We start from the raw sequence: 55,147 nt of genomic DNA on the forward strand, positions 1-55,147 counted from the left end.
GCGCGAGGGCGGTGGCGAGGGCCGCACCGACGACGAGGCAGAGGTAGAGCGTCGACTGGAATGTCGTCAGCATCGGGAACCGTGCCTGGAACGGAAGGGTGAGCAGGAAGCCGGTGAGGATCTGGGTGCCGGTCTGGATGACGCGCAGTTCCTGGAGCAGCTCGGTCCAGTTGCGTTCGAGCTTGGTCGTCTCCGATTCGGGTCGGCCCTGTTCGTCGCTCATCCTGCGATTTTAGCCGTCAACGGGTCGTGCGACCGGCACCGTCCCGGTAGGCTCGGACCAGGCCGACCTGAGGAATGATCATGACGACACTGCCCACCCCGATGTCCCCCGCCGCGGGGGAGCTCGCGCCCGTGTGGTCGGCACCGACGCCGAAGAAGCCGGTCAGCACGGGTTTCGTGTTCGGAGTCAACGCGATCTGCGTGCTGGGGTTCGTCTTCCTGCTGGTGATCGGTTACGTGGTGCTGGCCGTGGGCCCGGTTGCGTCGCTCATCTGCGGCATCCTCGCTCTGGTGCCGCTGACCGTGGTGCTGCTGGTCGTGCGTCTCATCGACCGCTGGGAGCCGGAACCGCGGCCCGCCCTCTGGTTCGCGTTCCTCTGGGGGGCCGCGGCATCCGTCGCCCTCGCCCTCCTGGTGGACGCGGGGGTGCAGATCCTCGTGTACGTGGCCAGCGACGGGCAGGCCGTTCCGGATGACACGTTCGGCGCGGTGATCCAGGCGCCGCTGGTGGAGGAGAGCGCCAAGGGGCTCGGGGTGCTGCTCATCTTCCTGGTGCTGCGGCGCACGTTCGACGGTCCGGTCGACGGGCTCGTCTACGCCGCCACGGTCGCCGGTGGCTTCGCGTTCGTCGAGAACATCCTCTATTTCGGGTCCTCGCTCGTCGAGGGCGGGGGAGTCTCCCTCGGCATCACGTTCGCGCTCCGCGGCATCATGGGCCCGTTCGCGCATGTGATGTTCACGGCCTGCACCGGCATCGCGCTCGGTTTCGCCGCGCGTCGGCGGGGGTTCTGGCGGACGACGGGGCTGTTCCTCCTCGGGCTGTTCTGCGCAATGCTCCTGCACGCCCTCTGGAACGGCACCACCGTCGTCGCCGAGGGCATCGAGGGGTTCCTGTTCGCGTACGCGGTCATCCAGGTGCCGCTGTTCGCCCTGGCGATCGTCGGGGTCGTGCTGCTCCGGCGCGCGGAGGCCCGGCTCACGCGTGCCCGGCTCACCGAGTACCAGGCCGTGGGCTGGTACGTGCCTGCAGAGGTCGACATGCTCTCGACCGGCAGCGGTCGGCGGTCAGCGATCGCCTGGGCCCGCCGGCAGCCGGTTCCGAAGACGCGAGAGATGCGGGCGTTCATCCACGATTCGACGACTCTGGCCTTCACCCGCCAGCGGCTCCTCACCGGGCGCGACCGTGTCGGCGCGACACGGCAGGAGGCCGAGTTGCTCCGGGCGGTGGCCGGCGACCGGGCGGCGCTGCTCGGCTGAGGCCGGGTGGGCCGGGCACCCATCCGCTCCGGGCTAGAATTGTGTGCCGGATTTCTGAGGGGTACACACGTTGGTTTCTTCCGAACTTGATCGAGAACGCGACTACGTTGCGAAGCTGTATGCGCGGCTCGACGACCTGCGATCGGATGCCCAGCGGCAGCTCGAACGGGTGCACCGCCAGGACGTGGGGGGCAATCACCAGAGCCGCTCGGAGCGCGACGCGTTCGCCCGGGTGTTCGAAGATCGCATCGTACAGCTCAACGAAGTGGACGAACGGCTGGCGTTCGGCAGGCTGGAGGCCGCGCAGCCCGACACATCCGCAGCCCCTGACGCCGAATCCAACGCAGACGCCGACGCCGACGCCGACGAGTCGCCCTACCGCTACATCGGCCGCATCGGTCTGCGGGACGAGAACCTGAAGCCGATCCTGCTCGACTGGCGCGTGCCGCAGGCGGGCCCCTTCTACCAGGCCACCGCGGCGACACCGATGGGCATCCGTTCCCGGCGTCACCTGCTCAGCCGGGGCCGCAAGATCGTGAAGATCGAGGACGAGATCTTCGACGGCGCCTCGATCACCGACGCCGAGGCCAGCACGCTGCAGGGCGAGGGCGCCCTGATGGCCTCGCTCTCGGCTGAGCGCACCGGACGGATGCACGACATCGTCGCGACCATCCAGGCCGAACAGGATCGCATCATCCGCTCCGAACTGCCCGGCGTGCTGGTCGTGCAGGGGGGCCCGGGCACCGGCAAGACGGCCGTGGCGCTGCACCGCGCCGCATACCTGCTCTACTCGTTCCGCGACCGCCTGCGTTCGTCGGGGGTACTCGTCGTCGGCCCCTCGCGAGCGTTCCTCCAGTACATCGAGGCCGTGCTGCCGAGCCTCGGCGAGACCGGTGTCGTGCTGGCGAGCGTCGGACAGCTCTACCCGGGTGTCGATGCGACCGCCGAAGACGTTCCGGAGGTCGCCGTGGTGAAGGGCGCCACCGAGATGGCCGCGCTGGTCGAGCGCGCCATCCGTTCCCGCCAACGGGTGCCGGCCGAATCGCAGGTGCTCGACGTGAACGGCGAGCCGCTGACGCTCGAACCCCAGGTGATCGCCAACGCCATCAACCGTGCCCATGAGAGCCGGAAGCCCTACAACGAGGCGCGGGTGACCTTCGTGAAGACCGCTCTCAACGACCTCACCCGGGCCCTGGCCGCGCAGCTCCGCTCGCACGGGAACACGGTCGACGAAGATGACTACGGGATGCTGCGAGAAGACCTCCGCTCGGCGTACGACGTGCGTGTTGCGCTGAACACGGCGTGGATCCCGCTGACCCCGCAGAAGCTCCTCCAGGACCTGTATGCCCGCCCGCAGTGGCTCGCCGAGCTGACTCCGAGCTGGAGCCCGGAGAAACGCGCACTGCTCCGCCGCGACCGCGATGCACCGTTCACGGTCTCCGACGTGCCTCTTCTCGACGAGGCCGCAGAGCACCTCGGCGAGCACAACGAACGGAACGCAGCCGTCGACCGCGAGGCCAAGAAGCAGCGGAAGCGCGACGTCGAGAACGCGGAGAACGCCATCCGGAACATGGATGTCGAAGGGCTCGTGCACGCCGAGGACCTCGCCGACACCTTCGCCGAGCAGGCCTCCCGCGCAACCACCGCCGAGCGGGCTGCGGCCGACCGCACCTGGACCTACGGCCACATCGTGGTCGACGAGGCGCAGGAGCTCTCGCCGATGCAGTGGCGGTTGCTCCGCCGGCGTGGGCCGCTCCGCTCGTTCACGATCGTCGGTGACATCGCGCAGGCCAGCGCGGCGTCGAGCGCGCGCAGCTGGAACGAGGCCGTCGCCCCGCTCGTGGGCCGCGCCAAGCGGGGGGAGGGCTGGCGGCTCGAGGAGCTCACGGTGAACTACCGCACACCGACGCAGATCGCGGAAGCCGCACAGGAGATGGCCGAGCGGCGCGGACTGCCGGTGACCCGCTCGACCTCCGTGCGGGAGAGCGAGTGGCCGATCACGACGGTGCACTCGACGCTCGAGGCTGTACGGGCCGACCGGCAGATCGCGTCGCTCGGCACCACGGGCGTCATCGTGCTGCCGGGCATCCTGCAGCGCACGTTCGAGACGCTCAGTGCCGCCCTGCCGGGCGAGGTCGGGCTGGGTGCGGCGGGGCTGACACGCCAGGTCGCGGTGATGACACCCCAGGAGGCCAAGGGGCTCGAATTCGACTCGGTCGTGATCGTGGATCCCGAGGGAATCCTCACCGACATCCCGCGCGGCGCGTCAGCGCTCTACGTGGCGATGACCCGCCCGACCCAACGGCTGACCTTCGTGATCGAACCTGACGTGGTTGGATAGAGCTATGACAGATCTCACCACCAAGCCAGAACTCGACGCCCCCGAAGGCCCCGCCCCCGAGGGCCTCGAAATCCTCGACATCGTCGAAGGCGACGGCCCCGAAGCCACCGCCGGGTCGACGGTCGATGTGCACTACCTCGGTGTCGACTACGAATCCGGCGACGAGTTCGACTCGTCGTGGAGCCGCGGAACGTCGATCAACTTCCCGCTCCGCCAGCTGATCGCCGGCTGGCAGCAGGGCATCCCCGGCATGAAGGTCGGCGGCCGCCGCAAGCTCACCGTTCCGCCCGCTCTGGCCTACGGTGCCGCGGGTGGCGGGCACGCCCTCTCCGGCCGCACCCTGATCTTCGTGATCGACCTCAAGGGCGTCAGCTAGAAGTTCAGCACCAACCGCTTCAGCGGAGGCTCGCCGCCATCGGGCAGTCGAAAGGATCCCGGGCGGCGAGCCCCACTTCGTTGAGGTAGCGCACCACGATGCCGTACGACTCCGTGAGCGATGTCTCGGTGTAGAGGATGCCGTTCGTCTCGCAGTAGTCCCGCACGATCTCGCCGGCCTGCTTCAGGGCCGGTCTCGGCATGTTCGGAAAGAGATGGTGTTCGACCTGGTGGTTGAGCCCGCCCATGAACGTGTCCATGCTCCACCCGCCGCGGATGTTGCGGCTGGTCAGCACCTGGCGGCTGAGGAAGTCGACCCGGCTGTCCCGGGGGAGCACGGGCATGCCCTTGTGATTCGGGGCGAACGATGCCCCCATGTACACGCCGAACACGGCCAGCTGCACGCCGACGAAGGCGAAGGCCAGGCCGAGCGGCAGGCAGAGGAACAATACGGCGAGGTAGCCGATCAGGCGGACACCCAGCAGCGTGATCTCGAGCCAGCGCTTGTCGACCGCGCCGCGGCCGAAGACGGTCTGCAGAGCGTGCTGGTGCAGGTTCAGGCCTTCGAGCACGAGAACCGGGAAGAACAGGTAGCCCTGGCGACGCGTCAGCCAGCGGTGGATGCCGCGGGTGGTCGCCGCATCCTCCTCCTTGAACGAGACGAAGTCGCGCTCGATGTCGGGATCCTTGCCGATCACATTGGGCTGGGCGTGATGCCGGGAGTGCTTGTTCATCCACCACGAGTAGCTGATGCCGACGATGCCGGAGGCGAGGATCCGGCCCGCGCGATCGTTGGCCTTCCCCGATTCGAACACCTGCCGGTGCGAGGCTTCATGGGCGAGGAACGCGAACTGCGTCAGCAGGATGCCGAGTACCCCGGCCACGACCAGTTGGAACCACGAGTCGCCGAGGAGCGCGAACGCGATCCAGGTTCCGGCCATCGCGCCCACCAGGAGGGCGAAGACGCCCCAGTAGAAACCGGTCCTCCGCCGCAGCAGCCCGAGGTTCTTCACCGTCTGCAGCAGCGCGGAGTACGCGGAGGTGGTGGTACGGGCGTCGCCGCCCGGGCGGGTGCGAATGATGCGGAGCTCGGCCATGAAGTCCCTGTTGTCAGGTCGACTTCGCAGCCAGAGAGTGGGCGAACGCCCGCAGATGGTCTCACCCTAGCCCACGGCAACCGGCTCACGGCATCGGGTGTGGGCTCCGGCTCACGGGGTGGGTGCCAACGCGTCGTAGTGGCGGAACCGCTTGTTGCCACGAACGATGGCCGACACCAGCACCACGATGAACACGCCACCCATCAGGGGCGGCACCCAGAGGAAGGCGAAGGCCGAGAGGATGCCGATGTAGGCGTCCCCGAGCCGCGGCCCACCCGTCACCACAACCATGAAGACGCCCTGGATCCGCCCGCGCATCCCGTCGGGCACAGCCGCCTGCAGGATCGTGTTGCGGAAGATCGAACTCACGTTGTCGGCAGCGCCCGAGCCCGCGAGCATCACGGCCGCGATGGCGAGGGCCGGCAGATTCGCGTCTCCGATCGACTCGGTGATGCCGTGCAGACCGCTGCCGGAGGAGACCAGGAGAACGAGCCCGAACCCGGCGATGAACAAGCCGTACACGGTGATCGCACTGCCCACGGCCCGGCCCTGCCAGCGCACATGGCCGAGCCGGCCGGAGAGGATGCTGCTGAACAGGGCACCGATGGCCGCAGCAGCGGTGAGGATGCCCACGGTGATGGCCCCGCCCCCGAGAAGTACGGCGCCCACCGCCGGGAACAGCACCCGGGGCTGCCCGAACGTCATCGCGATGATGTCGAGGATGAAGGTCATCCGCACGTTCGGCGCGCTCCTGAGGAACCGCATGCCGTCCACCAGGGAGGCGAAGCCGGGACGTTTCAGGTCGCCCTCCGGCACGATCTTCGGCAGGGAGACGATGCCCGAGAACGCTGCCACGAAGAGCACCACGTCGACCGTGTAGGTCCATTGGAAGCCGACCGTGGCGACGAGCACGCCAGCGAGGGCGGGGCCGATCGTGATCTGGGCGCCCACGCTGATTCCGTTCAGCGCCGACGCTGCCGGAAGCAGTTCCTTCGGCAACAGCCGCGGCACGATCGACTGGCGGGTCGACCCGATCACCACAGCCGCGACCGCGATGACCGTCGCGAGGAGGTAGAACGGCCAGACCACATCGACCCGGAGCCAGGCGAGCGAGGCCAGCACAGCTGTCGACGCCCAGGCCACGATCCCGGCCACCAGGGCGACGAGTCGCCGGTCGAACGAGTCGGCGAGGATACCGCCGTAGAGCCCGAAGACGATCATCGGCACGAGCGCGATGATGCCGACGAGCGAGACGGCGAAGGTGGACTGGGTGATCTCGTAGATGTGCAGCCCGACCGCGACGATCGTCATCTGGCCGCCGATCCCGGAGATCGCGGCCCCGCCCCAGAGCCTGGCGAAGGCGGGACTCCGCTTCAGCGGCGTGAGGTCGACGAAGCGGCTGCGGGTGGGTTCCACCTTGTCGGTTGCAGGCTTCTGGGGGGCCTCGCTCACAGCTCGAGGCGCTTCTGCACCGGTCCGGGGACGAGATCGAGGAAGGCGGGGTGCTTGCGGATGTAGTCGGCGATGAACGGGCAGAGCGGAACGACGGGTGCACCGGATGCCCGGGCCGCCGTCAGCGCACCGTTAGCCAGGGCTCCGCCGATGCCGTGCCCCTCGAACCCGGGCTGCACCTCGGTGTGGGTGAAGGTGAGCTGGCCCGCCTGCAGCTGGTAGAACGCGATGCCGGCCAGCTCACCGCCGAACCAGGCCTCGAAGCGCTGCTCGCCCGGGTTGTCCCGCACGTCGACCGTGTTGCCGGTCGGCTCCGGTCCGGAGTCGCCCGTCTGTCCGGAGTCGCCCGTCTGGTCGGTCATGAAGCGCCCCCGGCCTCGCCGACCAGGTCGCCGTGGTGGAGGGAAGCGACATCCGGATGCGCCCGCAGCCTCGACTTCAACGCGTTCTCGCCGTACGTCTTGTAGATCGGGTTCGCGGGGTCGAGGGTCACACCCGCGGCATCCCGGGCCAACTCCTCCGGCAGCACGAGGGCCGGCACCTTCGCGTCGAGGGCCGGGCTGAAGAAGAAGGGGATCGAGATGCGATCGTCGCCGATGCGGGGCGAGATGACCCGGTGCACGGTGGCCTTCAGGTAGCCGTCGGTGGCCACTTCGAGCAGCTCGCCGATGTTCACGACGAACGTTCCGGAGAGCGGGGGAGCGTCGATCCACTCGCCGTCCTTCTCGACCTGGAGGCCCGCCTTGCCGTCTTCGACGAAGAGCAGGGTCAGAACACCCGAGTCCTTGTGTGCGCCGACGCCCTGCTTGGGCTCCGGGTCGCTCTTGCCCGGGTAGCGCACGATCTTGATGAGCGGGAAGGGCCGGTCGGCGAACGCCTCGTCGAAGATGTCGGCGGGGGAGCCGAGCGAGACCGCCCAGGCGCGGAGCAGTGTCAGGGCGACCTCGGTGAGAGTGTCGCGCCACTCGGTCATCACCTCGCGGAGCTCCGGCAGGGCATCCGGCCACTGGTTCGGGCCTTCGAGGCGCCAGTAGTCGGCCACACCCTCGCCGCGGGCGACTGGCTCCCTCTCGGCGCCGATGTCGATCTGTTCGCGCCAGTCGACCCTGCCCTGGGTCAGCTCGCCGCCGACCCGGGTGTAGCCGCGGAACTGGGGGCTCTGTAGGTTCTCGATCGCGAGCTTGTCGGCCTCGGGCAGGGCGAAGAACGCCCGCGCGGTGCCGATGACCCTGTCGATGAGGGGCTGCGGCACGCCGTGGCCGGTCAGGTAGAAGAAGCCGAAATCGTGCGTGGCCTGCCGGAGTTCCGAGCGGAAGGCTTCCGCCTCGGCGTCGCCGCCCTGGAGTCGGGAGAGGTCGAGAACAGGGAGCCGCAGCTCGCTCTGGCCGAACGCGAGAGAAGAGGGTGTCGGCGTGGTGATTGACATGCATCAACGATAACGTCGATGTTTCGACTCTCATCCCTCAAGGAGTGAATATGACGCTCGCCGACGACGTGGCCCCCGGACTGACCGGAATCGAACAGCTGAGAGCGCTCATCGACGCCGGCGTGCAGCCCAACATCGGACGCACGATGAACTTCGATCTCGTCGAGATCGGTGAGGGAACGGCTGTGTTCACCGGCACCCCGACGGCCGATGTGTACAACCCGATCGGCTCGGTGCACGGTGGGTACGCCGCGGCCCTGCTCGACTCGGCCTGCGGGTGTGCCGTGCACTCACTGCTGAAGGCCGACCAGGCGTACACCACCCTCGAACTGAAGGTCTCGTACCTCCGCGGCATGACAGTCGACACCGGTGAGGTGCGAGCAGAGGGCCGGGTCATCAAGATGGGCGGCCGTGCGGCGTTCACCGAGGCGACGCTGACGGATGCTCAGGGGCGCCTGCTCGCGACGGCGACGTCGACGCTGCTGGTCATCCAGCGCTGAGCGGTGTTACTCCTGTGCGGAGTTCCAGTCGTCGGCACGCTCGACGTAGCCGCTCAGGATCTCGATGAAGTCGTCGTCGGGAACGTGGCTCGGGTCGACGTCGTACTTGTCGAGCTCGCGCTGCAGACGCTCGATCTCGGAGTCGATCTCCAACACGGCCAGGGCATTCGACTGCACCTGGTCGAGGTTGACCAGCATGTCGAGGGCCTTCTCGATGTCCTGGCGTCCGCCGAATTCGTAGTTGCTCATGGCCCGAGTTTAGGGCGTCGGAGATCGTAGGCTGGTGACGATGAGTGAGAGCGAGCCCGGCCCGGGCGACACCGAACCCCGGAGTGCCGCACCCGGGAACACCGACCCCCGCGACTACGAGCTGCCGTACGACAGCGACGTCGAGGTCGACGACATCGAGACCGGGTCGCTGGCGGCCCCGCCGTCGGCGCTGCCCGTTCACCTCCGTCCCAGCTTCCTCCTGCTCGTCGGGGTCGGCGGTGCTGCAGGCACGCTCGCGCGGTACACCCTGCAGCAGACCGTCGCTCCGCTCGGCGGTGTGCCGGTCATCACCCTGCTCATCAACCTCGCCGGTGCGTTCCTGCTGGGGCTGCTGCTCGAGACGCTGGTGCGGCGGGGAACAGACCAGGGAGCACGCCGTGTGCTCCGCCTGCTCCTCGGAACGGGCGCCCTCGGCGGCTTCACCACGTACAGCGCCCTCTCCGTCGACACGTTCACGCTCCTCCATGAGGGCGCCCCCGCTTCCGCCCTCCTCTATGCCTTCGGCACGCTCGTGCTGGGAGCGGTAGCGAGCATCGTCGGTATCGCTGTCGGCGTGCGGGCGAATCGCCGAGCTGACGGGAGAGACTGATGGCTCCGCTCCTCGTCGCCCTGCTGGTCGCCGTCTTCGGCGGGCTCGGGTCCATCACCCGCTTCGTCGTGGATGGGGTCGTCCGCTCCCGCCTCGGCACGGCCTACCCGTTCGGCACAACCCTCATCAACCTCAGCGGCGCCCTGTTTCTCGGCTTCGTCACCTCCCTTGCGCTCGGCCAGGTGCTCTCGAACGACTGGCGCCTCCTGCTCGGCACCGGTTTCCTCGGGGGGTACACGACGTTCAGCACCGCGAGTTTCGAGACGGTCAGGTTGCTGCAGGCGGGCCGGTACCGTGCGGCCCTCGCGAACGGTGTCGGGATGCTCGTGGTCTCCGTTGCTCTCGCGGGAGCGGGTTTCTGGCTCGGCACGTTCATCGCCGGTTCATAGAAAGCTCCAGCACCACACGCAGGTGCGCGGTCGACACTTGTACCCACAACCGGTGAAGGCGTGATCCGCAGCGACAGGACGTCGCAGGTCGCGTGCCGACGAGACAGGAGCCGCCATGAATCTGCGAGAGTCCGGGAAGAAGCGTGCAGCCGTCGTCACGGGTGCGCTCGGTGCGGCGAGCATCGTCGCCGCCGGCGCAACGAGCGCAGCACTCTGGCTGAACACACCGGTGTCCGGAAGCACCTCGGCTGAGACGTCGACCAGCGACACGGGAACCACCGAGTCCACGACCACCGAGTCCGGCAGCTCCAGCTCCGACACCGGTACGTCGGGTTCAGGCTCCGTCTCGTCCGGCTCGGGTGGCAACTCCCACGCCACGACGTCGGGTTCGTGAGATGAGCCGCGACCTCCGCGGAGCGCCGCCCGCCACGGCCTCCCGAGACTGGCCGGTCTGGAGCACGACCGCCCGCATCGTCGTGACCGATCCGGCGCTGGTGGATGCCGCATCCACCGTTCTGGTGACCGTGCTCGACGAGGTCGAGCGGGCCTGCAGCCGGTTCTCGCCCGCTTCCGAGCTGGCCCGCCTCCGACCGCAGTTGGCCGACGGCGCCCCGGTCAGCCCGATGCTGGCGACGCTGGTGGGTGTCGCACTCGCCGCCGCACGGCGTTCAGGCGGTTCGGTCGACCCGACTCTCGGCAACGCGATGAGCCGACTGGGCTACGACCGCGACTTCGCCGACCTCGACCCCGCGCGCGAGCCGGTGCACTCCGGACGACCTGTGCCTGCCGGACTGACTGTGCCTGCCGGACTGCCCGTACCGGTCATCACCCTCTCCTCATCCGTTCCCGGCTGGCGGCGCATCGGCCTCGTCGAGGAAGGCGATCAGACCCTGCTCGTCGTGCCGACCGATCTCGCCCTCGACCTCGGCGCCACCGCGAAGGCGTACGCCGCCGACATCGCCGCCGCCCGCGTCACGGAACAGCTCGGCTGCGGAGTTCTCGTGAGCCTCGGCGGCGACATCGCCACCGCCGGCCCCGCTCCAGAGGGCGGTTGGCAGGTGACCGTCTGCGACCTGCCGGGTGACCCCGAATGCCAGGTCACCCTCACCGCAGGCCAGGCGCTTGCAACATCGAGCACGCAGAAGCGGCGCTGGCGACAGCACGGGCAGACCTTCCACCACATCCTCGACCCCACGCGCGGCCTCCCGGCTGACCCGGTCTGGCGCACCGTGACCGTCGCAGCGGGCAGCTGTGTCGAAGCCAACACGCTGGCGACAGCATCCATCGTCCGGGGAGCGGGCGGACTGGTCTGGCTCGCCGCACAGCGGGCATCCGCTCGCCTCGTCGACCGGTCGGGCCGGGTGCTCGGCCTCTGCGGCTGGCCCGACGAGAACAGCGTGCACGTGTGGGCGGCGAGCTGATCATGGATGCCGCACAGCTCGATGCCGCTCTCTGGGCCCTCGGCCGCGGAACCGGCGTGGTGTCGCTCGTCGCCCTGACTCTGTCGATCGTGTTGGGCGTGCTCACCCGCTCCGGGCGGCCGCTGCCCGGACTCCCGAGGTTCTCGATCACGCTGCTGCACCGGAACCTCTCGCTGATCGCCTGCGTCTTCCTGGTCATCCACATCGTGTCGCTGTTCTTCGACTCGTTCGCCCAGCTGACCCTTCTCGACCTGGTGGTGCCGTTCTTCGGGAACTTCCTGCCGTTCTGGCAGGGGCTCGGCACGGTTGCCGTCGACCTGCTGATCGCTGTGATGGTGACCGCGCTCCTCCGCAACAGGCTGGGCCTCCGAACATTCCGCGTCGTGCACTGGCTGGTCTACGCGATGTGGCCCGTCGCCCTCGCCCACGGCATCGGCAACGGCACCGACGGCACGAGTCCGTGGTTCCTGTGGCTCGCCGCAGTCAGCGTGCTGCTGGTGGTGGCGTCTGTGGTCTGGCGGGTGTCGAGCCGGTTCGTGGAGTTCTCCGGGCTGCGTGTGACGGGGCTGCCCGACCCGGTCCTCACCATCTCGAGCAGGGAATCCCGATGACTCTCACCGCTCCCGTTCCGAGCCCTCCCGGAAACCCGGGCAGTACCCCCGCCCGGCCGCCGGGTCCTGCCGGCCCGCAGGGCACCGCGCGGCTCTTCCTCGCCCGCACAGCGGGGCTCGCCGATCACCGCGCGGCCTATGGCGAGTTCCCGCTCGTTCCGGCCGACGCGCTCATCGAGCAGCTGCGGCTCGCCGATCTCGTCGGTCGGGGAGGTGCCGGCTTCCCGGTCTGGCGGAAGCTCGATGCCACCCGGGACAAGGCCCCCCACCGGAAAACCACCCGCGACCCCTCGAAGCGGCCCGTCGTCATCGGCAACGGCTCGGAGGGCGAGCCGCTCAGCCGCAAAGACGAGACCCTGCTCTCGCGGTCGCCGCACCTGATCATCGACGGACTTCTGCTCGCCGCCGCTGCCGTCGGAGCATCCGCTCTGCATCTCTGCGTGTCGGCCGGCACCCGCCAGCCGCTCGAAGCGGCTCTGGCCGAGCGACCCGACGCCGGGCAGGTGAGAGTGCTGGTCGTGCCCGACGCTTTCGTCTCGGGCGAGGCCACGGCCGTCGCGAACGCCGTCGAACACGGGGTCAGCGTTCCCCGCGACCACACGCTGCACCTCAGCGAATCCGGAGTCGGCAGGCGCCCGACCCTCGTGCAGAACGTCGAGACCCTGGCGCAGCTGGCACTCATCGCACGGTTCGGTGCGGACTGGTACCGGTCGGTCGGAACCCCCGACGAACCCGGCACCCGACTCGTGACCGTCTCGGGCGATGTCGGTGCTCCGCAGGTGCTCGAAGTGGCCGGCGGAACACCGCTGTCGAGCATCCTGGCCGCCGCGGGTGCCGCACCGGGAAGCCTCCGCGCCGTGCTCATCGGCGGGTACCACGGAACCTGGCTCGGCAGCGAGCACCTGGGCACGCCGTTCTCACGCGACGGGCTCCGGATGCTCGGGGCAGCCCCGGGCGCCGGGATCCTCATCGCCCTCTCCGCAGCCCGCTGCGGGCTGGAGGTCTCTGCGGGCATAGCCGACTACCTCGCCGCCCAGACCGCGGGCCAGTGCGGTCCGTGTGTCAACGGTCTGCCCGCCCTCGCCGGGATGCTCGCGCGGCTCTCCCGCCGCGAACGGGATCCGCGGTTGCCGGCCGAGGTCGCGCGGCTCGCCGGCCTCGTCGACGGACGCGGTTCCTGCGCCCACCCCGACGGCACCGCCCGGTTCGTGATCAGCACGCTCAGTGCGTTCGAGGGGGATGTGCGTGCGCATCTCAGCGGAGTCTGCGAGGTGTCGCATGGCCGCGCGTGACGTCCCGGCCGGGCCGCCCGCCTCGCTGCACATCGACTGGACGCTCTGCGACGGGCGCGGGCTCTGCACCGAACTCCTGCCCGACCACCTCACCCGGGACGACTGGGGATACCCGCTGGCGCTCACGCCGGTGCGGGCCGACCGCTCAGACGTGCCCGTGCCTCGGGCGGCCATCGGCGCGGCCCGCGAGGCCGTGGCGCTCTGTCCGCGCCAGGCGCTGCGTCTCACGCTGCACGACTGAACACGCAGCACGACTGAACACAACGGTGCTAGACTCCCAAGGTTGCCGTAGAACGGCCGCGGACAAAGAGAGCCCACACAGAAGGTGTCGGGCGCCGCGCAATGAGAGAAAAGGGGTCATCTATGCCGCTAACGCCAGATGCCAAGAAAGCCATCATCGACGAGTACGCCACCCACCCAGGTGACACCGGTTCTCCCGAGGTGCAGGTCGCTATGCTGACCACTCGCATCCTCGATCTCACGGAGCACCTCAAGTTTCACAAGCACGACCACCACTCACGTCGTGGCCTGTTGCTGCTGGTCGGTCAGCGTCGCCGTCTTCTCGGCTACCTGCAGAGCGTCGACATCGAGCGTTACCGCTCGCTGATCGCTCGCCTGGGCCTTCGCCGATAGAGCGAGTCTTGGCGGATGGGCCGTTCTTCCTGCGGGAGGAGCGGCCCATTTCCATACCTCCCATGAAACGTCGAAAACTTCCTCTCTGGCGCTGGGACCCGTTCCTCGCCGCCCTCGTGCTCGTCCTTTCGCTCGTGGCGGCACTGTTCCAGCGGCTCGACATCCCGGTCGTGAGCCCGATTGCCCTGACGGTGCTCCTTGTTGCGGCTGTGGCCGCCGCGGTGCTGCTCGTGCTGCCGGTCTTCGTGCGGTCCCTCCGGCGTGACGGCGAGGGCAGCCTCGCCCTCACCGACGAGGTGCGGCTCGTACCGCTCCCCGTCACCGAGACGTTCCCGGTGGTCGACGGCCAGCGGCACCGGGCGAGCGTCGAGGCGACGCTGGCCCGCACCGGTGAGCACATCACGGCAGTGCTTGTTCCCGGGTCGACGGCCTGGCTCGGCCGCGACCTGCGGGTGGCCGTCGACGCCCTGGCCGGCGGCAAGCTCTACCGGGTCGGCTATCTGCCGAAGGAGATCGACCAGCAGACGGATGCCGCACTCCACCCCCTCGCCCTCCGCGGTGTGTACCGCACGGTGCCCCTCACGGTTCGGAGCGAGAAGAGCGCCGTCACCGGCAAGCTCCGCTTCGTGCTCGAGGTGCGGCTCGGACCGACTCTCGGCGAGCTCCCGGCCGAGGCCTGAGCTCCTGCCACCGCCTCGGCGTCAGCGGCTGTCCGTCAGCGGCTCTGCGCCCTCCCGAAGTACTCCTCGCTGCTGGTGAGCCCACCCCGCACGCCGGAGTCGCCGAGCCGGAGGTCGAGCGCGACCCAGGTCTTCAGGCCGCCGGCGTCGGGCTGCCGACCGAGGTAGCGGTCGTACATCGCCGCGACGCGCTTGCTGATCGTCTCCGTCGAGTTCCAGAACTGGTCGATCACCCAGGCCCGGCCGTGCTGGGCGACCAGCGCAGCCCAGAACGCGTAGTCCGCCGACGAGCCGGCGCGACTGAGAAGGGTGTTGTACAGCGCCGTCGCGTACGAGGTGTCGGAATTGCCGTGCTGGAGGTAGTACTCCTGGGAGGAGTACAGGGTCGTCTCGATGTCGTCTGTCGTTATCCCGCCGTGCTGCATGGCGTACAGCCAGTTCTGTCGGCCACCCTCCTCGGCGGTGCGCCCGAGGATGTCGCGGTAGGCGGCGTCGATCCGCTTCAGGCGGTATTCGTCACTGTTGACGAAGTTCGAGGAGATGATCGAGCGCGGGGAACCCGTCGCCAGGTGACCTTCCCAGAAGTTGATGTCCGAATCGCTCGGCAGTCGGCCGAGGTAGTCCTGGTAGAGCGCCGAGATGTACTTCGCATCCAGCGACGGGCCGCCGGCCGGGGTCTGCCCGTTCGATGCGAAGAGGTGCAGCTTCGAGTAGTCGCCGTTGAAGAGGTCCTGGTCGCCGGGGAAGGTTCCCGCGCTGGCGTACTGCCAGATCGAGTAGTCCGACCAGCCGGCCGGCAGGGTTCCCGCCCCGTCGGAGATCGACTCGGGCCAGCGGGCGATGAAGAGGGGATTGGCGCCGAACGAGGAATTGTTGCCGGTGCAGAGCCTCCACCAGTTCGTCGTGGAGTAGATCGTCGGCAGCACGCCGGTGCGGGCCAGCACGGTGTTCGAGAACTCCCTGATCCACGCCACCATCACGGCCTGGCTGAGCCCGTAGCAGCTGTTCGTGTGGTCTTCGCCGGTGTAGGGGTCGTACTCGATGTCGAGCATCGGTGGCAGGGTGCGCCCGTCGGGGCTCCAGCGGCCACCGTGGTCGACGAACCAGTTCGCCTGCACAGCCCCGGTCGATTCGAAGGGATTCGCGAAGTGGTAGGCACCGCGCACCATGCCCACGTCGGTCGCGCCCGACCACTGGCGTGAGAAGTGGCTGGAGGCGTAGTTGTTGCTCTCGGTGGTCTTGATGTACACGAACCGGGCCCCGTTCGCCCACGCCGTGTTCCAGTCGACGTCGGGTTGCCAGCCACTCACATCCATTCCGAGAACGTGCGTGCCGGGAGCGGCGGCTTCGCGGGCCTCCGTCGCGGACTGCGGGGCGAGCGACGGCGACTGCGGTTCCTCGGCGGCGAGCGTCGCGCCCATCACATGGTCGTGTGCGGCATTCTGCTGCTCGAGCGTGGGCTGGGCATCCGGTGCCGGCGACGCCGTGGCAACAGGCGCACCCGACACCAGCAGCGCCGCCGTCCCGAGGGCAACGAGTGCACGAAGAAGAGCTGACATAGACTCATATTATCACGCTCACCGGGCGCGCCGCTAGGCGCTGCGGGGGCCTGGCAGTAGACTGGGGTTGCTACACACGGAGCAGGCAGGGACGAAGCTGGTCACCGGTGGTGGTATCCCGAGCCGGGGCAGGTGCCCCGGTCCGCCCGCAGAGGGCCGTCGCTCGGTGTATTTCTACTGTTGGCCAGTCGTCAATTCGCTCCCGAGGCGTGCTCTGGCATGCCCTGCTCCGAAGAGGGATCGTCGCCCATACGGGGCGACGACGTTCTCCGCGCCGGTATGGCACGGAACGACTGTGTTGCCTGATGAATAAAGGAGAGAACCCCCATATGGAGGGTCCAGAAATCAAATACGCCGAAGCCGTTCTCGACAACGGCTCGTTCGGCACCCGCACGATCCGTTTCGAAACGGGTCGTCTTGCGCAGCAGGCACAGGGTGCCGTCGCTGCCTACCTCGACGAAGAGACGATGCTGTTGAGCGCCACGAGCGTCTCGAAGCACCCGAAGGACAACTTCGACTTCTTCCCGCTCACCATCGATGTCGAAGAGCGTTCCTACGCCGCCGGCAAGATCCCCGGTTCGTTCTTCCGTCGCGAGGGCCGCCCCTCCACCGAGGCCATCCTCGTCTGCCGCCTCATCGACCGGCCGCTCCGCCCGTCGTTCGTCACCGGCCTCCGCAACGAGGTCCAGGTCGTCATCACCGTGCTGTCGATCGCCCCGGGCGAGTTCTACGACGCGCTGGCCATCAACGCTGCATCCGCGTCGAGCCAGATCTCGGGCGTCCCGTTCTCGGGCCCGATCGGTGCTGTGCGCCTCGCGCTCATCGGCAAGCAGTGGGTTGCCTTCCCGACCGCGGCCCAGCTCGCCGATGCCGTCTTCGACATCGTCGTGGCCGGCCGCGTCGTCACCGACAGGAACGGCCAGCAGGATGTCGCCATCATGATGGTCGAGGCGGAAGCCACCGAGCACGCGTGGGGCCTCATCCAGGCCGGCGCGACGAAGCCCGACGAGGCTGTCGTCAGCCAGGGCCTCGAAGCATCGAAGCCGTTCATCAAGCAGCTGGTGGAAGCCCAGTCGCACCTCGCCTCGCAGAGCGCCAAGGCGATCGCCGAGTACCCGGTGTTCCTGCCGTACTCGAAGGAGTCGTACGACACCGTTGCGGGCCTCGCCTACGACGAGCTCGTGAACATCTACCAGATCGCCGACAAGATCGAGCGCCAGGATGCGGATGACGCACTCAAGGCCCGCGTCAAGTCGACCATCACCGAGCAGGTCGAAGCGGGCAGCGTCCCCGCTGTCGTGCTCGCCGAGTTCAGCGCCGCGTACAAGTCAGTCACGAAGGTGGTCGTCCGCGGCCGCATCCTCCGCGACGGCATCCGCATCGACGGCCGTGGCCTCAGCGACATCCGTCCGCTGGACGCCGAGGTCGAGGTCATTCCGCGCGTGCACGGTTCGGCGATCTTCCAGCGCGGCGAGACCCAGATCCTGGGCGTCACCACGCTGAACATGCTGAAGATGGAGCAGCAGATCGATTCGCTGAGCCCCGTCACCAAGAAGCGCTACATGCACCACTACAACTTCCCGCCCTACTCGACCGGTGAGACCGGCCGCGTGGGAACGCCGAAGCGTCGCGAGATCGGGCACGGCTTCCTCGCCGAGCGCGCCCTCGTGCCGGTGCTGCCGTCGCGTGAAGAGTTCCCCTACGCGATCCGCCAGGTCTCCGAGGCTCTCGGTTCCAACGGTTCGACGTCGATGGGCTCGGTCTGCGCCTCGACCCTGTCGCTGCTGAACGCCGGTGTGCCGCTCCGCGCACCCGTCGCCGGCATCGCGATGGGACTCGTCTCCGACGAGGTCGACGGGGAGACGCGCTACGCGGCCCTCACCGACATCCTCGGTGCCGAAGACGCCCTCGGCGACATGGACTTCAAGGTCGCCGGAACGAGTGAGTTCATCACGGCCATCCAGCTCGACACGAAGCTCGACGGTATCCCCACGTCGGTGCTCGACGGCGCGCTCGGCCAGGCGAAGGCCGCCCGTACCGCGATCCTCGAGGTGCTGAACGCTGCGATCTCCACGCCCGACGAGATGGCCCCGACCGCGCCCCGCGTGATCTCGGTCCAGATCCCGGTCGACAAGATCGGTGAGCTGATCGGCCCGAAGGGCAAGACGATCAACCAGATCCAGGACGACACCGGAGCCGACATCTCCATCGAGGAAGACGGCACCGTCTACATCGGTGCGGTCGACGGCCCGTCGGCTGAGGCGGCACGCGCGGCGGTCAACGCCATCGCGAACCCCCTCAACCCAGAGGTCGGCGAGCGGTTCCTCGGAACCGTCGTCAAGATCGCGACGTTCGGTGCGTTCGTCTCGCTCATGCCCGGCAAGGACGGCCTGCTGCACATCAGCGAGGTCCGCAAGCTCGCCGGTGGCAAGCGTGTCGAGAACGTCGACGACGTGCTCGGTGTCGGCCAGAAGATCCAGGTCGAGATCACCAAGATCGACGACCGTGGAAAGCTGTCGCTCGCCCCGGTGATCGACGAGGCCGAGCTCGAGAACAACCTCGTGGCTGTCGCGGCAGACACCGAGGGGTCCGCAGCTCACAGCGAGGGTCCCGCGGCTCCCGCCGAAGGCTAGTCGCACCCCGCTCCACCCGGTCGGCTCACGTCGATCCGCCTTCTGCCCCCGCAGTCGGCACCGGATGCCCGCCAGAACCTGCTCTTCCCGAGCGGTCCTGGCGGGCATCCGTCGTTGTGCTTCTACCACGCCGGGAAGGGCGGGACGAGCATCCGGAAACCTCTTGCAGCGGAGGCCCGCAGGGAGGGATGATCACTGCAGAGAGAAGGCCCGCCATGAGTCGCACTGCACTGTCCACGAAGTCCGTCCAGTTCGCCGAGTTCGGCGGCGTCGAGGTGCTCGAGTTCATCGAGGGGCCGATGCCGGTGCCCCGCCCCGGCGAGGTGATCGTCGAGGTGCTGGCCGCCGGGATCAACCACATCGAGGCGTACGTGCGCCAGGGGCAGTTCGCCGATGTGCTCGAGACGTCGAAGCACCAGACCCAGGGCAGCGACTTCGCGGGGATCGTCGTGGCCGTCGGCGACGGGGTCACGCAGTTCAAGCGCAATTCGGAGGTGCTCGGCCACGCGCGGATGTCGTCGCACGCGTACCACATCGCGGTGAAGGCCTCGAGCCTGGTGGCGAAGCCCAAGCAGCTGTCGTGGGAGGTCGCGGGGTCGTTGTTCCTCGCCGGTCTCGCGGCCCATGACCTCGTCGACCAGGTCGGTGTCGGGCACGGTGACACGGTGGTCGTGTCGGCTGCAGCCGGGGGAGTGGGCAGCATCGAGATCCAGCTCGCGAAGCTGCGGGGCGCGACCGTCATCGGCACCTGCGGCGAACGGAACTTCGACTACCTGCGCCAGCTCGGCATCAAACCGGTGGTCTACGGCGACGGTATGGTCGAGCGCATCGAGAAGCTCGCGCCCGACGGCGTCGACGCCTACATTGACAACTTCGGCCAGGACGGCGAGGCGATCGCCGAGGAGCTGGGTGTCGAGACCCGGCGTTACGTTTCGAGCGACGACCGCAAGGAGCTCGAACTGGCGACGATCTGGCCGGACGAGGCCACCGAGAAGCACAACACCGACGTGCTCACGAAACTCGCCGCCCTGGCCGCCGACCGGCAGATCTCCGTGCTCATTTCGGGCTTCTACCCCTTCGGTTTCGTGCGTGAGGCATTCGACGACCTGGAGAAGCGCCACGCCCGGGGAAAGATCGTCCTCGGAATGAAGCCCGCCAACGGCCTCAGCGTGCGGAAGGCCCGGGATGTCTCGGATGCCCGGGACTGACGCCCGCGCCAGACGGCGGTGAGGCTGACCATCACCCCCCTTCCGCGGCACATCAGCCGGATCATCCAGCGTTCCATCGGCTAGTGTTGTCTCCGATGAACGGTGCTGTTGCTCTCCCCTTAGACCTGCCCGAGTTGTCCCTCACCGCTTCCGGTGACGCCCTTGTGAGGCGTTCCGTGCTGCCGAGTGGCATCCGGATCCTGAGCGAACGCGTGCCGGGGGCACGGAGTTCCACGATCGGCTTCTGGGTGGCGGTCGGCTCGCGTGACGAGCTCGGGGCCGACGGTCCGGTGCCCTCCCGCTTCGGTTCGACCCACTTCCTCGAGCACCTGCTCTTCAAGGGCACACCGAAGCGCACGGCGCTCGACATCGCCGTCTCGTTCGACCAGGTCGGTGGCGAGCACAACGCTCTCACCGGCAAGGAGTACACCTGCTACTACGCGAAAGTGCAGGACAGGGACCTCCCGATGGCCGTCGACGTGCTCGCCGACATGTTCACCTCGTCGCTGCTGGACCCCACCGAGTTCGAGAACGAGCGCGGCGTCATCCTCGAAGAGCTCGCGATGGCGGATGACGACCCGAACGACGTCGTGGGGGAGCGCCTGTTCGAGGCTGTGCTGGGCGATCATCCGCTCGGCCGGCCGATCGGCGGCACCGGCGACACGATCCGCGCGGTCAGCCGGGATGCGGTCTGGGAGCACTACCTCGCGAACTACCGCCCGAACGACCTCGTCGTCACGGTCGCGGGAGCCGTCGACCACGACGAGCTCGTCGCACGGGTCGAGGCCTCTGTGTCGGCCGCCGGCTGGGATCTCAGCGGCGCGGCGCGACCCGTCGAACGGCGGAACGGCGACTCTGTGAGTGTCCGTCGCGGTTCTGCCCTGTCGATCACCACCCGCCCGAACGAGCAGGCCGTCGTCATGCTCGGCTACCCGGGTCTCGTGGCAACGGATGATCGCCGCTCCTCCCTCAGCGTTCTGAACGCCGTCTTCGGCGGAGGCATGTCGTCCCGCCTCTTCCAGGAGGTGCGCGAGAAGCGGGGGCTTGCCTACTCGGTCTACTCCTACGCTGCCGGGTACTCCGACGCGGGCCTGTTCGGCATGTACGCCGGATGCTCGCCGAAGAACGCCGCGCAGGTCAGCGAACTCCTGCTCGAGGAGTTCCGCCGGCTCGCGGAGGGCGGCATCACAGGCGAGGAGCTCCAGCGCGCGAAGGGCCAGCTCTCCGGTTCGGCTGCGCTCTCGCTCGAAGACAGCGACACCCGGATGTCGCGGCTCGGCCGTTCGGAGATCACGACGGGCGAGTTCGCCGACCTCGACGAAGGGCTCCGCCGTCTCGAAGCGGTGACGGTGGATGACGTGCAGCAGCTCGCGACAGAGCTCCGTTCGCGGCCGCTCTCGGTCGCGGCGGTCGGCGCGCTCGAGGCGAGCACATTCGACGGGGTGGTGCACTCGTGACGATGGGCCATGTTCTCTACCTGGTGCGCCACGGCGAGCAGGTCGACGCAGAGTACGGGGTCGCCGACGGGCCGCTCTCCCCGCGGGGAGAGCGCCAGGCGCGACTTCTGGCCGACCGGCTGGGCGGCGTGCCGTTCGACAATGTCTGGCACTCGCCGCTCCAGCGCGCCGAGGAGACCGCCGCCATCATGGCCCGGCAGCTTCCCGCGCTCGACCCGAAGCCCACCCCGCTGCTGTTCGACTGCGTTCCGACCGAGTACAGCCCGGAGATGCCGAAGGCGTTCGAGCCGTTCTTCAACTCGGTGACCGAAGACGAGGTCGACGCGGGCCGGGCGCAGATGTCCGACGCGGTCGCCGAGTTTTTGACGCCGTCCCGGGAGACCACCCACGATCTGCTGATCACGCACAACTTCGTCATCGGCTGGTTCGTGCGCGAGGCCCTCAGCGCGCCGGGCTGGCGGTGGGTCGGCGTGAACCAGGCCAATTGCGGTCTCACGATCATCCGGTACCGGAGCGGGCGGATGCCCGAGCTCGTGACGCACAACGATCTCGGCCACCTGCCGGTCGAGCTCCGTACCGGCCTCGCCGACCAGCAGCCCTACTGACGCGGCCTCAGCCCAGCGCTTTGCGGTACCAGTTCGTCGCGTTCGGGTTGTCGTTGTACGCGGGGATGTTCTCGTAGCCGCGCCGCGCGTAGAGCTTCGCGGCCCCGAGCAGGCTCGCGTTCGTGTCGAGCACGACGGCGGTGGCGCCGAAGTCCCGCGCCCGGTCTTCGAGCCGCTGCATCAGGATGCCCGCCCAGCCCTGCCCGCGTGCCGGCGGTTCCAGCCAGACGTGTTTGACCTCGAACGTGGTGTCGTCCTGTCGCCGAATGCCGCCGCAGCCGACCGGCCCATCGTCATCGCCGCGCAGAAGCAGAAAGACGCCCTCCGGTGGTAGGAAGAGGGCCGGATCGGGGAACGTCACCCGGTACGTGCCGCGTTCGGGCGGGAAGCCGTCGGCCCGGGAGGCGAAGTAATGCTCGAGGAGCAGCCGGGCGTCCGGATCGCTGACGGGGCATTCGACGACGTGCACAGGGAAAGCCTACGCGCGCTTGGTAGATTGGCTGTATGAGTACCAAGGTGGCCATCGTCGGTGCGTCGGGCAAGATGGGGCGGCTGGCGCACGAGCTGCTGACGCGCCGGGCGGGCGACGCGGCAGCTGCGACGTCTGCAGAAGCTGCGGCGTCTGCAGATGCGGAGCCGGAGTTCGAGATCGTCGCCGAACTGGGTTCGAAAGACGCGCTCGACGGGATGATCGGGGCCGACGTCGTGCTCGACGTCACCGTGCCGGGGGCCAGCCAGTCCGTCGTCGACTTCGCGGTCTCGCACGGCATCAACGTGCTCGTCGGCACCTCGGGCTGGTCGGGCGACCGCATCCTCGCACTCGAGCACCGCGTCTCCGCCACTCCCGGCACCGGGGTGGTGATCGTGCCGAACTTCTCGCTCGGCTCGGTGCTCGCCACCGCCTTCGCCGCCATGGCCGCGCAGTTCTTCGACTCCATCGAGATCGTCGAGGCGCACGGCTCGACCAAGCTCGACTCCCCGTCGGGCACCGCCGTGCGCACCGCCGAACTCATCGCGGCCGCCCGGGCGGGTGTCGGCCCCGTCTCCGCGCCGCACACCGACCAGCGCGCCCGCGGCCAGCAGGTGGCGAGCGTTCCCGTGCACAGCCTGCGGCTGCAGGGCGTCGTCGCGAAGCAGTCCGTGATCTTCGGCGGTGTCGGTGAGGTGCTGACCCTCAGCCACGAGACACTGTCGTCGACGTCGTACGAGGCCGGCATCCTGCTCGGCCTCCGCGCGGCGACCACCGCCACGGGGGTGACAGTGGGTCTCGACCGGCTCCTCGACCTGACCAGGCTGCTCGGTGCACCGAGCACGCCGAACGACAGCTGGAAGCCGGAGCCCGAGCGCGTCTCCGGCCAGGCTGCGCGGGTGACCACCGCATGAAGGGCCGGATCGCGGCGCTCGTGATGGCCCTGCTGCTCGTGCTCTATCTGGGGCTGGTGTTCCAGCGGGCGATTCTCTTCATCGGTTCCGGTGTTGCGGTGGGAATCGTCATCGGGATCGCCCTGTTGGTGCTGCCGATCGTCGGGGCCTGGGCGCTCTACCGCGAGCTGCTGTTCGGGTTCCGCACCCAGAAACTCGTCGGCATCCTGCGGCAGACCGATGACCTCCCGGTGGACGATCTGCCGAAACGCCCCAGCGGTCGTCCCTTCCGCGCGGAGGCCGATGAAGAGTTCGAGGTCTACCGGGCAGAGGTCGAGTCGGCTCCCGAAAGCTGGAAGGCGTGGTTCCGGCTGGGTCTCGCGTACGACGCGAGCGGCGACCGAAAGCGCGCGCGCAGCGCACTGCGTCAGGCGATCGCGTTCTACCGGGCGGAGCCGAACGCGGCGTGAGGCCGGGCTGCCTCAGCCGGCCAGCGCCTTCGCGACCGTCTGGCGGAGGTCGGTGTCCCTGAAGGTGAACCCGTCGGAAGCGATCAGCTCCGACGACTCGTTCTGGTCGCTGAGGATGAGTTCCCTGCCCGCATCGGCCAGGATTCCCTTGATGGCCCACGCCGGCGCCGGCAGCCAGTAGGGGCGGTGCACCTGCTCCGCGATCGCGCGCATCACCTCGGCGGCGGTCGCCGGGGTCGGCGCGGCGAGGTTCACGGCCCCGCTCAGCTTCGATTCGAGCAGGTGCCGGATGCCTGCAGCCTCGTCGTACAGGCTGATCCAGGGCCAGTGCTGCGCACCGGAGCCGAGAGGACCCGCGCCGCCGAGCCGCGCGATCAGGCTGAGGGTCTTCGTCAGGCCGCCCGGTCCGAGCACCACCCCCGTGCGGAAGTTCACGACCCGGGTGGCCGGTAGCGCGATCTGTGAGGCGCGCTCCCAGGCGTCGACGACCTTCGGCAGGAAGCCCTCGCCCATCGCGCTCTGCTCCGTCAGCACCTCACCGGGCCGGTCGCCGTAGTAGCCGACGGCCGATCCGCTGAGGAAGACCGCCGGGGGGTTCTCTGCCCGGGCGATCGCTGCCGCGAGGGTGGTGGTCGCATTGACCCGGGAATCGAGGATCGTGCGCTTGTACGACAGCGTCCAGGGCAGGCGGGAGATGGATGCTCCCGAGAGGTTGATCACGGCGTCGGCGTGTTCCACCGTCTCCTGGTTCAGCCACCGGGCATCCGGGTCCCACATGCGTTCGTCGGCGGCGCGGGTCGGGTGTCGCACAAGCCGCACCACCGTGTGGCCGGCGTCTCGGAGCTGCGTGGTGAGCTCGGTGCCGATGAACCCCGACCCACCGGAGATGAGGATGTGCATGGCGTCACGGCCTTCCGGTTCGGTCTCTACAGACTACATTCAGATTGGCCCAGCACACTGGGCGTCGGCGCTCCACCGGGGCCTCTGGGGGCAGAGCAGTACAGATCGAGGTTGTGGCATGGGTTCTCTCGGGAGCGCCAGCATCGTCGACGGTCCCGTCGTCTGGGCGGTCTACGCCGTCGCGGCCCTCCTCGCTCTCTGCCTCCTCCTGGTGCGGCCGAACCGGGGCTGGCTCCGGGGCCGCTGGGTCACGGTCGCCGTCGTCTCGATGCTGGTCGGCGCCGGTGCCGGCCTACTGCTCACCTGGTTCACGGATGACCTGCTGAACCTCTTCGGTGTCGACTTCTCGTTCGTGACCCGGGCCTGGATCGCCGTCTCGGTGGCCGGCGTCGCCCTCGGGTTCTGCTCCGTCGTGGCGGGCCGCCTCCGCCGGAAGCTGCTCGGCATCGTCGGCGTGCTCGTCTTCCTCGCCACGGGTGCGATGAGCATCAACATCGACATCGGAACCTACCCCACCCTGCAGTCGCTGGCCGGGGTGAGCCCCTACGACACCTCGACGCTGCCGGCGCTCGGCAGAGCGACCACCCTTCCGATGCCCCTCGAGGCCAGCTGGGTACCGCCCTCCAACCTCCCTGCGGCGGGTTCGATCTCCAGCGTGCGGATCCCGGGAACGGTGTCGGGGTTCGACGCCCGGGACGGCCTGGTCTACCTTCCCCCAGCGGCCCTGGTGGCGAACCCGCCGGTGCTGCCTGTCGTCATCGCGCTCTCGGGCCAGCCCGGAGCGCCGGCGGACCCTCTCGTCTCCGGCCACCTCGCCGAGTCGCTCGACGCGTTCGCGAAGGCGCACCACGGGCTCGCCCCGATCGTCGTCAGTCCCGACCAGCTCGGTGCCCCCGAGAACAACCCGATGTGCGTCGACGGCGCGCTCGGCAACGCGGCCACCTACCTCACTGTCGATGTCGTCGCCTGGATCACCGCGCACCTGCCGGTCGCCGACCCACCAGACCAGTGGGCGATCGCAGGATTCTCCGAGGGCGGCACCTGCGCCGTCCAGCTCGGCGCCGAGCATCCGGAGCTCTTCGGCGCGCTGCTCGACATCTCGGGCGAGCTCGTGCCGACCAACGGCAGCACCGTGCAGGAGACGATCGACTCCGGTTTCGCGGGCAGCCTCGCCGCCTACACGGCTGCGCAGCCGCTCACGATCCTGAAGGAACACACACCCTACGCTGGGAGCTTCGCCGTGTTCGCCGTCGGGGAGAACGACGCCGAGTTCCGAACGACGGCTCTAGAGGTGTCGGCTGCTGCGAAGGCGGCCGGGATGACCACCACCTTCTTCGAGGCACCGGGAAGTGCCCACGACTACACGACGGCGACCTACGCGTTCGCCCGCGGCGTCGCGCTCCTCTCCTCGCACTGGGGGCTCGCCACGTGACGGCGCCCCAGACGGCAGCCCTGCCTGCGGAGGTGAAGGCGCCCGCGAAAAGGCGTCGGTGGCTCGGCTCGGTCGGCCGCTGGGCCGCCTCCATACCGTTCACCTGGGTGATCGTCGGCGTCGCGATCGCCGTCGGCATCCTGCAGATGGTCTTCCGCGCCTCTCTCGGCCGGCTCTTCGGGAGCCTGCTGTCGCTGAGCTTCGACCAGGTCGTCAGCCAGCACCACTGGTTCGCCGGGATCACGAGCGTGCTGTTCGCCGCTCGGGCCCTGCACATCGTCGTTCTGATGCCGATCATCCTGATCGTGCTCGGGGCAGCCGAACGACTGCTCGGCACCTGGCGCACCGTGATGGTCTACCTCACGGTGGCGGTGGTCGCGACCGCCCTCGGCCTGGCGCTCCAGGGCCTCGGCATCTGGCTCGGGGTGATCGTGGCCGAGCAGGTGCGGTCGATGGCGACGATCGATCCGCTCATCCCCGTGGTCGGAGCCATTCTGGCCGCCAGTGCGTTTGCCGGTCCGTTGCTCCGGCGGCGCATCCGGGTCCTCGGTTTCGCGGCCCTCCTCATGTTCGTGCTCTACTCGGGCCTGCCGTCCGACCTCTACCGGCTTCTGGCCGCGGTCGTCGGGCTGCTGTTCGGCATGTACCTCCGCCGTCGCCAGCACGGGCCGGCAGCGCGCCGGGTCACCCGCAGCAGCCACCGCGAGCTCCGGTCGCTGCTCGCCTCGCTCGTGGCCATCACCGCGGTCGGCCCGTTGATCACGATCGTCTCGCCGAACGGCTTCGGGCCGTTGCAACCCCTGGGCCTCCTCTTTCGCGACACGCTCTCGAGCCAGGCGGACATCGCCGCCGCCTGCGTGTCGGGGCAGTACAGCGAAGCCTGCTCGGATGCCGTCGCCGCGGCGCGGCTCGACGGCGTCGGACCGGTGCTCGTCACGCTCCTCCCGCTCGTCGTGCTGCTCGTCTCCGCCCTCGGCATCGTGCGGGGAAGACGGGTCGCGCTCTGGCTCGCCGTCGCGGTCAACCTCTTTCTCGCCGTGCTCGGGGTGACCTACTACGGGGTCTTCCCCTCGCTCGGCGCGAACACGTTCTTCGACCTCTCGAACGGCCAGTTCGACCAGCACAGCGTCTCCGTCGTGATCTCCATCGTCCTGCCGCTGCTGATCGCAGGCCTCCTCGTCTCGTCGCTCCGCATCTTCCCCACCGAGTTCTCCTCCGGTGCGACCCCCCGCTTCTTCCTGGTCGTCGCCGCGGCCCTGGCCGTGGTCGGTTCGCTCTACCTGTCGGTCGCCTGGCTGCTCCGGAACGACTTCGCCCCCGCGGTGACCATCGGTGACCTCCTCTCGGATCTGCCCGAGCGATTCATGCCTGTCGGCTTCCTCTCCCTCGAACGCTCCGAGGTTCTGCCGTCCAGTGATGCGACGCGCCTGCTCTACGAATGGGTGGGGCCGGTCTTCTGGCTCATCGTCATCGCCGCGGCGGCGCTCTCGATCAGCCGGCTGAAGGTGGGTTCCGAGGCGAACGCGAGTGCGCGGATCCGGTCGCTCCTGCACTCCGGGGTGACGGGCTCGCTCTCCTGGATGGCGACCTGGACCGGGCACCACTACTGGTTCCAAGGGCCGGAGCCGGGAGCTCCCGCGGTCGCCTACCGGGTGATCAACGGCATCGCCATCGCGACGGGGGAGCCGCTCTGCGCTCCGGATGACCGGGCCGGAGCGATCGCGGACTTCGCCAGGTACTGCACCGACCATGGCTGGACGCCGGTGTTCTACGCGGTCTCGGGCGACCTCGTGCCGCACTTCCGCCAGATGCACTGGTCGCTCATGCAGATCGCCGAGGAGGCTGTCGTCGAGGTGTCGTCGTTCAGTCTCGAGGGCAAGAAGATGCAGGGCATCCGCACCGCCATCAACAAGGCCGTGAAGCTCGGCATCACCGCCGAGTGGACGTCGTTCGCCCGGCTGAGCGCCTCGCAGATCGCCCAGGTGCGGGACATCTCCGAGCTCTGGGTCGCCGAGAAGGACTTGCCCGAAATGGGGTTCACGCTCGGCGGACTCGACGAGCTCACCGATCCGGATGTGCGGCTCATGCTGGCCGTCGACACCGACGGCTCCGTGCTCGGCGTGACCAGCTGGCTGCCGAGCTACCGGCGCGGCGAGGTCTGCGGGTGGACCCTCGACTTCATGAGGCGGCGGCCGGACTCGGTGAACGGCGTGATGGAGTTCCTGATCGCCGAGACCATCCTTCGCGCCCAGGAGTCGGGCCTCGACTTCGTGAGCCTCTCAGCGGCGCCGCTCGCGCAAGGAGCCCCGGAGGGCGGAGAGCGGCAGGAGGGCGCCACCCAGGCGCTCCTCTCCGTGCTGGGCCGAGCGCTCGAGCCGGTCTACGGGTTCCAGTCCCTGCTGTCGTTCAAGCAGAAGTTCAAGCCCGCTCGCGTGCCGCTCTACCTCGCGTATGCCGATCCGCTCTCGCTCCCGGTGGTGGGCGTCAGCCTGGCCCGCGCCTATGTGCCGACATTCTCGGCCCGGCACGCCTTCGGCTTCCTCACCCGCGGTTCGTAGTGCTAGCCTGCAAGGGTGTCTTTCGGTCTCCTGCTTCTTAGCTGCCGCGACGGGTCTTAGCCAGGCCTTCCCCGTCGCGGAGTCCGGCGCGTGCATTTCGCCCCCCGGCCAGACCCCAGAAGACAGCAGGAGAGAGCCATGAAGAACACCCAGACCGCATCGGTCATGCCGATCCACAAGTACCGCCCGTACAACGAGACGTTCGCCGTCGATCTGCCCGACCGCACGTGGCCCGCGAAGACGATCACCGAGGCTCCGCGCTGGTGCGCCGTCGACCTCCGTGACGGCAACCAGGCCCTCATCGACCCGATGAACCCCGAGCGCAAGCGCATCATGTTCGACCTGCTGGTGCGCATGGGCTACAAGGAGATCGAGATCGGTTTCCCGAGCGCCAGCCAGACCGATTTCGACTTCGTGCGCAGCCTGATCGATGAGAACGCCATCCCCGACGACGTCACGATCCAGGTGCTGACGCAGGCCCGGGAGAGCCTCATCTCGCGAACCTTCGAGTCGTTGAAGGGCGCGAAGCAGGCCATCGTGCACCTCTACAACTCCACGAGCATCCTGCAGCGCGATGTCGTCTTCCGGAGCGACCGGCAGGGCATCGTCGACCTGGCGCTCGAAGGTGCGCGGCTCTGCAAGCAGTACGAGGCGACGATTCCCGGCACCACGATCTACTACGAGTACAGCCCTGAGAGCTACACCGGCACCGAGCTCGACTTCGCGCTCGAGATCACCAACCAGGTCATCGAGATCTTCGAACCGACTCCCGAGCGGAAGGTGATCGTCAATCTGCCGGCCACCGTCGAGATGTCGACCCCGAACGTCTACGCCGATTCGATCGAGTGGATGTCGCGTCGACTCGCGCACCGTTCGAACGTGATCCTGTCGCTGCACCCGCACAACGACCGCGGCACGGCTGTCGCTGCGGCTGAGCTCGGCTACCTGGCCGGGGCCGACCGCATCGAAGGCTGCCTGTTCGGCAACGGGGAGCGCACCGGCAACGTCGACCTCGTCGCCCTCGGCATCAACATGTTCACGCAGGGCATTGACCCGCAGATCGACTTCAGCGACCTCGACGGCGTGCGCCGCACGGTCGAGTACTGCAACCAGCTGAAGGTGGCCGAGCGTCATCCGTGGGCCGGCGACCTCGTCTACACGGCCTTCAGCGGCTCCCACCAGGACGCGATCAAGAAGGGTTTCGAGGCCATGGAGGCCGACGCCGCGTCGCAGGGCGTCGACGTCGACTCGCTGCTCTGGGCTGTTCCCTACCTGCCGGTCGACCCCAAAGACCTCGGCCGCTCGTACGAAGCGGTCATCCGGGTCAACTCGCAGTCGGGCAAGGGCGGGGTCGCGTACCTGCTGAAGAACGACCACAAGCTCGACCTCCCGCGCCGCCTGCAGATCGAGTTCAGCGGTGTGGTGCAGGCCAAGACGGATGCCGACGGCGGCGAGGTCACGAGCGACCAGATCTGGGACATCTTCCAGGACGAGTACCTGCCGGCCCCGTCCTCCCGTGCCGAAGACAGGTGGGGTCGTTTCGAGCTCACCCGCACCAGTACGTCGAGCGACCTGACCGGCCAGACCTCCCTCGCGGTCGACCTGCGGGTCGGTGACGAGTCCCGCTCCCTCGTGGGCGGCGGCAACGGACCGATCGCGGCGTTCCTCGACGTGCTCGGCCAGGAGGGCGTCGAGGTACGCGTCTTCGACTACGTCGAGCACGCTCTCAGCGCAGGTGGCGACGCCCTCGCGGCAGCGTACGTGGAATGCCAGGTCGAGGGCGTGACGTTCTGGGGTGTGGGCATCGACGCCGACATCTCGACGGCATCGCTGAAGGCCGTGGTCAGCGCGGTGAACCGGGCGATCCGGGTCACCGGTCGCGACCGGGAGCTGGCTTCGGCCTAGCTGATTCGGCATCACCTGGGCCGGCTCAGCCGGTTCGAGAGGGGCGCCTCCCAGCACTGTCAGCGGTGCGGAGGATAATGGGTGGGTGCCCCTCTACCGTGATGAAGTCGTCGTGCTGCGCACCCACAAGCTGGGTGAAGCCGACCGCATCGTCACGATGCTCTCGCGCCAGCACGGCAAGATCCGGGCCGTCGCGAAGGGGGTGCGCCGCACGGCGTCGAAGTTCGGCGCCCGGCTCGAACCGTTCATGGTCGCCGACGTGCAGTTCTTCGAGGGGCGAACGCTCGACACGATCACGCAGGCGGTGACCATCGCCTCCTACGGCGCAGAGATCGCTTCGGACTACGGCAGCTACACCGCCGCGAGTGCGATGGTCGAGACGGCCGACAAGCTGACGGATGCCGACGCGACGCAGCAGCAGTACCTCCTCCTCGTGGGAGCTCTCCGCTCGCTGTCGCGGGGCGAGCACGGTTCGAGCCTGACGCTGGACTCCTACCTGCTCCGCGCACTGTCGATGGCGGGCTGGGCGCCGAGCTTCTTCGACTGCGCGGTCTCCGGGGCTCCCGGCCCGCACTCGGCCTTCGTCGTGCAGCTGGGCGGTGTCGTCAGCGATGAACTCGCCCCACCCGGCACGCCCCGGCTCGACCCCGACACCCTCGGTCTGCTGAGCGCGCTGCTCTCCGGTGACTGGATCCTCGCCGACGCCGCGGCAGACCGGGTCAAGTCCCAGGCCAGCGGCATCGTGGCCGCGTACGCGCAGTGGCACCTGGAGCGCGGGCTCCGTTCGCTGCAGCACGTGGACCGGTCGAACGAACCGGTGAAGACCCTCCGGGACGCGCAACTGGCCCGCCACGCAGCATCCGGAACCTTCACCCCCACACCGAAAGCCCCGATCGTATGAGCCGAGTCGGCAAGACCTCACCCCTGGCCGCGGAGTTCAGGCCCCTCGACTACACCGGCCTGTACCCACCGGAGATCCCGGTGTCGCAGGTTCCGAAGCACGTCGCGATCGTGATGGACGGCAACGGCCGCTGGGCGAATGCCCGCGGTCTGACGCGGGTGGAGGGCCACAAGGCGGGCGAGGCGGCGCTGCTCGACGTGGTCGCCGGCGCCATCCAGATCGGGGTGAAGCACCTCAGCGTCTACGCGTTCTCCACCGAGAACTGGAAGCGCTCGCCCGACGAGGTGCGCTTCCTGATGGGCTTCAACCGCGAGGTGCTGCACCGCCGCCGCGACCAGCTGAACGAATGGGGCGTGCGGGTGCGCTGGGCCGGCCGTCGGCCGAGGCTCTGGGCGTCGGTCATCAACGAGCTGCAGTTTGCCGAGCAGCTCACCGCCTCGAACTCGACCCTGACGCTCACGATGTGCGTCAACTACGGAGGGCGCAACGAGCTCACGGATGCTGTGCAGAAGCTCGCCGTCGAGGTGGCGGCCGGGCGGTTGAAGCCGTCGGGCATCTCGGAGAAGCTCATCCAGAAGAACCTCTACGTGCCCGATCTGCCCGACGTCGACCTCTTCGTCAGGAGCTCGGGCGAGCAGCGCACCAGCAACTTCATGCTCTGGCAGTCGGCGTACGCGGAGATGGTCTTCCTCGATCGGCTGTGGCCCGACTTCACCCGCGCGGATCTCTGGCAGGCGATCGACCACTACACCGGCCGCACCCGCCGCTTCGGCGGCGCCGTCGACACCCCCACCGGCCCGTGAGCCTGCTGGCTGCTACGTGCGGGGCTTGAGGGGGTCGGTGATGTCGGCGATCGTGGCGCCGAGGGCGGCGAGCAGCGCATCCGCTTCGGTGAAGAGGGAGTGGCCGTGCTCACCTGCCCCCAGCGCGACACGGCGGCCGGTCATCCGTTCGTCGGCGAAGACCGGCAGCGCCGTGGTGCTGCCGAGCGGGGTGATGGTGCCCCGCTCGTAGCCCGTCGCTTCGAGCGCCGCCTCGGGGGACGGCAGCGAGAGCTTGTTGACACCGACGAGCGCGCGGAGCTTCGCCCAGCTGATCTGCCGGTCACCGGGGACGAGGGCGAAGAGGTAGTCGCCGTCGTGCCGCTTCACGACGAGGGACTTCACGATGTCGGACGGCTGGAGCCCCAGCAGCGCGGCCGCCTCGTCGAGGCTCCCGGCGGCGGGCCGTTCGACGATCTCGATCGCGAGGCCGCGCTTCCGGGCATCCGCTTCGACCCGGTGGCGGCCGACGGGCAGGATTGTGTCATCGCTCATGTCTCCATCCAACAGCACTTCGGGGAATAGGCTTCCCGAGCGGGTCGTTGGCCAAGGTATGAGCGATTCCGTGAACACGACACCCATCAAGATCGACGTGTGGAGCGACATCGCCTGCCCCTGGTGTTACATCGGCAAGCGCAAGCTCGAGAACGGCAACGCTTCGTATCGTGAAGCGGCCGGCAGCGGGGCATCCGACATCGAGGTCGAGTACCACTCCTTCGAACTCTCACCCGATACGCCGGTGGACTTCGAGGGGAACGAGACGGACTTCCTCGCGAAGCACAAGGGCATAGCGCCGGAGCAGGCGGCCCAGATGCTCGAGCGCGTGACCGGCATCGCCACCGACGTGGGGCTGCACTACGACTACGACGCGCTCCAGCACACGAACACGGTGAAGGCGCACCAGCTCATCCACTACGCAAAGGCGCACGGCCTGCAGCTCGAGGCAAAGGAACGCCTGCTGAAGGCCTACTTCGAAGAGGGCCGCCACGTCGGCCGTGATGAGGATCTCGCTGATCTTGCCGCCGAGATCGGGCTCGACCAGGAGGATGCCCTGCGCTCCCTCCGCGAGAACGAGTACCTCGCCGGCGTGAAGGCCGACCAGGCGCAGGCCGTGGCCTACGGCATCCAGGGCGTACCGTTCTTCGTGTTCGACGAGCGGTACGGCGTGTCGGGGGCACAGGATGCGGCGACGTTCAGCCAGTTGCTCGCCCAGCTGACCGAGGAGCGCCAGGCGGTGGCCTCGTGACGAGCGAGGCCGACGCGGCGCTCGGGGTGACGCCGCCCGCGGTTGTGCCGTCCATCGTGACGCGACCCGCGGTGATGCCGCCCGCAGTGACGCCGCTGCTCTCGCCGGTGACGGCGCTCCTCGGTGGGATCACCCCAGAGGGAATGGTCTGCGGCGTCGACGGGGTGTGCGCGCCCGCTGATGCGACCCTCTCCTCCACAGGAGAGAAGAACTGACGATTCTCCACAGTTACACCACCGACGGCGTCGGCGCTCCGAAACTCTGGGAGAATTGAACCGATGTCCGCACCTGCACCCTCCACCGCCGCCCGGCGGAAACTCTCCATCGGCCCGATCGCCCTCGACGTGCCGGTCGTTCTCGCGCCCATGGCCGGAATCACCAACACCGCCTATCGCCGGCTCTGCCGAGAATACGGCGCCGGGCTCTACGTCAGCGAGATGATCACGTCGCGCGCTCTCGTCGAACGCACGCCCGAATCGATGCGGCTGATCACGCACCATCCCTCCGAGAGCACCCGGTCGATCCAGCTCTACGGTGTCGACCCGAAGGTGATGCGGGAGGCTGTGACGATGCTCGTGGCCGAAGACCGGGCCGACCACATCGACATGAACTTCGGCTGCCCGGTTCCGAAGGTGACCCGGCGTGGCGGCGGCTCAGCACTGCCGTGGAAGAGCGATCTCTTCCGCTCGATCGTCGAAGCCGCGGTCGACGCGGCCGGTGACATCCCGGTGACGGTCAAGATGAGAAAGGGTATCGACGACACCCACCTCACCTACCTCGAGGCAGCCAGGGCCGCCGAGGGTGCAGGTGTGGCATCCATCGCCCTGCACGCCCGCACCGCGGCCGACTTCTACTCGGGCCAGGCCGACTGGTCGGCCATCGCCAAGCTCAAAGAGACGATCACGAATGTGCCGGTGCTCGGCAACGGCGACATCTGGTCTGCCGACGACGCGCTCCGCATGGTCGACGAGACCGGCTGCGACGGTGTGGTCGTCGGGCGCGGCTGCCTCGGCCGGCCGTGGCTCTTCGGCGACCTCGCTGCCGCGTTCCGCGCCCGCAACGGCGAGATCTCCGAGCAGGAGGCCCTCGCGGCCCGAGCCCACCCCCCGCTCGGCCAGGTCGCTGCTGCCCTCCGCCGGCACACCGTGCTGCTGACGGAGTTCTACGACAGCGAGGAGCACGCCTGCCGCGACATCCGCAAGCATGTCGCCTGGTACTTCAAGGGCTACCCCGTGGGGCACGAGATCCGCACAGCACTCGCGATGGTGACCTCGCTCGCCGAGATGGATGACCTGCTGGCCACTCTCGACGGCTCCCTGCCCTATCCGGGTGTCGACGCCGAGGGTCCGCGGGGTCGTGCCGGCCGGCCCAAGAAGCCGACCCTGCCCGACGGCTGGCTCACTTCGCGCACGCTCGACACTCCCGGGCTCCGCGCCCTCGCGGGTGCCGAGCTGGAGCACAGCGGTGGCTGACGCCGAGACCGTGGTCATCGCCCCGCCGCACGGCTACGACCGGGTCGACACGGAACGCCCGTTGCCGGAGGAGCACTACAGCCGTCGCAGCGACTTCGCCCGGGATCGGGCGCGGCTGCTGCACTCCGGCGCTCTGCGCCGTCTTGCCGCGAAGACCCAGGTACTGAGCCCCGCGGCCGACCTCGACTTCGCCCGCAACCGCCTGACCCACTCGCTCGAAGTGGCGCAGGTCGGCCGTGAACTCGCGTCGAGCCTCGGGCTCGACCCCGACGTGGTCGACACGGCCTGTCTTGCGCACGACCTCGGCCACCCGCCGTTCGGCCACAACGGAGAGCGGGCCCTCTCCGAGTGGGCCGACGACATCGGAGGGTTCGAGGGCAATGCGCAGAGCCTCCGTATCCTCACCCGGCTCGAACCGAAGGTGTTCGGGCGTGACGGGCAGACGTTCGGGCTGAACCTCACGCGGGCGAGCCTCGACGCCAGCTGCAAGTACCCGTGGCCGGCGGCAGAGGCCGTCACCGACGCCAGCGGGCGACAGAAGTTCGGGGTGTACGCCGACGACGTCCCGGTCTTCAGCTGGCTGCGGGAGGGTGCGCCCGCGGGGGTGCTCTGCGTCGAGGCGCAGGTGATGGATCTCTCCGACGACATCGCCTATTCTGTGCACGACTTCGAAGACGCGGTGCTGAACGGATATGTCGACGTGCCCGCGCTCGGCAGCCGGGTCGACCACGACGCCCTCGTGACGAGCATGCATTCGTGGGTCGGCGGATCCTTCAGCCACGCTGAACTCATCGCCGCCTTCGACCGGCTCGACTCGCTCGATGTCTGGATGGACGACTGGAACGGCAGCCGCATCGCCCAGGCGCAGCTCAAGAACCTCACCAGCCAGCTGATCGGGCGGTTCGCCGGCTCGGCGACACAGGCCACCCGCGAGGCGTACCCGGCGGCGAGTCTCATCCGCTACAGCGCGAACGTGGTCGTTCCGCGTCCGGTCGCGGCGGAGATCGCTGTGCTCAAGGGCATCGTCGCGGCCTTCGTGATGTCGAGTACCAAACGGAAGCCCATCTACCGGGCGCAGCGCGCCCTCCTGGTCGAGCTCGCCGAGACCCTGCTGGCGTCGGGGGAGCAGCACCTCGAGCCGCCGTTCGCCGCGGACTGGGTGGCCGCAGGCTCTGACACCGAGCGCAAACGGGTCGTCGTCGACCAGGTGGCGAGCCTGACCGACCAGTCCGCCCTGACATGGCACACCCGGCTGGCCGGGGTCTGACGGCATGGCCGGGCTGATCAGGCGCGCCGACATCGACGAGGTGCGCTCGCGCATCAACATCGCTGACGTGGTGGGGGAGTTCGTCACGCTGAAGAGCGCCGGCGTCGGGTCGATGAAGGGTCTCTGCCCCTTCCACGACGAGCGTTCGCCGAGCTTCCACGTCCGGCCGCAGGTCGGCTACTACAAGTGCTTCGGCTGCGGGGAGGGCGGCGACGTCTTCACCTTCCTCCAGAAGATCGACCACGTCACCTTCAGTGAGGCCGTCGAACGCCTCGCCGCCGGGATCGGGTTCGAGCTGCACTACGAAGACGGCGGCTCGGCCAGTGGCCACACCAATCGCGCCCGCCTCCTGGCGGCGAACGAAGCGGCGAGGGAGTGGTTCACGGAACAGCTCATGACCGAGGGCGCCGACACGGGCAGGCGTTTCCTCGGCGAGCGAGGCTTCGACGCCGCCGCAGCCCAGCGGTTCGGCGTGGGCTACGCCCCGCAGGGCTGGGACAACCTCGGCAAACACCTCCGGTCGCGGGGCTACACCGCCGAGGAACTCGCTCTCGCCGGGCTCACCAGTGCGGGCGAACGCGGTTCCTACGATCGGTTCCGGGGCAGGCTGGTCTGGCCGATCCGCGACCAGACCGGGCAGACCGTCGGCTTCGGCGCCAGACGCCTGTTCGACGACGACAAGGGCCCCAAGTACCTCAACACTCCCGAGACGCCGGTGTACCACAAGTCCCAGGTGCTCTACGGTCTCGACCTCGCCAAGCGCGACATCTCCCGTGCCCGGCAGGTGGTCGTGGTCGAGGGCTACACCGATGTGATGGCCTGCCACCTCGCGGGGGTCACGACCGCCGTTGCGACCTGCGGAACGTCGTTCGGTGTCGACCACATCAAGATCATCCGCCGCATCCTCGGAGACGACACGATCGGCCTCGGTGAGGTCGTCTTCACCTTCGACCCCGACGCCGCCGGGCAGAAGGCCGCCCTCCGCGCCTTCAGCGAGGAGTCCCGCTTCGAGGCGCAGACCTACGTGGCGGTGGCCCCCGACGGACTCGACCCCTGCGACCTCCGGCTCGGCCGGGGAGACGACGCGGTGCGTCGCCTCATCACGTCGAAGAAGCCCATGTTCGAATTCGTGATCCGGCAGAAGCTCTCGAACTACGACCTCAACACGGTCGAAGGGCGGGCCGCCGGGCTCCGCGAGGCGGCACCGATCGTCGCAGACATCCGTGACCCCGCGCTCCGGCCGGGGTACACCCGCGAGCTCGCCGGAATGCTCGGCGTCGACCTCGGCGAGGTCTCGCGGGCCGTCGAGAACGCGCGGCGCCGGGAGGCTGGAGCGCAGGGCGGGTCTACCCAGGGCGGGTCTGCCCAAGGCGGCAGACGGCCCGAGCAGGGCCAGGGAACTCGCCGGCATGAACAGGGCCAAGCCGGCCAGCAGGGTCGGCCCGGTCAGCAGGGCCAGCCCGGTCAGCAGGGCCAAGCCGGCCAGCAGGGCCAGCCGCCCATGGCCGAGCGCCGCCCCGACCAGGGCCAGGCTGGTTCTTCTCGCGCACAGCCGGGCTACCCGGAGCGGCTCGAAGCGCCGGGCGAGCAGCAGAGCGCCCCGCCAGCTCCCCAGATCTCGCTCACACAACTGCCCAGCACCACCGCCGTGCGCCTCGAGCGTGACGCCCTCATGGCGATGCTGCAGTACCCCAAGGTCGTCGGACGCGAACTGCTCGCCCGGGCATCCGTCGTCGGCTTCAGCGATCCGTCGCTCGCGGCCGTGCGGAGCGCGATCGCGTCGTCGATCGACGACTATGAGCGCCCGGACTGGGTCGCGACGATCGTGGGCAGCGTCGGCGCACCCTACGTCACCCTCGTCGAACAACTCGCCGTGGCACCCGTGCCCGAGCGGCCGGAACGCGAGCTCGACGTCTACCTCCGACGCGTGACGACTGACCTGATCATGAGGTATCTCGAGTCGCGCAAAGCGGAGGTGCTGAGCCGTTTCACGCGGACGAGCGCCACCGAGCAACCCGACGAGCGTCGGACCCTCCAAATCCAGCTTGTGCAGTTGGAGGCGGAGCGGCGCTCCTTGAAATCAGACTGAACGGTTAAGCTCGCAGTCATGGCTGAGCCCGTTCTCCTCGCGTCCGATGTGACGATCGAGTACCCCGCCCACAGCGTCAGTTCTGCGCACACGGCGGTGCGCGGCGTGAGTCTCCGCATCGAACCGGGAGAGATCGTGGGTCTCGTCGGGTCGAGCGGTTCCGGCAAGTCCACCTTCGGGCTCGTCGCGTCGGGCCTGGCCGGTGCGAAGTCGCGCGCCGTCAGTCCACGGGTCACCGGCGGGGACTTCCGGGTGCTCGGTTTCGACCTCCGGAAGGGTGTGCGCGGCCGCAGGTTCAACCGGCTGACCTTCGGCGTCGGCTACCTGCCGCAGAGCACCGGGAGCGACTTCGCGCCCAACCTGACCGTCGCCGAACTGGTCGCCGAGCCGATCTTCTCCCGGGACAAGCGCTACAACGAGAAAGCCGCGAGCCTGAAAGTCGCGACGCTTCTGGATGCCCTGCTGCTGCCGAACGGAACAGCCCGCAAGCTCCCGCACGAACTCTCGAACGGTCAGCGCCAGCGCGTCGCGATCGCCCGGTCGCTCATCCTCGATCCCGTGTTTCTCGTAGCCGACGAACCCACGGCCGGGGTGGATGTCTCGATCCGAGGCCCGATCATCGATGTCATCGTCGCCATGCAGCGCGAGCGCGGCGCCACGGCCCTGATCGTCAGCCACGACCTGGAGGTGCTCCGCCGGTCGGTGGATCGCATCGTGGTGTTGCACGAGGGCGTCGTGGTGGGCGTCGGTACAATTGACGAGGTGCTCTCCGATCCGAGGCATCCGTATGTCGCCAGCCTGGCGAAGACGATGGGCAGCCCGGAACGCTGACGGCCCGGATGCCCGGCGGTCGGGTTCGCCCCTGTCCTTTGCCAACGAGTTTCGCCCTCGCCCGAAAGGTTCTCCGTGAGCACCTCCCGCTCTGACCAGCCCGACGTCGCCGGACCGAACGCGGGCCAGCACCGTGCCGTGCTGAGCGTCGACGCCGTCCCCGTGAGCGCGGAGCTCCGCCCGACCGCCGGGCCGATCGCCATCCTCCCGAAACCCGGAGCGCTGTTCGTCGATGCCGTGAAGTCGGCTGGGGGAGAGGTCGCCGAGCTCTCTGGCGCGACCCGCGGCATCGTCTGGCTCACCTCAGACTCCGCGAGCGACCTCGGCGTGGCTCTCGACGCGAACCCCCAGGTGCAGTGGGTGCAGCTGCCGTGGGCGGGCGTCGATGCCTTCGCCGAAGTGCTGCAGAGTCACGACAGGCCCCACCTGCTCTGGACCAGCGCCAAAGGTGCGTACGCGCAGCCGGTCGCCGAGCACGCCCTCATGCTGGCCCTCGCGCTCCTCCGGCGCATCCCCGAGCGGGTGCGCGCGACATCCTGGGGCGAGTCGACGGGGGACTCCCTCTACGGGCGCAACGTCGTCATCATCGGCGCAGGGGGGATCGCGGTCGAACTGCTGCGGCTCCTCGCCCCGTTCGACGTCGACACCACCATCGTGCGCCGGAGCGCCGATCCACTGCCGGGTGCAGACCGAACGGTCGCTTCGGCCGATCTCGACGAGGTTCTGCAGGGTGCCGACCTCGTCATCGTGGCCGCCGCCGCAACCCCCGGCACCCGGCACCTCATCGGGGAGCGCCAACTGGCCCTGATGAAGAAGACGGCGTACCTGGTCAACATCGCCCGCGGAGGGCTCATCGACACGGATGCTCTCGTCGAGGCGCTCGTCTCCGGCGAGATCGCCGGTGCAGGCGTCGACGTCACCGACCCGGAGCCGCTGCCCGACGGTCATCCCCTCTGGTCGGCTCCGAACCTAATCATCACGCCGCACAGCGCCGACACGCCCCAAATGATCGCGCCACTGCTTGCGGCGCGTCTGGAGCAGAACGTCACCGCGTTCCTCGGCGACGGGGCGTTCGTGGGTGTCGTCGACCCCCAGGCCGGATACTGAGGTTCCACGGGGAGTCTGCGCGGCGGCTCCCGCTCAGGTGACCAGTCGGATGCCCGCCGCCACCAGTGCCGCGACGGCCACCACGACGATGAACGGGACCTTGAGCGCGTAGAGCCCGGCGGAGACGACAAGAGCTGGGACCCGGGCATCCAGAACCAGAGACTGTGACTGCCCGAGGGTCTGCACGGCGATCAGACCGGCGAGCAGAGCCACGGTGAGCAGGTTCGCGATGCGCGCCGGCGTGGGGCGCGACAGCAGCGCGGGCGGGATCACGTAACCGGCGAGCTTCAGCGCGAAACAGGCGATCGACGCGAGAATCAGGATCTGCCAGAGCGTCAGGGTCACGGTCATGACGGTGTGCCGCCTTCTGCTCTGCCGGTCGCCGTCGAGCCCGTCGCCGTCGAGCCGGTCGCCGTCGAGCCGGTCGCCGTCGAGCCCGTCGCCGGGCGCGCGCCCAACCAATTCGTCAACCCGAACACGACAGCGACCGTTGCGGCGATGATCACGGGGAGCCCCGGTGCGACCACCGGCGTCAGGAGAGCGGCTGCGACGGCTGCAGCGACCGCGACCGCCTGCGCCTGCAGGTGCTTCAGGCGGGGCCAGAGCAGCCCGAGGAAGGCTGCCGCCGCCGCAGCGTCGAGGCCGTAGGCGCTGACGTCTCCGATGAGGTTGCCGATGAGCGCGCCGACGAGGGTCGTGATGTTCCAGCCGACGAAGACGAGGACTCCGGTCATCCAGAACCCGAGGCGCTGGGCGGCCGGAGTCGATTGCGCGGTCGACACAGCCACGGACTCGTCGATCGTCAGGTGGGCGGCGAGGATCCGTTTCATCCAGCCCGATCCGACGACGGGAGACATTCGGAGGGCGTAGATCACATTGCGCGAACCGAGGAGTGCCGCACTCGCGATCGCCGACGGTCCGGCCGCGACCCCTCCGGACGCAATCACGCCGACGAGCGCGAACTGTGACCCACCCGTGAACATCAGGAGGCTCAGGAAGCACGTCTGCCAGACATCAAGGCCGGCAGCCGTTGCAAGTGCACCGAACGACACCCCGTAGGCGGCGGTGGCGATGCCGACCGCGAGACTAGCGCGGGCTGCGCCGCTCGTCTCGGGGGTGCGTGTCACGTCTCCATTCTTGTGCATTCCCGGGCACCGTCTTGGCCGCGCCAGCAGAGTTGAGGCAATGTCAGTGGTTGGTGTTTGACTTGAAGCATGAACCAGCCAGCTGCTCCCGCACCCGACTTTGCGTCGGTGGTGTCGTGGGTTCTGGATGCCCGGCGGGGGTTTGACGCTGTGTTGGCGTCGGGCGGTGGGGCTGCCGCGCCCTGCGGGCTTGTCGACGACGCCTTGGTGGCTGCGACTGTGCAGGTGGAGTCGTTGGGCCGGATCATCGATGGCCTGCGGGTGCGGATGGCTGGGGAGGTGGCGGCGAGGTCTGCTGCGGAGTTCGGGGCGGAGGGTCTTGCCCGGTCGCACAATGTCCGGTCGGTTCCGAAGTTCTTGGCGGCGATCACCGGTGCTCGTGACGAGACGATCATGACCAGGATGAAGCTCGCCTCCCAGGTACACACGAGCATGTCATTGGTGGGGTTGCCGAACCCACCTCGTTTCCCTCAGGTTGCGGAGGCTCTGGCCCGGGGCGATCTCGGGGTTGATGCGGCTGTCGCGATCACGAGGCGTCTCTCCGAGGCCGCCGCGAAGATCGGGTTCACCGAGGAGATCTCGGCGGCAGAGGGTGACCTCGTGGCGCTTGCGCAGCAGACGTCGGGTAGTTTCGGGTATTCCGCGAACCAGGTGGATGATCTGGCGATCCGGTGCCGGGAACACCTCGACCCCGACGGCGCGGAGCCCCGCGAGGCGGACCTGCACGAGAAACGCTACCTCGAGCTCAAGGCGCATCGTTCGGGGATGACGTCGATCCGGGGGCTGCTCTCGCCGTCGATGGCGGCGATCGTCGCGTCCGCGTTGGAGCCGCATACGTCACCCCGTATCGTCGCGTTCGAGCCCGACCTATCCGACGCAGCCGACCCGTCGGCGCCCGGCGATACCCCGATCGACGGCTTGACCGCGGACACCCGCACCACGGGTCAGAAACGTGTCGATGCGCTCGTGAACCTCCTCCAGGTCGCAGCCGCCGGGCCGGAGATGCCGCGCCTCAACGGTGCCGCACCGACCGTGAACCTCCACGCCTCCTTGGAAGACGTCGTCACCGGGCGCGGCATTGGGTGGATCGACGGCCTGACCGCGCCCGTCCCATACTCGACCGTCGAGGCGCTGCTGTGTCACGGGGATGTGATCACGACCCTGTTCGGCGAACACGGGCAGGTGTTGCAGCATGGGAAGACCCGCCGCCTGTTCACCGCCGCACAGAACCGGGCCCTCGCAGCACGGGACGGCGGGTGTGTGTGGCCGGGCTGCGACGCACCCCCATCCTGGTGCGAAAGTCACCATGTCGACGGGTGGCAATCCGACACCCACCCCGGCGGGCTGACCGACATCGACAACGGGGCGCTGCTCTGCCACTTCCACCATTCGAACGTGCACAAAACACACTGGAAACTCACCATCCGAAACGGCACCCCGCACCTCATCCCACCCGAATGGCTCGACTGGACCCAAACCCCAAGGCCCTGCCAACAAAACCGGGCACGACAACGAACCGGCCACCACCCGCCCGGCCCGCACAACCCTGCCCGGCACTGCCCGCCACCGCGGGCCAGACCACCCGCAGCCCCACCTTCGCTCCCTGCGTCCGGCGACCGTGAAAGCGACACCGGATAGAACGACGCCCCGTTGCACGACGCCCCGTTGCATAACGCCCCGTTGCACGACGCCCGAGATTCCAGCTACCCCAGCCACCCCCGCCACCCCAGCCACCCCAGCCACCCCAGCCGAGCATCCACGGATCGTGCGCCGCCTGCCGGCCACCCCCGCCGAGGGCACAAAAAAGGCCACCCGGGGTGGAGCCCTGAGTGGCCTTTCGCTCCCCGACTTGGACTCGAACCAAGAACCTGCCGGTTAACAGCCGGCTGCTCTGCCAATTGAGCTATCGAGGAATGCTGAAACAGCTTAGTTACGTTATCACGAAACCGTGGAGGCCCTGACCGGATGAAATCACCCTCACAGAACCGCCGAAACGCAGCAGAGAAGAGCTTACCCCACCGAGGGCGAGACCACGATTCGGGGGAGGCGTGCCGCGGATCAGGCCCCACCGTCGAAGGTGTCGACCCCGGGCATCCACTGCTGTCCGGGGCTTCCCCAGCTGCGTTTGCGCGCGATCTTCGAAGCGGACTTGGCGTACGTGAATTCGAGCCGGTCCACGTAGAGGTAGCCGTCTAGGTGGTCGTATTCGTGCTGCAAGATCCGTGCAAGCCAGCCGGTCGCCGAGACTTCGTAGGATTCGCCGTCGACGGTGAATGCGCGGAGGAGGGCGTCCGTGGAGCGCACGAGGGGGAACCGCTCTCCCGGGAACGACAGGCAGCCTTCCGCGTCAAGGTCTTCGTGCGCCTCCTCGACAGGCGGCGGGCTGATGAGCAGCACTGGGTTCACGGCCGCACCGGAGTGCAGCACGTCATCGGTGTCGGTGTACTCGTAGACGAAGAGGCGAAGCGGAACCCCCACCTGCGGCGCCGCAAGCCCGACCCCGGGTGCGGCGTGCATCGTGTCGACCATGTCTGCGACGAGAACGCGGAGGTCGTCATCGAAGGCCGTGACGGGCAGGGCGGGGGAGTGCAGGACGGGATCGCCGAAGATCCGAATGGGAAGAACAGCCATGTCGCCAAGCCTAACCGCGCACAAACCGCGATACTGTCGGACGGTGCCTCCCGAACTCGAAGCTGTGACCGAGCTCGCCCCGAACCTCTTCCAGTCCGTCGGAATCCCGATCGCGCTGATCGGTGCCGTGTTCCTGTCGTTCGGCGCTCAGTTCCAGCATCGCGGAGTCGCCAAGGTCGAGGCGGCCAGCCAACAGGTCAGCGGCGGCCTCGACGTCCGGCAGCTCCTGGCGCTCCTGGGGCGCCCGTCCTGGGTGCTCGGCACGCTCATGCTGGGTCTCGCGATCGTCTTCCAGCTCACCAGCCTGAACTTCGCCCCGATCATCGTGGTGCAGCCGCTCGGCGCCGTGGCGCTGGTCATCACCTCGATCCTCAACGCGCGGATCAGCCGCACCAAGCTGAACCGGGCATCCGTCGTCTCGATCGTCATGTGCGTCGGCGGTGTGGCGCTGTTCGTGCTCATCGCAGCCTTCACGGCCGTCGACAAACCGATCGATGACGCGCAACTCGTCACGATCGTGGTCATCCTGGCCATCGTTCTCGCGGCATTCATCACCCTGTTCGTGCTGTTCAGAAAGCGCATGCGTGCCGTCTCCTACATTCTCGGAGCAGGCATCCTCTACGGCTTCGTGGCCACACTGGCGAAAGTGGTGATCAGCCGGCTGCAGCAGCGTGACTTCGAGTGGCTGACTTTCGTCTGCCTCGTCGGGTTGCTGGCCTCGGCGGCCTTCGGCGGTTACTTCGTGCAGACCGCCTACGCGTCCGGGCCACCCGACCTCGTGATCGCCGGCCTCACCGTCGTCGACCCGTTGGTCGCCGTCGGAATCGGCATCATTGTGCTCGGTGAAGCGCAGTTGGCCCCGCCGCTCGCGCTGGTCGGCTTTGTTCTGAGCGGATTTCTCGCGATACTGGGTGTCTTCGGTCTTGCGCGATACCATCCCCAAACCGGTGCGCAGTCCGTCACGAATCCCTCCGCACGAACCGTCCACTGATGTAGATCCGCCGAACACCGCACCCATCGGATGCACGACCTCCCGGCCCCGAACCAGAAAGTTCTCACTTGTCAGCTTCTTCCGGCACAAACCCTGCACCAGCAGACGCAGTCCCCGCGAAGCCCTTGAAGATCATCATCGGTGCCGATACTTTCTCCCCGAACGTCAACGGCAGCGCACGTTTCTCGCAGCGTCTCGCCTCGGGACTGGCGGCACGCGGACACGAGGTTCACGTCGTCGCCCCTGCCGCATCGCGGAAGCACGGCACGTGGACGGAGTCCTACGATGGTCAGGACATCACCGTGCACCGGCTCCGCAGCTACCGCTGGTATCCGCATGACTGGTTGCGCTTCGCCGAACCGTGGTTCATCAACAAGAACAGTGACCGCATCGTCGAACAGGTCGATCCCGACGTCGTGCACTTCCAGTCGCACATCATCGTGGGCCGTGGCCTGTCGATCGCCGCCCGCAAGCGGGGCAACATCCGTGTCATCGGCACCAACCACTTCATGCCCGAGAACCTGCTCGAGTTCACGCTCCTTCCGAAGTCGTGGCAGGAGAAGGCTGTCGGCATGGCGTGGAAGGCTGCCAAACGCACATTCGGCCGCGCCGACGTCGTGACCACCCCGACCCAGAAGGCGGCAGAGTTCCTCGAGAAGTCGACGGGCCTCGATGGAGTGCTCGCGATCTCCTGCGGCATCGACGCCGACAACTATACCCCGAGCTTCGAGAAGCGCACGGGCAACCGGATCCTGTTCGTCGGTCGTGTCACGGGCGAGAAACAGATCGACGTGCTCATCAAGGCAGTCAGCCTGATGCCGGCGGATCTCGACGTGCACCTCGACATCGTCGGGGGTGGTGACCTCCTGAAGCATCTCGAGAACCTCTCGAAGACCCTCGGCGTGGACGACCGGGTGCACTTCAGCGGCTACGTCACGGAGGAGGAGCTCCGGGAGGCCTACACGAAGGCCACCGTCTTCGGCATGCCGTCGATCGCCGAACTCCAGAGCATCGCCACCATGGAGGCCATGGCGTCGGGTCTTCCTGTGGTCGCCGCCAACGCCATGGCGCTTCCGCACCTCGTGAAGGATGACGTCAACGGGTTCCTTTTCGCGCCCGGTGATTCCCAGCAGATGGCCGACCGACTCGAACGCCTGCTGCGCCTCCCCCAGGCGGAGCTCGACGCCTTCAAGAACGCCTCGCTCAAGCTGATCCAGAAGCACGACCTGGTTCGCACGATCGTGACGTTCGAGCGTCTCTACCGTGGCGAGAACACGGTGGATGTCGCGGCAATCGACGAGGTCATGGCTGCCGAGTCGCTGAACACGTCGGCGATCCGCATCATCCAGACGCCGACCGAGAACTGACAGGTCGCGCGCCGATCGCGGCTCGTGCGCCTGTGGGCGACGCGGGTGGGCAATGCGGGTGGGGCGTGCGGGACTTGAACCCGCGACCGACGGATTATGAGTCCGCTGCTCTAACCAGCTGAGCTAACGCCCCGCACGACGCGTGCCGGAGCGTTCGTCGCCCCTCAACGATACAAGGTTCCGGGTGGATGGCAGCGCAGCGCGCCTGCCGGGGCCCTGCCGCGACCGTCTTGCCCGACGGGCGCGTTCATTGTTGACGATGCACGGGCGTGCCGTTATCGTTTTGAGGGCCCGAAATCTGCTGGGTCGTAGGGGATTGCAGTATCGGTGGCGCACCCTCGGGTGCTCTGCCACAGAATCGGGACAAACGAATGCCAGCAACCACCTCGGTGAGAGGCTCTTCCTCGCGACCCTCCAGCAGCTACTCCACGAAGGACATCGCCGTCAGGGGCGGAGTACTGCGCGTCGGCGAGTGGGTTCCCGAAGGTGGGGCGACGACCGTCGTCGTGGCGCTGCATTCGCTCGACGGTGCACACCTGGCCTGGTCGTGGCTTCCGGCCCAGCTGCCCGAGGCACGGATCGTCGCTCCGGATCTCCGTGGTCGCGGCCAGAGCGCCGACCTGCCGGGCCCCTACGGCATCGACGAGCATGTGCGCGACGTCCTCTCGGTCGTGGATGCTCTCCAGCTCTCCGAGGTGACATTGGTCGGTCACTCGCTCGGTGCTTTCGTCGCCCTCGGGGTGGCGGCCGCGCGGCCGGGCCTGGTCATGCAGGTGGTGCTCGTCGACGGAGGGCTGCCTCTGACGGTCCCGCTCGCCCTGCACCCCGAGGACCTGATCGAGCTGGTGTGCGGGCGTCCCGCCTCGCGCCTCGACTTCGCCTTCGCCAGCCGGGCCTCGCACCGCCGTTTCTGGCAGCTCCACCCGGCGTTCGCGAAGGACTGGTCGACCCAGAGTGACGAGTACGCCGACTACCTCGTGGATGAGCGGGTGGCGCCCGACGCGAGCATCGAGTTCCGGCCGATCGCGTCGATCCCTGCCATCGAGGCCGACAGCCGGGAGTTGAGCGGCACGGTCGGCGTGCGCCGTCGGCTCCTCTCGGCAGGATGCCCGACAGTGCTCCTGACAGCGGCCCGTGACCTCTCGAACCAGTCACCGGGCATCTACAGTCCACGGGAGGTGGAGCTGTCTGCGGCTGAGGTTCCCGAGCTGCGCGTGCTGCCGGTCGAACGCGTCAACCACTACACCATCGTCACGAGCCCGCGTGGTGCATCCGCCATCGCCGGCGAAGTGCGTCGGGGGCTCCGGGCCAGGGAGGTCAGGCTCGAGGCGAGTTGAAGCCCCGATTTTCACTGCCCCGGGCGCGGTCGTGGCCGACGGTCGGGTTTCAGTGAGCGGTGCCACGCTGGGAGCCGATCGACTTGGCGTTCGGATCGCCGAGCACGCAGGTCACTGTTCGGTCGCCGCCGGCCCAGGATGTCTCGGTGGGAACGTACTCGGTGAAGGCCAGGATCGACAAGTCGTAGCCGACACCGACGAAGGCGGCGAACTGGCTCTTGCAGGACTCCTCGGCAGATTGCTGGAGCGCCCCGGTGCCGGGGTAGGTCACGCTGTCGGCGAGGGCGTAGTCGTAGAAGACTTCGAGGTCGTGCGGTGCGGCGCAGTCGATGGTCGGCACCTCGGAGACACTGGTGTCGCTCGTGTTGTCGAGGCAGTCGCCGACCTTCAGCGAGAAGACGTCCGCGGTCACGGTCTCAGCCGGGTGCGGGGTCGACGGGTCGACGGAGGAGCCCGGGGAGGCGGGTGCTGTGGCGGCGCCGGTCGCCAGCGGACTGTCTGACGTTCCCGCCGAGCATCCGGTGAGGACAAGAACTGCAGAGAGGGCGCCCGCGACGGCGAGGAGGGCAGAAGATCGGTGAAGCTGTGTGGCCATGGTCACTCCTGGGTGAGGGGGGTGGCCGCGCTGTCGCCGCCCCGATCGACAAATATGAAATGAATCATACTCACTCATCGGGCTAGATGTGAAGGTCTGTCAGTTAATGGCGCTCGGTCGTCGTCCACGCCGCGGGCGCTCCGTCGAGAGCGGTCGGCTCCCCAGCTCATCCCGGCGCACGGCGGTCTCGATGCCGTCGAGCCAGGCGAGCGCGGCCGAGGCGAGGAGCTGGTCGGCCGCCGCAGCGGACCGGTGCGCGCCGGCATCCCGCTCGGCTGTACCGGTCTCCCGGGCGGGCGGTCGCCCGCTCCACGTAGCCCGGTAGGCGTCGATGAGGATGCCCGGATCGACGCCCGGCAGCGAGGCCACGAGCAGAACGTGCTCGACCATGGCGGCCCAGTCAGGATCGCCGGCATCCGAGTCGACGACCCACCGGGCGACCTCCGACGTACCGTCGGCGGTCAGGGCATAGCGGGGGAGGTGGTCGCCCCCGTCCGGTTCCACCGGTCGCACCAGTCGGGCGTCGACCAGCCGGTTCAGGGTGGAGTAGATCTGGCCGACATTGATGCGTCCGGTTCGTGCAGTGCGGGTCTCGATCTCGGCATGCAGCTGGAGGCCATAGGCCGGTCCCAGGGAGAGCACGGCGAGGACGCCGGATCGAACTGACACGTTTCGCCCTCCTGAACCCCGGCCACTCACGGGAACAGACCCGACCCGTGAATTCCCTACCGAGTATAGGACTGGCGAATCACAGCCTTGTGATTCGTGCGGCACGTCGTGCATACTGGACGAAGTGCCCCGCCGCGAGGTTGCGCCACAATTTCACACGAATGTCACCGTTCAGGGTCCGAAAGGCTCGAGCATCCGTTCACAGGTCGTTGGGGAAGACGTACCTCACGAATGGAGATGAAGATGGTGGCGACAGTTGCACGCGGAGTGATTTACGTTCACTCCGCTCCCCGCGCGCTCTGCCCTCACGTCGAATGGGCGGCAGGTCGCGCTATTGGTCGTGCCGTGAACTTCGAGTGGATCGAGCAGCCCGTGCTTCGCGGTTCGCAACGCTCGGAGTTCTACTGGGAGGGTGCCGCGGGCACCGGTGCCGCCATCGCGTCCGCCCTGCGCGGCTGGGAGCACCTCCGCTACGAGGTGACGGAGGACCCCGCCCCCGGCCGTGACGGTGGTCGCTGGATGCACACCCCCGACCTCGGCATCTTCTTCGCCCAGACCGACAGCTCGGGCAACACCGTCATCCCGGAGGACCGCCTGCGCTCCGCCATGGAGTCGGCGGGCACCAACGCGCTCGAACTGCACCGCGAACTGCGCCTCGCTCTCGGCCAGGCCTGGGATGACGAGCTCGAGCCGTTCCGGTACGCGAGCGACTTCGCCCCCGTGGTCTGGCTGCACTCGGTCGGCTAGCGCCGTTCGGCCTGGTGCCGTTGGGCCCAGTGTCGTTCGCCCCGGTGCCGGTGGGCCTAGTGCCGTTGGGGCTTGTGCCATCCGGACACGGGCCCGCCCGTGCGCTAGACCGTCTTGAACGCAGCGACGGCGTTGTGGCCGCCGAAGCCGAACGAGTTGCTGATCGCGAGAAGCTCGCCCGCCGGCAACTGCCGCGGTGAGGTCACCACGTCGAGGCGGATCTCGGGATCCTGCTCGTTCAGGTTGATCGTCGGGGGAGCGACGCGCTCCTGCAGGGCCTTGACGACGAAGATCGCCTCGATGGCACCGGCGCCGCCGAGCAGGTGGCCGGTCGAGGCCTTCGTGGCGGAGACCGGGATGCCCTCGACACCCTCGCCGAACACCCGGCGGAGCGCGTTGTACTCGGCGATGTCACCGACTGGCGTGCTCGTGGCGTGAGCGTTGATGTGGCCGACGTCGCTGAGGGAGTATCCCGCGTTCTCGACCGCCGCCTTCATGGCGCGGGCGGCTGCGGATCCTTCGGGATCGGGGGCCGTGATGTGGTAGGCGTCGCTGGTGACGGATCCGCCGAGGAGTTCGGCGTAGATCTTCGCACCGCGGGCGACGGCGTGGTCGTAGGTCTCGAGCACGACGGCAGCAGCGCCCTCGCCGAGCACGAAGCCGTCACGGGTGACGTCGTATGGCCTGGAGGCGGTGGCGGGGTCGTCCATGCGCTTCGAGAGGGCCTGCATGGCTGCGAACGAGGCGATGGGGAGCGGGTGGATGCACGCTTCGGACCCGCCCGCGATGATCACGTCGGCGAGGCCGGCCTGGAGGTGGTCGTAGGCGTTGGCGATCGACTCCGTGCTCGAGGCGCAGGCGGAGACGTCTGTGCGGCTGAACGCGCGCGCGCCGATGTCCATGCTGATCGCGGCGGCTGCACCGTTGGCCATCAGCATCGGGACGGTCATCGGAAGCACGCGGCGCGGGCCGCGTTCACGCAGGGTGTCCCACGCGTCGAGCAGAGTCCACAGGCCGCCGATGCCGGTTGCCCAGTTGACGCCGAGGCGTTCGGGCTCGACCCCGGGGGAGCCGGCATCTGCCCAGGCTTCCCGGGCAGCGGTCAGGGCGAACTGGCTGTTCGGGTCGAGACGCTTGGTCTCCTGGCGGGAGAGCACGTCGACCGAGGGTACGACGACCTGGGCGGCCATGGTGATCGGCACCTGCCACCTCTCGACCCAGTCCTGTTCGAGCGCCCGGTTTCCGGAAACGCCGCCCAGCAGGGCCTGCCAGCTCTCTTCGGCGGTTCCGCCCAGGGGAGTGGTCGCACCGATACCGGTGACAACGATTCTTTTGCTCATGCGATGAACTTTCTGTGGATCAGACGGGCGGTGCGGTGAAGCGGGGCGGTGGAGCAGGAGACCGGGGCGCCGAGGGCGGCCCCGGTCATCCGGGAGCTGAAGGCTGTGCCGACTAGCCCTGGGCGTTCGCGATGAAGGTGACGGCGTCGCCGACGGTCTTCAGGTTCTTGACCTCTTCGTCGGGGATCTTGACGTCGAACTTCTCTTCGGCGTTGACGACGATCGTCATCATCGAGATGGAGTCGATGTCGAGGTCGTCGGTGAAGGACTTGTCGAGCTCCACCGTGTCAGCCGCGATTCCGGTTTCGTCGTTGATGAGCTCGGCGAGGCCGGCGAGAACTTCTTCGGTGGACAATGCCATTGTTTTTTCTCCTTGGGTGGTGCCCCTGGAAGGCGGGGATGCTCTCTCCAGTGAGGCGGTGTCGTTTGAGGCGACATTCAGTTTAGGTCAGGCGGGGGCTGTTCCCCGGCAGCACGACGACCTGCGCGCCGAAAACGAGGCCAGCGCCGAAGCCGATCTGCAGGGCGAGGCCCCCGGCGGCCTCCGGATGCTCGGACAGCAGCCGGTGAGCAGCGAGGGGTATCGACGCCGCGGAGGTATTGCCCGTGGTGGCGATGTCGCGCGCGATGAGTACACTCGCGGGCAGTTTCAGAACCTTCGCGAACTCGTCGACGATCCTCATGTTGGCCTGGTGCGGGATGAACGCGGTGAGGTCGTCGGCGGTGACGCCGGCGGCGTCGAGCGCCCGCTGGGCGACCTTCGCCATCTCCCAGACGGCCCAGCGGAACACGGTCTGGCCGTCCTGGCGCATGTACGGCCACTCGTTGTCACCCGCGCGGAACCCCGTGTAGGTGCCCTCCATGCCGACGGCGCCCCACTTGGAACCGTCGGAGCCGAGGATCGAGGTCGAGATACCGGGGAAGTCGCTCGGGCCGACGACCGCTGCACCTGCGCCGTCTCCGAGGAGGAACGAGATGGAGCGGTCCGTGGGGCTGACGAAGTCGGAGAGTTTCTCGGCGCCGATGACCAGAACGTAGTCGGCCACTCCGGCGCGCACGAGCGAATCGGCCTGCGCGATGGCGTAGGTGTAGCCGGCGCACGCCGCTTCGATGTCGTAGGCGGCCGCGGTGCCGGCACCCACCCGCTCGGCGACCAGCGTCGAGACGGACGGGGTGACGACAGGGTTGCTGATGGTCGCGACGATCACGGCGCCGATCTGGTCGGCACGGATGCCCGACTTCTCGATGGCTTCGCGGCCCGCCTCGACGGCGAGGTCGACGGCGGTGACCTCCTTCGGGGCCCGGCGTCGCTCGACGATGCCGGTGCGCTGGCGGATCCACTCATCGGAACTGTCGATGGGGCCGATCAGCTGGGCGTTGTCGACCACCAGTTCACCGCGCGCGGCCCCGAGGGCGTAGATGCGGGTGAACTCGTGTCCGGTGGACTGTCTGAGGCGCGGCTGCGTCATGAGTGCTCTCCCGTCAGCAGCTCGATGGCCGCGGGCAGGTCGTCGGGGGTCTTGACGGCCACAGAGGGCACGCCCTTCAACCCGCGCTTTGCAAGGCCGACGAGTGCGCCGGCCGGTGCGACCTCGATGATCCCGGTGATGCCGGCATCCTGGAACGAAGCCATGGTGCGGTCCCAGCGCACAGGGGAGGAGACCTGCCCGACGAGGAGGTCGAGGAACGCGTCGCCGGTGTCGACGACGCCACCGTCACGGTTCGTCCAGATGGGGAGGGACGGATGCGTCGGGGTGAGGGCCGAGGCGACCTCGGTGAGGTGCTCCACGGCCGGCTGCATGTACCGAGTGTGGAAGGCTCCGGCGACCTGGAGGGGGATGACCCGTGCGCCGCGGGGGGCAACGGAGGCGAGCTCGGCCAGCTTGTCGAGGGCACCGGCGACCACGATCTGGCCGCCGCCGTTGAAGTTCGCGGGCTGCAGGTCGAGCTTCTCGATCGCGACGAGCAGTTCCGCTTCGTCGCCTCCGACGACCGCGCTCATGCCTGTCGGGGTGAGCGCCGCTGCCTCCGCCATCGCCGCGCCGCGCTCGCGCACGAACGTCATCGCATCGCTCTCGGTGAGGATGCCCGCGGCCTGCGCCGCGGTGATCTCACCGACCGAGTGGCCGGCGACGCCGCCCACGGCGGCACGCCGGCCGTCGGCGAGCAGCGCACCGAGGGTCAGGAGACCCGCAGCCACGATCAACGGCTGGGCGACACGGGTGTCGCGGATCGTGTCGGCATCGCTCTCGGTGCCGTACTTCAGCAGATCGAGCCCGGCCAGCTCGGAGAGCAGCCCGAGGTGGTCGGCGAAGGCGGGCTCAGCCACCCAGGGCGCGAGGAAGCCGGGAGTCTGGGAGCCCTGTCCGGGGCAGACGATGACGATCATGGAACCAGTCTTTCAAGAATCGGGGAGGGAACAGTGTGGGAAAGCGATCGAAGATCACCCGAAAGCCTGTGGGAATCCTCTCACCGCAGTCGAGATCAGCGTCGACGCGCGGCCGGATCCGGTTCGTTCATCGAACCGAGGATGAGCGCTGACTGCAGGATGAGCGCTTCGCGGGCACCTGTCGCGTCCCAGCCGATGACCTGCGAGACACGCTTCAACCGGTACCGCACGGTGTTGGGATGCACGAAGAGCTCGCGGGCCGTTCCCTCGAGCGACCGACCGTTGTCGAGGTAGCACCAGAGCGTGGTCATCAGTTCCGGGCTCTGGTCCTGGAGCGGCCGGTAGATGCGGTTGACGAGAGTCGAGCGTGCCAGCGGGTCGCCGGCCAGTGCCCGCTCCGGCAGGAGATCGTCGGCGAGGACCGGGCGGGGAGCGTTCCGCCATGACCGTGCGACCGCGAACCCGGCCAGAGCGGCTTTTGCGCTCCGTGAGGCCTCGACCAGGCCCGGAACCTCATGGCCGAGAACCAGATGGCCCGGGCCGAAGAGAGGCTCGAGAGCGCGTGCGATGTCCATGAACGAGAGCCTCGGCGCGGCCACGGTGCCCGGCGGCGGTTCGTCCGGAGCGCCGACCGCCGGTTGGGAACGGCCGATGACCAGCACGAGACGGCCGCCTTGCACGCCGATCAGCACGTCGGCTGAGAGATGGCGTGCGGTGCGGCGCATCTGGTCGACGTCCGGCAGCCGCGGTGCGGTGCCGACGAGCACGCTCACCTCGCCGTGCCCGTGCCAGCCGAGCGCGGCGATCCGGCTCGGCAGTTCGTCGTCGTACTCACCCGAGAGGATCGAGTCGACGACGAGCGCCTCGAGCCGGGCATCCCAGAGACCCCGAGCCTCTGCCGCACGCGCGTAGACGTCAGCCGAGGCGAAGGCGATCTCCCGCGAATAGAGCAGGATGGCCTCGCGGAGGGACTGGTCGCCGTTAGCGATCCGCTCCTCCACCACCTCGACGACCACCCGGATCAGCTGCAGCGTCTGCGTCAGGCTGACCGACCGGAGGAGTTCCCGCGGGGCGGAGCCGAAGACGTCGGAGGCGATCCAGGTCGTCGTGGTCGGGTCGTCATACCAGGTGATGAACGACTTGATGCCGGCCTGGGCGACGAGCCCGACGGCCGAGCGCCGCCCTGGCGGCATGTCGCCGTACCAGGGAAGCGTCTCGTCGAGTTTCTTGATCGTCGCCGTCGACAGCTCGCCCGACACCGTGCGGAGCCAGGCGAGCGTCTGTTCTTTCGTGCGGGGCATTGTTGCTGCGGCAGCGCGTCAGCGCGGGCCGCTCAGCTCTCGCCGCCCGCCGAACCCGAGGTGCCGGCCGAGACATCGTGCAGCCGATACTTGTCGATCGCCCACTGTGGGGCGTTCGGGTCGACCTCGTTGCGCGCGGCGAGCTGTTCGAGCACCCGCACCACGACCGAGGGGCCGTCGATCTTGAAGAATCGGCGGGCGGCGGGGCGCGTGTCGCTGAAGCCGAAGTCGTCGGCTCCGAGCGTCGCGTAGTCGCC

57 protein-coding genes and 2 tRNA genes (2 of these 59 running past the window's edge) are annotated in these 55,147 nt (G+C 68.4%); 36 read left to right on the forward strand and 23 right to left on the reverse strand.

The features are described from left to right. Positions 1–223, reverse strand: partial view of a DUF6328 family protein gene (locus tag FB464_RS04510; RefSeq protein WP_116414914.1) — the 5' end (the start) only. The gene continues 260 nt to the left of window position 1, outside the view; the window shows 223 of its 483 coding nt (coding positions 1–223); the start codon lies at positions 221–223; its stop codon lies off the left edge, out of view. Between the two features lie 80 nt (positions 224–303). Between FB464_RS04510 and FB464_RS04515 the strand changes: the two genes are divergently transcribed. From FB464_RS04515 to FB464_RS04525, 3 genes are all read left to right on the forward strand, one after another. Then, on the forward strand, positions 304–1,479 hold the full coding sequence (locus FB464_RS04515; RefSeq protein ID WP_116416593.1) for a PrsW family intramembrane metalloprotease: 1,176 nt from the start codon (positions 304–306) through the stop codon (positions 1,477–1,479). 70 nt (positions 1,480–1,549) lie between these two features. After that, complete coding sequence (locus tag FB464_RS04520; RefSeq protein WP_116414913.1) at positions 1,550–3,820, forward strand: HelD family protein; 2,271 nt, start codon at positions 1,550–1,552, stop codon at positions 3,818–3,820. 4 nt (positions 3,821–3,824) lie between these two features. Beyond that, the gene (locus FB464_RS04525; RefSeq protein ID WP_116414912.1) at positions 3,825–4,196 is read left to right on the forward strand and encodes an FKBP-type peptidyl-prolyl cis-trans isomerase; all 372 of its coding nucleotides are present in this window, start codon (positions 3,825–3,827) and stop codon (positions 4,194–4,196) included. Positions 4,197–4,215: 19 nt separating this feature from the next. Here FB464_RS04525 and FB464_RS04530 read toward each other — a convergent pair whose 3' ends face one another. The 4 genes from FB464_RS04530 to FB464_RS04545 form a co-directional block, all read right to left on the reverse strand. Then, a complete protein-coding gene (locus FB464_RS04530; RefSeq protein WP_116414911.1) occupies positions 4,216–5,292 on the reverse strand; it encodes a fatty acid desaturase family protein in 1,077 nt (358 codons plus the stop codon). 111 nt (positions 5,293–5,403) lie between these two features. Then, positions 5,404–6,744: an MFS transporter gene (locus FB464_RS04535; protein WP_246092932.1), complete on the reverse strand. Its 1,341-nt coding sequence runs from the start codon at positions 6,742–6,744 to the stop codon at positions 5,404–5,406. Further along, on the reverse strand, positions 6,741–7,106 hold the full coding sequence (locus FB464_RS04540; protein WP_116414910.1) for a GNAT family N-acetyltransferase: 366 nt from the start codon (positions 7,104–7,106) through the stop codon (positions 6,741–6,743). Before FB464_RS04540 ends, FB464_RS04535 begins: the two co-directional genes overlap by 4 nt. Next, complete coding sequence (locus tag FB464_RS04545) at positions 7,103–8,170, reverse strand: isopenicillin N synthase family dioxygenase (RefSeq protein WP_116414909.1); 1,068 nt, start codon at positions 8,168–8,170, stop codon at positions 7,103–7,105. Before FB464_RS04545 ends, FB464_RS04540 begins: the two co-directional genes overlap by 4 nt. Positions 8,171–8,220: 50 nt before the next feature. On the opposite strand from FB464_RS04545, the gene FB464_RS04550 reads away from it, so the two are divergent. Continuing rightward, entirely contained in the window at positions 8,221–8,670 is a 450-nt protein-coding gene (locus tag FB464_RS04550) for a PaaI family thioesterase (protein WP_116414908.1), read from the forward strand. A gap of 6 nt (positions 8,671–8,676) precedes the next feature. On the opposite strand, the gene FB464_RS04555 is transcribed toward FB464_RS04550, so the two are convergent. Then, positions 8,677–8,919 carry a hypothetical protein gene (locus tag FB464_RS04555; protein ID WP_116414907.1) on the reverse strand — a complete coding sequence of 81 codons (243 nt, stop codon included), beginning with the start codon at positions 8,917–8,919 and terminating at the stop codon, positions 8,677–8,679. 40 nt (positions 8,920–8,959) lie between these two features. Between FB464_RS04555 and FB464_RS04560 the strand changes: the two genes are divergently transcribed. From FB464_RS04560 to FB464_RS04600, 9 genes are all read left to right on the forward strand, one after another. Next, entirely contained in the window at positions 8,960–9,529 is a 570-nt protein-coding gene (locus FB464_RS04560; RefSeq protein WP_116416591.1) for a fluoride efflux transporter FluC, read from the forward strand. After that, on the forward strand, positions 9,529–9,918 hold the full coding sequence (crcB, locus tag FB464_RS04565; protein WP_116414906.1) for a fluoride efflux transporter CrcB: 390 nt from the start codon (positions 9,529–9,531) through the stop codon (positions 9,916–9,918). The genes FB464_RS04560 and crcB overlap by 1 nt, the downstream gene beginning before the upstream one ends. A gap of 115 nt (positions 9,919–10,033) precedes the next feature. Then, on the forward strand, positions 10,034–10,312 hold the full coding sequence (locus FB464_RS04570; protein WP_116414905.1) for a hypothetical protein: 279 nt from the start codon (positions 10,034–10,036) through the stop codon (positions 10,310–10,312). A gap of 1 nt (position 10,313) precedes the next feature. Beyond that, on the forward strand, positions 10,314–11,339 hold the full coding sequence (locus tag FB464_RS04575) for an FAD:protein FMN transferase (RefSeq protein ID WP_116414904.1): 1,026 nt from the start codon (positions 10,314–10,316) through the stop codon (positions 11,337–11,339). Continuing rightward, complete coding sequence (locus tag FB464_RS04580) at positions 11,324–11,950, forward strand: ferric reductase-like transmembrane domain-containing protein (RefSeq protein WP_246092933.1); 627 nt, start codon at positions 11,324–11,326, stop codon at positions 11,948–11,950. The genes FB464_RS04575 and FB464_RS04580 overlap by 16 nt, the downstream gene beginning before the upstream one ends. Further along, positions 11,947–13,242, forward strand: coding sequence for an NADH-ubiquinone oxidoreductase-F iron-sulfur binding region domain-containing protein (locus FB464_RS04585; protein WP_116414903.1), 1,296 nt, complete (start codon positions 11,947–11,949; stop codon positions 13,240–13,242). Before FB464_RS04580 ends, FB464_RS04585 begins: the two co-directional genes overlap by 4 nt. Then, positions 13,229–13,483, forward strand: a complete 255-nt coding sequence (locus tag FB464_RS04590) for a ferredoxin (protein WP_116414902.1) — start codon at positions 13,229–13,231, stop codon at positions 13,481–13,483. Before FB464_RS04585 ends, FB464_RS04590 begins: the two co-directional genes overlap by 14 nt. Positions 13,484–13,605: 122 nt before the next feature. Next, positions 13,606–13,875, forward strand: coding sequence for a 30S ribosomal protein S15 (gene rpsO, locus FB464_RS04595; protein WP_104243121.1), 270 nt, complete (start codon positions 13,606–13,608; stop codon positions 13,873–13,875). A 62-nt stretch (positions 13,876–13,937) separates the two neighbouring features. Next, a complete protein-coding gene (locus tag FB464_RS04600) occupies positions 13,938–14,555 on the forward strand; it encodes a hypothetical protein (protein ID WP_116414901.1) in 618 nt (205 codons plus the stop codon). Between the two features lie 35 nt (positions 14,556–14,590). On the opposite strand, the gene FB464_RS04605 is transcribed toward FB464_RS04600, so the two are convergent. Beyond that, positions 14,591–16,114, reverse strand: a complete 1,524-nt coding sequence (locus tag FB464_RS04605; protein ID WP_116414900.1) for a GH25 family lysozyme — start codon at positions 16,112–16,114, stop codon at positions 14,591–14,593. 329 nt (positions 16,115–16,443) lie between these two features. Between FB464_RS04605 and FB464_RS04610 the strand changes: the two genes are divergently transcribed. The 4 genes from FB464_RS04610 (at position 16,444) to FB464_RS04625 (ending at position 22,017) form a co-directional block, all read left to right on the forward strand. Beyond that, positions 16,444–18,747, forward strand: a complete 2,304-nt coding sequence (locus FB464_RS04610) for a polyribonucleotide nucleotidyltransferase (protein WP_116414899.1) — start codon at positions 16,444–16,446, stop codon at positions 18,745–18,747. Between the two features lie 215 nt (positions 18,748–18,962). Then, a complete protein-coding gene (locus FB464_RS04615; protein ID WP_116414898.1) occupies positions 18,963–19,955 on the forward strand; it encodes an NADP-dependent oxidoreductase in 993 nt (330 codons plus the stop codon). Positions 19,956–20,050: 95 nt separating this feature from the next. Beyond that, complete coding sequence (locus tag FB464_RS04620; RefSeq protein ID WP_116414897.1) at positions 20,051–21,412, forward strand: M16 family metallopeptidase; 1,362 nt, start codon at positions 20,051–20,053, stop codon at positions 21,410–21,412. A 2-nt stretch (positions 21,413–21,414) separates the two neighbouring features. Further along, positions 21,415–22,017: a histidine phosphatase family protein gene (locus FB464_RS04625; RefSeq protein WP_116414896.1), complete on the forward strand. Its 603-nt coding sequence runs from the start codon at positions 21,415–21,417 to the stop codon at positions 22,015–22,017. A gap of 7 nt (positions 22,018–22,024) precedes the next feature. On the opposite strand, the gene FB464_RS04630 is transcribed toward FB464_RS04625, so the two are convergent. Further along, a complete protein-coding gene (locus tag FB464_RS04630; protein WP_116414895.1) occupies positions 22,025–22,486 on the reverse strand; it encodes a GNAT family N-acetyltransferase in 462 nt (153 codons plus the stop codon). A 35-nt stretch (positions 22,487–22,521) separates the two neighbouring features. Between FB464_RS04630 and dapB the strand changes: the two genes are divergently transcribed. Together dapB and FB464_RS04640 are read left to right on the forward strand one after the other, a co-directional pair. After that, a complete protein-coding gene (dapB, locus tag FB464_RS04635) occupies positions 22,522–23,400 on the forward strand; it encodes a 4-hydroxy-tetrahydrodipicolinate reductase (RefSeq protein WP_116414894.1) in 879 nt (292 codons plus the stop codon). Beyond that, a complete protein-coding gene (locus FB464_RS04640) occupies positions 23,397–23,849 on the forward strand; it encodes a tetratricopeptide repeat protein (RefSeq protein ID WP_116414893.1) in 453 nt (150 codons plus the stop codon). The genes dapB and FB464_RS04640 overlap by 4 nt, the downstream gene beginning before the upstream one ends. A 12-nt stretch (positions 23,850–23,861) precedes the next feature. Here the strand turns inward: FB464_RS04640 and FB464_RS04645 are convergent, their stop codons facing one another. Then, positions 23,862–24,749: a TIGR01777 family oxidoreductase gene (locus tag FB464_RS04645; RefSeq protein ID WP_116414892.1), complete on the reverse strand. Its 888-nt coding sequence runs from the start codon at positions 24,747–24,749 to the stop codon at positions 23,862–23,864. Between the two features lie 118 nt (positions 24,750–24,867). Between FB464_RS04645 and FB464_RS04650 the strand changes: the two genes are divergently transcribed. The 5 genes from FB464_RS04650 (at position 24,868) to FB464_RS04670 (ending at position 32,348) form a co-directional block, all read left to right on the forward strand. After that, entirely contained in the window at positions 24,868–26,181 is a 1,314-nt protein-coding gene (locus tag FB464_RS04650; RefSeq protein ID WP_170151914.1) for an alpha/beta hydrolase, read from the forward strand. After that, complete coding sequence (locus FB464_RS04655) at positions 26,178–28,739, forward strand: phosphatidylglycerol lysyltransferase domain-containing protein (RefSeq protein ID WP_116414890.1); 2,562 nt, start codon at positions 26,178–26,180, stop codon at positions 28,737–28,739. Before FB464_RS04650 ends, FB464_RS04655 begins: the two co-directional genes overlap by 4 nt. Positions 28,740–28,877: 138 nt before the next feature. Further along, positions 28,878–30,644: a 2-isopropylmalate synthase gene (gene leuA, locus FB464_RS04660; RefSeq protein ID WP_116414889.1), complete on the forward strand. Its 1,767-nt coding sequence runs from the start codon at positions 28,878–28,880 to the stop codon at positions 30,642–30,644. Between the two features lie 85 nt (positions 30,645–30,729). Further along, positions 30,730–31,545, forward strand: a complete 816-nt coding sequence (recO, locus tag FB464_RS04665) for a DNA repair protein RecO (RefSeq protein ID WP_116414888.1) — start codon at positions 30,730–30,732, stop codon at positions 31,543–31,545. Beyond that, positions 31,542–32,348 (forward strand): isoprenyl transferase, encoded by an 807-nt coding sequence (locus FB464_RS04670; RefSeq protein ID WP_116414887.1) that lies wholly within the window; start codon positions 31,542–31,544, stop codon positions 32,346–32,348. Before recO ends, FB464_RS04670 begins: the two co-directional genes overlap by 4 nt. Before the next feature lie 12 nt (positions 32,349–32,360). Here FB464_RS04670 and FB464_RS04675 read toward each other — a convergent pair whose 3' ends face one another. Further along, entirely contained in the window at positions 32,361–32,861 is a 501-nt protein-coding gene (locus FB464_RS04675; protein ID WP_116414886.1) for an aminoacyl-tRNA deacylase, read from the reverse strand. A 58-nt stretch (positions 32,862–32,919) separates the two neighbouring features. On the opposite strand from FB464_RS04675, the gene FB464_RS04680 reads away from it, so the two are divergent. The 7 genes from FB464_RS04680 to FB464_RS04710 all read left to right on the forward strand — a co-directional run bounded on the left by FB464_RS04680 (position 32,920) and on the right by FB464_RS04710 (position 40,378). Further along, the gene (locus FB464_RS04680) at positions 32,920–33,612 is read left to right on the forward strand and encodes a DsbA family oxidoreductase (RefSeq protein WP_116414885.1); all 693 of its coding nucleotides are present in this window, start codon (positions 32,920–32,922) and stop codon (positions 33,610–33,612) included. Then, entirely contained in the window at positions 33,609–33,827 is a 219-nt protein-coding gene (locus tag FB464_RS04685) for a hypothetical protein (protein WP_116414884.1), read from the forward strand. The genes FB464_RS04680 and FB464_RS04685 overlap by 4 nt, the downstream gene beginning before the upstream one ends. Positions 33,828–33,890: 63 nt before the next feature. Continuing rightward, positions 33,891–35,084: a tRNA dihydrouridine synthase DusB gene (dusB, locus tag FB464_RS04690; RefSeq protein WP_116414883.1), complete on the forward strand. Its 1,194-nt coding sequence runs from the start codon at positions 33,891–33,893 to the stop codon at positions 35,082–35,084. After that, positions 35,077–36,351, forward strand: a complete 1,275-nt coding sequence (locus FB464_RS04695; RefSeq protein ID WP_425472397.1) for a deoxyguanosinetriphosphate triphosphohydrolase — start codon at positions 35,077–35,079, stop codon at positions 36,349–36,351. Before dusB ends, FB464_RS04695 begins: the two co-directional genes overlap by 8 nt. A gap of 4 nt (positions 36,352–36,355) precedes the next feature. Next, positions 36,356–38,440 (forward strand): DNA primase, encoded by a 2,085-nt coding sequence (dnaG, locus tag FB464_RS04700; protein WP_116414881.1) that lies wholly within the window; start codon positions 36,356–36,358, stop codon positions 38,438–38,440. 18 nt (positions 38,441–38,458) lie between these two features. Further along, positions 38,459–39,271: an ATP-binding cassette domain-containing protein gene (locus tag FB464_RS04705; RefSeq protein WP_116414880.1), complete on the forward strand. Its 813-nt coding sequence runs from the start codon at positions 38,459–38,461 to the stop codon at positions 39,269–39,271. Positions 39,272–39,412: 141 nt separating this feature from the next. Continuing rightward, positions 39,413–40,378 carry a D-isomer specific 2-hydroxyacid dehydrogenase family protein gene (locus FB464_RS04710; protein WP_425472441.1) on the forward strand — a complete coding sequence of 322 codons (966 nt, stop codon included), beginning with the start codon at positions 39,413–39,415 and terminating at the stop codon, positions 40,376–40,378. Between the two features lie 33 nt (positions 40,379–40,411). Here FB464_RS04710 and FB464_RS04715 read toward each other — a convergent pair whose 3' ends face one another. Together FB464_RS04715 and FB464_RS04720 are read right to left on the reverse strand one after the other, a co-directional pair. Further along, positions 40,412–40,729 (reverse strand): AzlD domain-containing protein, encoded by a 318-nt coding sequence (locus tag FB464_RS04715; protein ID WP_425472398.1) that lies wholly within the window; start codon positions 40,727–40,729, stop codon positions 40,412–40,414. After that, entirely contained in the window at positions 40,726–41,523 is a 798-nt protein-coding gene (locus FB464_RS04720) for an AzlC family ABC transporter permease (RefSeq protein WP_116414879.1), read from the reverse strand. Before FB464_RS04720 ends, FB464_RS04715 begins: the two co-directional genes overlap by 4 nt. Positions 41,524–41,592: 69 nt before the next feature. Between FB464_RS04720 and FB464_RS04725 the strand changes: the two genes are divergently transcribed. Beyond that, positions 41,593–43,161, forward strand: a complete 1,569-nt coding sequence (locus FB464_RS04725; protein ID WP_116414878.1) for an HNH endonuclease signature motif containing protein — start codon at positions 41,593–41,595, stop codon at positions 43,159–43,161. 202 nt (positions 43,162–43,363) lie between these two features. On the opposite strand, the gene FB464_RS04730 is transcribed toward FB464_RS04725, so the two are convergent. Together FB464_RS04730 and def are read right to left on the reverse strand one after the other, a co-directional pair. Continuing rightward, positions 43,364–43,436, reverse strand: a tRNA-Asn gene (locus FB464_RS04730). 145 nt (positions 43,437–43,581) lie between these two features. Next, positions 43,582–44,154 (reverse strand): peptide deformylase, encoded by a 573-nt coding sequence (gene def, locus FB464_RS04735; RefSeq protein WP_116414877.1) that lies wholly within the window; start codon positions 44,152–44,154, stop codon positions 43,582–43,584. A 43-nt stretch (positions 44,155–44,197) separates the two neighbouring features. Between def and FB464_RS04740 the strand changes: the two genes are divergently transcribed. Beyond that, positions 44,198–45,145, forward strand: coding sequence for a DMT family transporter (locus tag FB464_RS04740; RefSeq protein ID WP_246092935.1), 948 nt, complete (start codon positions 44,198–44,200; stop codon positions 45,143–45,145). A 68-nt stretch (positions 45,146–45,213) separates the two neighbouring features. Further along, entirely contained in the window at positions 45,214–46,512 is a 1,299-nt protein-coding gene (locus FB464_RS04745) for a glycosyltransferase (protein ID WP_116414875.1), read from the forward strand. A 59-nt stretch (positions 46,513–46,571) separates the two neighbouring features. Here FB464_RS04745 and FB464_RS04750 read toward each other — a convergent pair. Continuing rightward, a tRNA-Ile gene (locus FB464_RS04750) sits at positions 46,572–46,645 on the reverse strand. A 238-nt stretch (positions 46,646–46,883) separates the two neighbouring features. On the opposite strand from FB464_RS04750, the gene FB464_RS04755 reads away from it, so the two are divergent. Continuing rightward, positions 46,884–47,849: an alpha/beta hydrolase gene (locus FB464_RS04755; protein ID WP_116414874.1), complete on the forward strand. Its 966-nt coding sequence runs from the start codon at positions 46,884–46,886 to the stop codon at positions 47,847–47,849. Between the two features lie 49 nt (positions 47,850–47,898). On the opposite strand, the gene FB464_RS04760 is transcribed toward FB464_RS04755, so the two are convergent. Both FB464_RS04760 and FB464_RS04765 read right to left on the reverse strand, forming a co-directional pair. Next, entirely contained in the window at positions 47,899–48,444 is a 546-nt protein-coding gene (locus FB464_RS04760; RefSeq protein ID WP_170151912.1) for a septum formation family protein, read from the reverse strand. A gap of 99 nt (positions 48,445–48,543) precedes the next feature. Beyond that, a complete protein-coding gene (locus tag FB464_RS04765; protein ID WP_170151911.1) occupies positions 48,544–49,113 on the reverse strand; it encodes a PadR family transcriptional regulator in 570 nt (189 codons plus the stop codon). A 243-nt stretch (positions 49,114–49,356) separates the two neighbouring features. Here FB464_RS04765 and FB464_RS04770 point away from each other — a divergent pair, with 243 nt between their 5' ends. Continuing rightward, entirely contained in the window at positions 49,357–49,860 is a 504-nt protein-coding gene (locus FB464_RS04770; protein ID WP_116416587.1) for a DUF3145 domain-containing protein, read from the forward strand. 104 nt (positions 49,861–49,964) lie between these two features. On the opposite strand, the gene FB464_RS04775 is transcribed toward FB464_RS04770, so the two are convergent. The 6 genes from FB464_RS04775 to aceE all read right to left on the reverse strand — a co-directional run. Continuing rightward, a complete protein-coding gene (locus FB464_RS04775) occupies positions 49,965–51,200 on the reverse strand; it encodes a beta-ketoacyl-[acyl-carrier-protein] synthase family protein (RefSeq protein WP_116414871.1) in 1,236 nt (411 codons plus the stop codon). A gap of 112 nt (positions 51,201–51,312) precedes the next feature. Beyond that, positions 51,313–51,561, reverse strand: coding sequence for an acyl carrier protein (locus FB464_RS04780; RefSeq protein ID WP_104244189.1), 249 nt, complete (start codon positions 51,559–51,561; stop codon positions 51,313–51,315). A gap of 82 nt (positions 51,562–51,643) precedes the next feature. Next, positions 51,644–52,669 (reverse strand): beta-ketoacyl-ACP synthase III, encoded by a 1,026-nt coding sequence (locus tag FB464_RS04785; protein ID WP_116414870.1) that lies wholly within the window; start codon positions 52,667–52,669, stop codon positions 51,644–51,646. Then, positions 52,666–53,589, reverse strand: a complete 924-nt coding sequence (locus FB464_RS04790; RefSeq protein WP_116414869.1) for an ACP S-malonyltransferase — start codon at positions 53,587–53,589, stop codon at positions 52,666–52,668. The genes FB464_RS04785 and FB464_RS04790 overlap by 4 nt, the downstream gene beginning before the upstream one ends. A 95-nt stretch (positions 53,590–53,684) precedes the next feature. Continuing rightward, positions 53,685–54,890, reverse strand: coding sequence for a PucR family transcriptional regulator (locus FB464_RS04795; RefSeq protein ID WP_116414868.1), 1,206 nt, complete (start codon positions 54,888–54,890; stop codon positions 53,685–53,687). Positions 54,891–54,922: 32 nt separating this feature from the next. Next, positions 54,923–55,147, reverse strand: the 3' end of a protein-coding gene (aceE, locus tag FB464_RS04800) for a pyruvate dehydrogenase (acetyl-transferring), homodimeric type (protein ID WP_116416586.1). 2,505 nt of this gene lie beyond the right edge of the window; 225 of the gene's 2,730 nt are visible here — the last part of the coding sequence; its start codon lies off the right edge, out of view — the gene reads right to left on this strand; the stop codon is at positions 54,923–54,925.

This window comes from Subtercola boreus (assembly GCF_006716115.1).
Classification (GTDB): domain Bacteria; phylum Actinomycetota; class Actinomycetes; order Actinomycetales; family Microbacteriaceae; genus Subtercola; species Subtercola boreus.

Excerpts from the sequence above, each read along its gene's own strand:
- FB464_RS04515 (WP_116416593.1), top strand. The coding sequence starts at position 304 with ATGACGACACTGCCCACCCCGATGTCCCCCGCCGCGGGGGAGCTCGCG.
- FB464_RS04525 (WP_116414912.1), top strand. The coding sequence starts at position 3,825 with ATGACAGATCTCACCACCAAGCCAGAACTCGACGCCCCCGAAGGCCCC.
- FB464_RS04530 (WP_116414911.1), bottom strand. The coding sequence starts at position 5,292 with ATGGCCGAGCTCCGCATCATTCGCACCCGCCCGGGCGGCGACGCCCGT.
- FB464_RS04540 (WP_116414910.1), bottom strand. The coding sequence starts at position 7,106 with ATGACCGACCAGACGGGCGACTCCGGACAGACGGGCGACTCCGGACCG.
- FB464_RS04545 (WP_116414909.1), bottom strand. The coding sequence starts at position 8,170 with ATGTCAATCACCACGCCGACACCCTCTTCTCTCGCGTTCGGCCAGAGC.
- FB464_RS04550 (WP_116414908.1), top strand. The coding sequence starts at position 8,221 with ATGACGCTCGCCGACGACGTGGCCCCCGGACTGACCGGAATCGAACAG.
- FB464_RS04555 (WP_116414907.1), bottom strand. The coding sequence starts at position 8,919 with ATGAGCAACTACGAATTCGGCGGACGCCAGGACATCGAGAAGGCCCTC.
- FB464_RS04560 (WP_116416591.1), top strand. The coding sequence starts at position 8,960 with ATGAGTGAGAGCGAGCCCGGCCCGGGCGACACCGAACCCCGGAGTGCC.
- crcB (WP_116414906.1), top strand. The coding sequence starts at position 9,529 with ATGGCTCCGCTCCTCGTCGCCCTGCTGGTCGCCGTCTTCGGCGGGCTC.
- FB464_RS04570 (WP_116414905.1), top strand. The coding sequence starts at position 10,034 with ATGAATCTGCGAGAGTCCGGGAAGAAGCGTGCAGCCGTCGTCACGGGT.
- FB464_RS04575 (WP_116414904.1), top strand. The coding sequence starts at position 10,314 with ATGAGCCGCGACCTCCGCGGAGCGCCGCCCGCCACGGCCTCCCGAGAC.
- FB464_RS04585 (WP_116414903.1), top strand. The coding sequence starts at position 11,947 with ATGACTCTCACCGCTCCCGTTCCGAGCCCTCCCGGAAACCCGGGCAGT.
- FB464_RS04590 (WP_116414902.1), top strand. The coding sequence starts at position 13,229 with ATGGCCGCGCGTGACGTCCCGGCCGGGCCGCCCGCCTCGCTGCACATC.
- rpsO (WP_104243121.1), top strand. The coding sequence starts at position 13,606 with ATGCCGCTAACGCCAGATGCCAAGAAAGCCATCATCGACGAGTACGCC.
- FB464_RS04600 (WP_116414901.1), top strand. The coding sequence starts at position 13,938 with ATGAAACGTCGAAAACTTCCTCTCTGGCGCTGGGACCCGTTCCTCGCC.
- FB464_RS04605 (WP_116414900.1), bottom strand. The coding sequence starts at position 16,114 with ATGTCAGCTCTTCTTCGTGCACTCGTTGCCCTCGGGACGGCGGCGCTG.
- FB464_RS04610 (WP_116414899.1), top strand. The coding sequence starts at position 16,444 with ATGGAGGGTCCAGAAATCAAATACGCCGAAGCCGTTCTCGACAACGGC.
- FB464_RS04615 (WP_116414898.1), top strand. The coding sequence starts at position 18,963 with ATGAGTCGCACTGCACTGTCCACGAAGTCCGTCCAGTTCGCCGAGTTC.
- FB464_RS04620 (WP_116414897.1), top strand. The coding sequence starts at position 20,051 with ATGAACGGTGCTGTTGCTCTCCCCTTAGACCTGCCCGAGTTGTCCCTC.
- FB464_RS04625 (WP_116414896.1), top strand. The coding sequence starts at position 21,415 with ATGGGCCATGTTCTCTACCTGGTGCGCCACGGCGAGCAGGTCGACGCA.
- dapB (WP_116414894.1), top strand. The coding sequence starts at position 22,522 with ATGAGTACCAAGGTGGCCATCGTCGGTGCGTCGGGCAAGATGGGGCGG.
- FB464_RS04640 (WP_116414893.1), top strand. The coding sequence starts at position 23,397 with ATGAAGGGCCGGATCGCGGCGCTCGTGATGGCCCTGCTGCTCGTGCTC.
- FB464_RS04645 (WP_116414892.1), bottom strand. The coding sequence starts at position 24,749 with ATGCACATCCTCATCTCCGGTGGGTCGGGGTTCATCGGCACCGAGCTC.
- FB464_RS04650 (WP_170151914.1), top strand. The coding sequence starts at position 24,868 with ATGGGTTCTCTCGGGAGCGCCAGCATCGTCGACGGTCCCGTCGTCTGG.
- leuA (WP_116414889.1), top strand. The coding sequence starts at position 28,878 with ATGAAGAACACCCAGACCGCATCGGTCATGCCGATCCACAAGTACCGC.
- FB464_RS04670 (WP_116414887.1), top strand. The coding sequence starts at position 31,542 with ATGAGCCGAGTCGGCAAGACCTCACCCCTGGCCGCGGAGTTCAGGCCC.
- FB464_RS04675 (WP_116414886.1), bottom strand. The coding sequence starts at position 32,861 with ATGAGCGATGACACAATCCTGCCCGTCGGCCGCCACCGGGTCGAAGCG.
- FB464_RS04680 (WP_116414885.1), top strand. The coding sequence starts at position 32,920 with ATGAGCGATTCCGTGAACACGACACCCATCAAGATCGACGTGTGGAGC.
- dusB (WP_116414883.1), top strand. The coding sequence starts at position 33,891 with ATGTCCGCACCTGCACCCTCCACCGCCGCCCGGCGGAAACTCTCCATC.
- dnaG (WP_116414881.1), top strand. The coding sequence starts at position 36,356 with ATGGCCGGGCTGATCAGGCGCGCCGACATCGACGAGGTGCGCTCGCGC.
- FB464_RS04705 (WP_116414880.1), top strand. The coding sequence starts at position 38,459 with ATGGCTGAGCCCGTTCTCCTCGCGTCCGATGTGACGATCGAGTACCCC.
- FB464_RS04715 (WP_425472398.1), bottom strand. The coding sequence starts at position 40,729 with ATGACCGTGACCCTGACGCTCTGGCAGATCCTGATTCTCGCGTCGATC.
- FB464_RS04720 (WP_116414879.1), bottom strand. The coding sequence starts at position 41,523 with ATGCACAAGAATGGAGACGTGACACGCACCCCCGAGACGAGCGGCGCA.
- FB464_RS04725 (WP_116414878.1), top strand. The coding sequence starts at position 41,593 with ATGAACCAGCCAGCTGCTCCCGCACCCGACTTTGCGTCGGTGGTGTCG.
- def (WP_116414877.1), bottom strand. The coding sequence starts at position 44,154 with ATGGCTGTTCTTCCCATTCGGATCTTCGGCGATCCCGTCCTGCACTCC.
- FB464_RS04755 (WP_116414874.1), top strand. The coding sequence starts at position 46,884 with ATGCCAGCAACCACCTCGGTGAGAGGCTCTTCCTCGCGACCCTCCAGC.
- FB464_RS04760 (WP_170151912.1), bottom strand. The coding sequence starts at position 48,444 with ATGGCCACACAGCTTCACCGATCTTCTGCCCTCCTCGCCGTCGCGGGC.
- FB464_RS04770 (WP_116416587.1), top strand. The coding sequence starts at position 49,357 with ATGGTGGCGACAGTTGCACGCGGAGTGATTTACGTTCACTCCGCTCCC.
- FB464_RS04775 (WP_116414871.1), bottom strand. The coding sequence starts at position 51,200 with ATGAGCAAAAGAATCGTTGTCACCGGTATCGGTGCGACCACTCCCCTG.
- FB464_RS04780 (WP_104244189.1), bottom strand. The coding sequence starts at position 51,561 with ATGGCATTGTCCACCGAAGAAGTTCTCGCCGGCCTCGCCGAGCTCATC.
- FB464_RS04785 (WP_116414870.1), bottom strand. The coding sequence starts at position 52,669 with ATGACGCAGCCGCGCCTCAGACAGTCCACCGGACACGAGTTCACCCGC.
- FB464_RS04790 (WP_116414869.1), bottom strand. The coding sequence starts at position 53,589 with ATGATCGTCATCGTCTGCCCCGGACAGGGCTCCCAGACTCCCGGCTTC.
- FB464_RS04795 (WP_116414868.1), bottom strand. The coding sequence starts at position 54,890 with ATGCCCCGCACGAAAGAACAGACGCTCGCCTGGCTCCGCACGGTGTCG.